The organism is Erwinia sp. MYb416 (assembly GCF_037479575.1).
Taxonomy (GTDB): domain Bacteria; phylum Pseudomonadota; class Gammaproteobacteria; order Enterobacterales; family Enterobacteriaceae; genus Erwinia; species Erwinia rhapontici.
This window is the reverse complement of record NZ_JBBGYT010000442.1, coordinates 1-57,671: the sequence shown is the minus strand read 5'-3', so window position 1 is coordinate 57,671 and position 57,671 is coordinate 1. Positions and strand designations below refer to the sequence as shown.

Below are 57,671 nucleotides of genomic sequence, written 5' to 3'. Positions count from 1 at the left end.
GCACACAGCCAGTAACCCCAGGCAGAACAGAAGCCAATCAGTTCGCCAAATCCCGCCTTTGCATAAGTGAAAATGCCGCCATCTAACTCGGGTTTCAAGCGGCTCAGCAGCAGCATGGCCAGCGCCAGTAGCACGATCCCCACACCGGTGATGGCCCAGCCAATCAGCAGGGCAGCCGGGCTGGCGACCGCCGCCATATTTTGTGGCAGGCTAAACACGCCCGCGCCTAACATAGAACTGAGTACCAGCGCCGTCAGCGCGGTGAGACCTAACTTTTTGTCCAAGAAAAACTCCGGTTACAGAATAAAACACCAGTTGTAACGACCATGTTGGTTTTAACTCAGGATGTGAGGCCGGAAAAAGCAACGAAACGCCTGAAAGTGGCGGGGGATTTTACGGATAGCGGCGGCAGGATGCAATGACTTACTATGCAAAAAGAGACGGGAATTATTCATAACGACGGGGCAACCAGGCAGTTGCCCCGCAAAGAGACGTTACTTAAAGAGATCCGCAGAGACGGTCAGGTTACCGCCGCTCTGATTCGACCACTGACGGGTGACGTGATAATACTTGGCACCTTTAGCGATCGCACGGCGACCCACTTCTTCAGACACTTCAGTCGGGGTGCTGTAGTGGCCGGTGAAGGTCACGCTATCGTACGGCTGCATCTGCGCCGCAGTAATGGCATTCACTTCCTGCACACTTTTGCCATCCGGGCGAGTCACGGTGTAACGCTTACCGGTTGAGCTTTGAGTTTCATAGAAACGGCCCACTTTGTTGCTTGGGGTTTCATTGGATGCCACACCCGGTAGTTCAACCGTTTTCGCTGCCGCACCGCCCGCTGCCAGCGCGGCTTTACCTGCTTCGGAATCCGCCGGGATTAGGTTAGGAGACTGCACCTGACGCTTAGGCGCATCGGCTTTATAGATGTAAGCCGTGATAATCTGATTGCCACCGCTGTTGGTGTCGATCTGACGCACGATAAAGAAAGACTCTGCGCCTTTCTCTTTTGCTGCACGGGTAATGGCATCATTGACATCAGGCTGGCTGCGGAAAAAGCCGCTGGCGCTGACGGTGTCGTAAGGCTCAATAGTAAACGCTTCTGCTTTGGTCAGCTCACGTACGCCATTGATGATGCGATCTTTATTTTTCGGCGCAACAGGCGCATCGGCATGATAGAGATCGGCCGTCACATTCCAGTTGCCGCCGTTGCCGTTGGTATCGTTGATACCCTGAATATAGTAAGAGGCTGCACCAAGCGCATCAGCACGTTTTGATACGGCGTCGCTGGCCTCGTAGATGGCATTAAAACGCCCGCTAATGGTGATCCGATCAAACGGTTTCAGCGCAGCGGCTTTCTCCGGCGTCAGTTCCTGCGCCGCATGGGCGGTCAATGCTGTGAGTGACAACAGGGCTGATGCCAGAATGGTATTCTTCAGCTTCATAAAAATTAATCCTTCGCCTTACGCAAAAAATGAGTACAAAAACGTGCTGGACTCTTGATGTGTAACAGATTAGCGGATGATTATTGCATGTAATAATGTTCGCTGTCTCAGCCATTTTGTGGGGATTTGATGTCAGTACAATTCCCGTTTTCAGAATAATGAAGAAAGCTGGCTGAATCGTGTCATTTTTCAAACATTAACCACTTAAGCTGGTAATTGTTAACACTTATATCGTTAACACATTGTTAATCAATGTTTTTTGATAACGTTTGTCGGTAAATGTTAAATTTTATCGTAGCAGATAATGCGTTCTTTACATCCTGATTCAGGCTCAATATATCGCTGGAGGGGGTCTGTACTGCTTTTTTATCGGTTAGTCATCACCAGACACTGACTGTGGGTGGATCGGAACACTTATTTTCAGTAGGTTATAACCAGTTTGAACCTGTTACGTTTCGGTCATAAGGGCCGGGACGATGAGAACAAACCATCGTACTCTCTGAAGAAAAGGGAAGATTATGCTTATTGGTATTACCAAAGAGCGGTTGCCCAACGAAGCCCGTGCTGCTGCGACACCAAAAACGGTTGAACAGTTATTAGCTCTGGGTTTTAGCGTCGCTGTAGAAAGCGGCGCGGGTAAACTCGCCAGTTTTGAAGACGCGGCCTTTGAAGCGGCTGGCGCAACCATTACCGATTCGGTGAATGTCTGGCAGTCCGATATCGTATTAAAAGTGAATGCGCCGACCGACGAAGAGATTGCTCTGACGCGTGCCGGAAGCACGCTGGTGAGCTTTATCTGGCCTGCGCAAAACCCGGAACTGCTGGCAAAACTGGCCGCGCGTAACGTCACCGTGATGTCTATGGATGCCGTGCCGCGTATCTCGCGTGCGCAGTCTCTTGATGCGCTCAGTTCGATGGCAAACATCGCCGGTTATCGTGCGATTGTTGAGGCTGCGCATGAATTTGGCCGATTCTTTACCGGGCAGATTACCGCCGCCGGTAAAGTGCCACCTGCGAAAGTGATGGTGATTGGTGCCGGAGTGGCCGGTCTGGCCGCTATCGGCGCAGGCCGCAGCCTGGGCGCTATCGTACGTGCCTTTGATACTCGCCCTGAAGTGAAAGAGCAGGTCCAGAGTATGGGCGCGGAGTTCCTCGAACTTGATTTTGAGGAAGAAGCGGGCAGCGGTGATGGTTATGCCAAAGTCATGTCGGAAGCCTTTATTAAGGCCGAAATGGCGCTGTTTGCGGCTCAGGCGGAAGAAGTGGACATCATTGTCACCACCGCGCTGATCCCGGGCAAACCGGCACCGACGCTGATCACCGCAGAAATGGTTGCCTCCATGAAACCGGGCAGCGTGATCGTCGATCTGGCTGCGCAAAACGGCGGTAACTGTGAGTTGACCGTGGCCGATACCATCACCACCAGCCCGAACGGGGTGAAAATCATCGGTTACACCGATCTGCCAAGTCGTCTGCCGACTCAGTCTTCACAGCTTTATGGCACCAATCTGGTGAACCTGATGAAGCTGCTGTGCAAAGAGAAGAACGGTGAAATCACCATCGACTTTGACGATGTGGTGATCCGCGGTGTGACCGTGATCCGTGATGGCGAAATCACCTGGCCTGCACCGCCAATTCAGGTGTCTGCTGCGCCGAAAGCGGCCAAAGTGGAAACCCCGATCGAAAAACCGGTGGAAAAACCTGTCTCACCGCTGCGTAAATACGGGCTGCTGGTGCTGGCGATTGTGCTGTTTGGCTGGCTGGCCAATGTGGCTCCACCTGAGTTCCTTTCGCACTTCACCGTCTTTGCGCTCTCCTGCGTGGTGGGTTACTACGTGGTGTGGAACGTCAGTCATGCTCTGCATACGCCGCTGATGTCGGTGACCAATGCCATTTCAGGCATTATCGTCGTCGGTGCCGTGTTGCAGATTGGTCATGGCGGCTGGGTCAGCTTCCTGTCCTTCGTTGCGGTGCTGATTGCCAGCATCAATATCTTTGGTGGCTTTACCGTCACCCAGCGCATGCTGAAAATGTTCCGTAAAAACTGAGGGGAAGTCCATGTCTGGCGGATTAGTGACAGCAGCTTATATCATCGCTGCGATCCTGTTTATTTGCAGCCTTGCCGGGTTGTCTAAACATGAGACCTCGAAGCAGGGGAATATTTTTGGCGTAAGCGGAATGGCGCTGGCGCTGGTGGTAACCATCTTCGGTCCGGATACGGGCAACGTTGCCTGGATCCTGCTGGCGATGGTGATCGGTGGTGCTATCGGTATTCGTCTGGCGAAGAAAGTCGAAATGACCGAAATGCCAGAGCTGGTGGCCATGCTGCACAGCTTTGTGGGGCTGGCTGCCGTGTTGGTCGGTGTTAACAGCTACCTGGACCACGGCCCGGGCCTGCTTCCGGTGATGGAAAACATCCATCTGACCGAGATCTTCATCGGTATCTTTATCGGTGCGGTGACCTTTACCGGTTCTATCGTGGCCTTTGGTAAGCTGTGCGGCAAAATTTCTTCCCGCCCGCTGGCGTTGCCACATCGTCATAAGCTCAACCTGCTGGCACTGGTGGTTTCACTGGCGCTGTTGATTATGTTTGTGCGCAGTGACAGCACCGGAACCCAGGCCTTTGCGCTGGTGGTAATGACGCTGATCGCTCTGGCGTTCGGCTGGCATCTGGTGGCGTCTATCGGCGGTGCGGATATGCCTGTCGTGGTCTCCATGCTGAACTCCTACTCGGGTTGGGCGGCAGCGGCGGCGGGCTTTATGCTCAGCAACGACCTGCTGATCGTCACCGGAGCGCTGGTCGGTTCGAGCGGTGCCATCCTCTCTTACATTATGTGTAAGGCGATGAACCGTTCATTCTTTAGCGTGATTGCAGGCGGGTTTGGTACTGACAGCAGCTCAACCGGTGAAGGCGAAGAGATGGGCGAGTATCGCGAAATCGATGCCGCGGGCACCGCTGAACTGCTGAAAAACTCCACCACGGTGGTTATCACCCCAGGCTACGGCATGGCGGTGGCGCAGGCTCAGTATCCGGTGGCAGAAATCACCGCCAAACTGCGTGAGCGCGGCATCAAGGTGCGTTTCGGTATTCACCCGGTAGCGGGTCGTCTGCCTGGTCACATGAACGTCCTGCTGGCCGAAGCCAAAGTGCCGTATGACATCGTGCTGGAAATGGATGAGATCAACGATGATTTCAGCGATACGGATACCGTACTGGTTATCGGCGCCAATGACACCGTCAACCCGGCGGCACAGGAAGACCCACGCAGCCCAATCGCGGGTATGCCCGTGCTGGAGGTGTGGAAAGCGCAGAATGTGGTGGTGTTTAAGCGTTCGATGAATACCGGCTATGCCGGTGTGCAGAACCCGCTGTTCTTCAAAGAGAACACCCAGATGCTGTTCGGTGATGCGAAAGCAACGGTAGAAGCGATTCTGAAAGCGCTGTAACAAACCGTGGGGCGTCAGAACCAGCGTGGCCCCCTACAACAAGAGCTGACCCTTGATACGGGTCAGCTCTTTTTTTTGCCGGTGATCTAGCCCCGGCTATCCGGGTTCTGCTCGCCGATAAACCAGTACCACAGCGGGATAGACAGCAGCACGGTAAACACCGAGCTGTATATCAGGATCATAAAGAACTCAGAAACATACAGCTCCACCGGCCAGGTAGAGAAGGGCATATTATATTCATCGATGGCACCACCGATGATCGCTTTGGTCATCACGATAGCGGCGCACACCCACAGGCAGGCCTGTGCGATAAAGAAATTCCGGCGTTTTTTGCCCGGAGGGAATAATGACATGATGTGTACTCCTTTACTGTTTTCTAAAATTTAACGTCAAGTGGCATCAACGTTACCCGCCCGGCTGATGCGGACATTGTAGCGTTTCTTCCACACGGGCCGAAAGCACTGAAATTACATTCCTGCGAGTGTCGCATATTCATTTCAGGCGTAAGCAGTGACTAAAATAAAAATAACAACCTTAGAAAGAGAATGAAAAAACAGGCGGTGCGCGCGGTTGTACAATACCCGGGAAGAAGGCGGAGGGGAGCCAGGATTCATAGCGTGAGGGTGGCATCCGTAACGTCAGACGGTACAGCAGCCAAACTAGCGGGATAAAGACGATGAGCAGTACGGGGAAATGTGCCAGCAGCTGGCAATAACCGCAGGCAACGTCATCCATCATACCCATACCGGCAGGCATCGCATGATGCTGAGCGTAATCGGACGGGGGCGTTGTTGCCATCGACGGTGGCGCTGAGTGCAGGGTAGCCATCTCATCCATCGTCATGCCGCTCATGTCTCCATGATGCATCGACACCATCGATGAGTGATCTTCACGGGCAGAGGCATCCGGTGTTGATACACGCTGATGTTCCAGACTTTTAGAGACATCCGGTGCAATGAACAACAGCAGGACAGCCAGAATAGCGATAAATGCCGGTATTCGACGCTGCGACAGGCGATAAAAAGAAACCAACAGTCAACCTATAGCAGAGTGAAAAGATAGATGAAGTGTAGCGATTTTTATTCACGATGTTAATGGGAAATTTAATTAATCATCTTCTTGCTGTTTTATTTTTTAATGAATCTCATTACAGGGTGAATACCCGCGATAAATAGCCTGTGCTGTTGAGTGACAGTACAGGGTTTGTCCCGCCAGTGGGACAGTGTTTGGTAGTGTTTTTCCCATCGGGCTCTGTTTAGATAAGACTCCGGCCGGAACCGACAGTTATTTTATTGTTACCGGAGAACACCCATGAATATTATCGCCATCACCGCCTGTCCCACCGGGGTGGCCCACACTTATCTGGCCGAAAGTAATTTGAAAAAAGCCGCCAGAAAGCTGGGCCTTTCCCTGCGAGTGGAGACTCAGGGTGCTATTGAGAGCAAGTACATCCTCAGCCCTGATGATATTTCTGCCGCAGATATTGTTCTGATCGCCGCCGATAAAAAAGTTGATATGGCGCGTTTTCAGAACAAGAACATCGTCGAAGTCCCGGTAGCCCGGGCGGCAAGAGACGCCGAAGGGCTGCTCAATGCCATCACCGCCGGGGAATTAGCCCCACACCGGCTGGAGATTGCCAGCGAAGAGGGTGATGTGGTGCCCGTTGTCAGTGGCAACAGCTGGTATTCCAGCATCTATGTCCACCTTATTACCGGGGTCAATCTGATGATCCCATTCGTGGTTGCCGGAGGGATACTGATTGCTCTCAGTTTCTCATTTGGGATCACCGCTGCCACGCCGGGTGATGCCAACTTCAGCCCGCTGGCGAAAATGCTGTCCGATATCGGCGGGGGATCGGCATTTGCCCTGATGCTGCCGATCCTGTCACTGGGAATCAGCCAGTCCATCAGCGGGAAAATGGGGATTGTCTCCGGTGCGGTGGGCGGCATGATGGCCATTCACACCGGGTCGGGCTTTCTGGGCGCACTGCTGGCGGGTTTTTTGGCGGGTTACGTCACGCTGATGATTGTCCGCTACATTCGTCTGCCAGAGGTGATTGCCGGGCTGAAGCCGATTTTGATTGTGCCGTTACTGAGCGTGCTGATTACCGGGGCGCTGATGGTGTGGCTGATTGGCGAGCCGATTAAATTACTGCTTGGCTGGTTGACGGACTTCCTCAATGCATTGGGGCACACCAACTCGGCCATTCTTGGCCTGCTGTTTGGCATGATGGTAGCCTTTGATATGGGCGGGCCATTGAATAAAACCGTGTGTATGTTTGCCATCGGCCTGATGTCCAGCGGCATTTACGGGCCGATTGCCGCTTGTATGGCTGCCGGAATGGTGCCGCCGCTGGGGATAGCGCTCGCCACAGTGCTGTTCCGGCGTAAATTCAGCCGCAGCGAACGTGAGACGGGCAAAGTGACGTGGGTGCTGGGGCTGTCGTTTATTACTGAAGGGGCTATTCCCTATGCGGTGTCCGATCCGCTACGGGTGATCCCGGCGATTGTGGCGGGCTCTGGGCTGGCCGGTGCGTTATCGATGGCGCTGGGTTGTGCATCGCGTGCACCTCATGGCGGTATTTTTGTGATGTTTATTCCGAATGTGATCGCTAATCTGGCCGCGTATCTGCTGGCTATTGCTGCAGGGTCACTGCTGACGGCGTTAATTCTGTGGTTCCTGAAAAAGGACGTGGTGGAAACGGCAACGTCATCATAGCGGAGGGAAGGGAGAGGGCGAGCCTGGGATCAGGCTCGCCCGTGGTCATTAATCGTCTTCGTCATCATCCATTTCGACCGGAGAGGCGAAACCGTCAGGCTTGATCGCCAGCAGGTCACAGCGCAGGTGGTCAATAACCTGCTCGGCGGTATTCCCAAGGAACGCTGCCGATAGCCCGGTACGGCCGATAGTGCCGAGCACCACCACACCGGCATCAAGGTGTGCGGCCAGCTCTGGTATCACCTCTTCAGGCAGCCCTTTCTCCACATGGGTGAACTTCTCATCAATGGAGAATGACTGACGCAGCGCCTTCATCGCCACCAGATGCTGACCACGGATGGCATCGTTATAAACGCTCGGATCAAAGTCTGGCAGCTCAATGGCGATATTGATTGGTGTAACAGGGTAAGCGCCGACCAGATGCACTTCGGTATGGTTAACCCGTTCGGCCAGCTCCAGCGTTTCTCTGACCAGCTTGCTGTTTAACGGATCGTGATGTGGCTCTTCGCTGGCGAGGTTTACTGCGACTACCGCCTTGCCGCCTTCTGGCCAGGCCTGATCTTTCACCATCCAGACCGGGCACGGGCATTTGCGCAGCAGGTGCCAGTCGGTTGGGGTAAACACCACCGCCTGTAAGCGGTCATGCTGGTGGGCCATCTTAATCACCAGATCGTGTTTGCTGTTCAGCACTTCCTGGATAATCGCTTCGAACGGACGATTATGCCAAATCACCTTGATATCAATCTGCACGCCGGCCGCAAGATAGGCCTGCGCCTGTTCACGGATCCACTCAGTGCGTTGGCTGATCACCCCTTTACGCATGGTGACGCGTTCATCGGGTGAAAGCAGCGTGGTCATCTCATAGGAGAAGTCGTAAATGGGAAGAAAACAGGTAATCTTACCGCCAAGCCGCTGATTAAGGTAAACAGCACGACGAAGTGCGGGCTGGTCGTCCTGTTGCGGATCGATCGCCACCAGAATGTTTTGATATTGAGCCATAACGGTTTCTCCTTACACTGAGCGTGTCAGCTTAAAGATAGCCCAATCGAGGCAAAGGAAGAAGGGGAAAAGTTGTTGCCGGATCAATAAAATAAGAAATATCGATCCGGCACGGGTCAGGCGATGGCACGGCTCTGGCCTGCCAGTTCTGACAGAATTTCATGATTTTCGATGGTGATGTATTTTCCTTTCACCGCCAGCATGCCGCTTTTCTGGAAGCGACCAAGCAGACGGCTGATGGTTTCTACCGTCAATCCAAGGTAGTTACCAATATCACCACGGGTCATGGTCAGACGGAATTCACGCTGTGAGAAACCACGCTGGCCGAAGCGGCGCGACAGACCGTAAATAAAGGCGGCCAGACGTTCTTCCGCATTTTTCTTCGACAACAGCAGGATCATTTCCTGGTCGCCCTTAATTTCGCCGCTCATCAGGCGCATCATCTGCTGACGCAGGCTGGGCATTTTACCGGAAAGGTCGTCGAGGGTTTCGAAAGGAATTTCGCACACCATGGCGGTTTCTAACGCCTGAGCGAAGCTGGGATGCTGGTTACCGCTGATGGCATCAAAGCCGACCAGATCACCCGCCAGATGGAAGCCGGTAATCTGCTCATCACCCTGTTCGGTGATGGTGTAGCTTTTAATGGTCCCGGAGCGAATCGCGTACAGGGAACGCAGTTCGTCACCCGCTTTAAACAGCGTTTGTCCTTTCTGAATCGGTTTTTTACGCTCGATGATGTTATCAAGCTGGTCCAGCTCATGCTCGTTAAGCGTGAAGGGAATACAAAGCTGACTGATGCTGCAATCCTGGCAGTGAATGGCGCAACCACCCGATTGTATGCGTCTAGTGATAATTCGCTTTTCCGGAATCATAATGTACGCTCGATGATAATTGACTGACATCAATTTACCATTTTTCCCGCACACAAGGGAACTCATCTGAGCAGTTTTAGGCACAATAAATATGTGGACGTTATTAATAATCGTCATCTCTGTAAAAGTTGTGTGAAAAACAATCTGTAATCAGATGATTCGCAGGCTAACCTCCGCCAAATAGGCTTGATATCCGATTTTTTAGTTAAGCTCACCACAGAATCCACCTCCATGATCCGTATCAATAAGCGGACAAACACAACCCGGATGAAGCCTGTCCGTTTTTTGCTAAACTCACAGCTGTAGAAAAATGCAGAAAACGCGCGCAGGGCGCGTATTGATCGGGGATAACGTGATGAGCGACAACGCTGATGAGCTTGAGCTGTTTAAACAGGCGATGGGAGACGTTAAGCCACTGAAAGCCTGTTCCAGCACCTTATGGTTACCTTCTTCGCAAAATAAAGTGCGCCAGGTGCTCGATCCACAGCTGGATAATCCGCTGACCACTGGCCTGCTGGATATTGTCCCGTTGACCACGCCGCTGGAATACAAAGCAGAAGGAATTCAACAGGGCGTGCTGGACAAACTCTTTCAGGGAAAATACCCGCCGCAGGCCACGCTGAATCTCATTCGTTACACCGTCGAACAGTGCCGTCAGGCCCTGTATCTGTTTATGTTGCAGTGCGTACAGGATGGTCTGCGCAATGTGTTGATCGTGCATGGAAAAGGGCGTGATGATGCCTCACATGCCAATATCGTGCGCAGCTATCTGATGCGTTGGCTGCCGCAGTTTGAGGATGTACAGGCATTTTGCTGCGCCCGGTCACAGGATGGCGGCACGGGGGCCTGCTACGTTGGGTTGCGTAAGAATGAACAGGCACGGCTGGAAAACCGTGAACGTCATGCCAAACGCAGTCGATGATATGTCAGCCTGAATGGGATTTTCGGATCGTGGCCAGCAGGATCTCGGCACTCAGTGTCAGAGGCGCACCAGAGCGGGTCATGATGCCGACTGCTTCGCCGGGGCCATGTGAGGCAATCGGCAGCGCAGCCAGCGCATTATGCAGCAAGTCTTCTTTAATCGCGCCCGATGGCACAAACCACACATAGTTGTAACGCAACGCCAGTTGGCGGGCCAGCGACGTTGAGGATGTCTCCACCAGGGTGCCTGGCAACGTGCAACCTTGTTCTTTCAGCATGGCTTCGGCAATGCGACGCGGAGCGGTGCCCTCCGGTGAAATGACCACGGGCCAGGAGAGCGCTTTAGAAAGCGTGACATTGTCACTTAATAGTGGATGATCTGGCCGTACCACCAGGCGCAAGGACTCCAGAAAAAGCAGTTCGTAGGTCAACCCGGCCATCAAATCGGGATCGGCCATGCGCCCAATCCCAACGTCAAATTCTCCGGCTTTAAGCGCAGCGATCAGTACATTGTTGTGCAGCGTTGCCACTTGCACAATTGCCTGTGGCTGTTGCTGGTGAAAGCGATCGAGAATTGACGGCAACATTCCCAGCGCCACAGTGGTCAGCACGCCAAGGCGCATCACTTCAGGGGATTTTTCGTGCGGTAATGTAAACGACTGCCCGGCATGATTAAGTGCATCAAGAACACGTACCGCGTGCGTGAGAAACTGTTCTCCCATTGTGGTTAGCTGTGCACCCAAACGCCCGCGTTCAAACAGCCGCACACCCGCCAAATCCTCCAGCTCGTTCAGTGTCTTCGACAGAGCGGGCTGGCTGAGTGACAACGTTTCGGCGGCACGTCCCAGCGTCCCTTGCTGTGCAACGGCGACGAAGGTATGTAAATGGCGCAGACGAATACGCTGATTAAACTGATATTTTTTGTCCATTACGCAGAATAATAACGGCCCGGATAAACTGGCAAGTTTTCTCTGAGTATTTTGTTAACCTTATTGCAAAATTTAATTAACATTTACCGCTTTTCCGACGTTATCCATTACTTCTGGTATGACTACAGAGCGAAAGGGTATTGCAGAGATTATTAATCCTTTGAAAAAGTGAGCGAATACCTGAATACCGTATTGAGATCATTTCTGTCACATTTCAGGATAAAACGGACATATTTTCCCAGGAGAATTCCATAACAATCCGTTATGATAGCCGGCACTTTTTCTGTAAACCTCTGCAACGTTGTCATCCGGGCGGGGTTAACACTGGCCTGTTATGGAGCGCGAAGTGGACAGTACCGCAGCGATCGATATCCGTACGTTGATTAATCAGGGGTCGTTGAGTCGTTATCAAAAACGCATCATCGCCCTGAGTTTTGCCGTGGTGGCAATGGATGGTATGGATATTGCCCTGATGGGTTTCATTGCCCCGGCGTTGAAAAGCGCATGGGGAGTGACGAACCATCAGTTAGGTGCCGTCATCAGTGCCGCGCTGATCGGGCTGGCGCTAGGCGCGATGTTTGCCGGGCCGCTGGCCGATCGCTTTGGCCGCCGGGTGATCATCATTTGCAGCGTGTTCTTCTTTGGCTTATGGACGCTGGCCACTGCCTTCTCGCAAAACCTTGACCAGATCATGTTGTTCCGCTTTCTGACGGGGCTTGGGCTGGGCGCTGCCATGCCCAATGTCGGCACGCTGGTAGCGGAATACTCTCCTGAACGAAAACGTGCCTTTCTCATCACCGTGGTGTTCTGCGGCTTTACCTTTGGTGCCGCCAGCGGTGGGTTCGCCGCCTCATGGTTAATCCCGAACTTAGGCTGGCATGCGGTGCTGGTGATGGGCGGTATTCTGCCGCTGCTGATGGTGCCCTTGCTGCTGCGCTGGCTGCCGGAATCCGTGCGTTTTATGATCACCCGTAACGCCCCGGCGGCGCAGATCCGGCAAATCGTTGAGAAGATGCATCCCGGCAGTATAGGAGAAGCGTGCATCTTCACGCGCAGCGAAGCCGCAACCAGTGAAGGTGCGGTAAAAGTGGTGCTGTCGCGCCGTTACTTCTTCGGCAGCATGATGCTATGGGGCAGTTATTTTATGGGGCTGTTTCTGGTCTATCTGATCGGTTCCTGGCTGCCGTCGCTGGTGAAGGATGTCGGTATGACGGTGACGCAGGCGGCGCTGGTTACGGCGATGTATCAGGCGGGTGGCACCGTGGGGTCGTTGTTTGCGGGCTGGATGATGGATCGTTTTAACGCCAATCTGGCGCTGGCGGCGATCTATTTCACCGGCTCAATTGCCACGGTGTGCATTGGCTATGCGCCAGCGGATGTCTGGGTACTGGGTTCGGTGGCCTTTTGCAGCGGTTTTTGTCTGAACGGGGCGAATACTGGCATGAATGCACTGTCAGCCAGTTACTATCCTACCCATGCCCGCGCCACGGGGTCCAGTTGGATGCACGGCGTGGGGCGTATCGGGGCTATCCTGAGTGCGTTCGCGGGTGCGCAAATGCTGTCGCTCGGCTGGAATATCACGGATGTTTTCTCTTTCCTGGCGATTCCGGCAGTGCTGACGACTCTGATGCTGGTGGCGAAATACCGTTATGGTTATCAGCGTGAGGCGTGATGTATGCGGTCGACCCGAAAGGCCAGGGTCTTAAGGTCAACGTCTTAAGGTCAACGTCTTAAGGTCAAGGGCGTTTCGCTTTCCCGCTGCGCGGGCGAAGCGACAAGGGGCGGCCAGTCGCCGCCGCCCCTTGACCCCGGGCTTGCGGCAGGCGCCGCGCCCGTTTCACGGATGCCTTCGTCAGTTCCGTTCACCGACGGACCACTCGTGACGGCACTTCCCTGTGCCGGCCCGAGCTTTCACCGCCGTCCTGGCGGTTCATCCTGGTTCACATCACTTCCTCAGCGCAGCTTAATTGCCGCCTCAACATCAAAACCAAAATCTAAAAGATTAAATAAAACCAAAAAGGCTTTTTGTGTCTGGTCTGTTTGATTGGTTTTTCTTTTTATTTTGACCCGGCCGTTGACCTTTTGAGCGGCAATTAAGCCTCGCCGAAGGAGGGCGGATTTCCAGGACGAGCTGACAGGACGTCGGCGAGAGGGTGAGCCGGGACAGGGATGTCCCGTCACGCCCGGTCCGGCGGGAAAACCGATCGACTGAGGGAACCCGCTTTAGCGGGCGATGCGCCTGCCGCAAGCCTGGGTCCCCAGGGGGGTGGCGATTGTCCACCCTGGGTCGCTCAGCCCGCGTAGCGGGAAAGCGAAATGCCCTTGACCTGGCCCTTGACCTTAAAACATGAAAATTAACTGATCACCAACCCGCCAGGCATACTATTGCAACTGACTATTACTGATCACAGTAAAACGGCCCGCGCCCAGAAACATCACGGCCAGCGCGCCGAAGAAATAGAGCGCTTCCCCTTCCAGTGCCCAGGCCCCCACGCCAGTGCGGTCCCACACTGCGCCTGTTTTCACCAGCAGGGTGGCCACCGCCAGATTCACGACGATCACAAACGCCGCCGGGCGCGTCATCAGGCCAATGATAATCATCAACGGTGCCACCACTTCCCCAAGATAAGCACCATAAGCCACAAAGCCGGGGATGCCATGCGCATGCAGCAGTCTGGCTATCCAGCCAACGCCATGCTGCACTTTAAACACACCATGAAACAGCAGCAGTGCACCGAGCGAAACGCGTAAAACCAGCTTGCCCAAATCCGGATGATCGCTGAGGCGGGAAAATCCATTATTAATCGCGGTAAACATAACGTAATCCTTGAAGGTAAAGGCGGAATGCGCATGAAGCGGTGTGTCGATCATCGCACTGAGTAAAACACGCGTCATATCAGCATAATCTGCAAATCAAAAGCCGTGATGGACTTTCTCCCTTCGTCTGCAAATAATTAACCCAGAGATGATGTGGAAAAACCTATGAGAAACGAACGATCATTACGGATTATGACGGCGGAAGGCAGCCTGCTTGGGAGTGTGGAAGAGGGGATTTTCGTCTTCAAAGGGATTCCTTATGCGGCACCGCCCGTGGGCGAACTTCGCTGGAAGGCGCCGAAACCACTGAATGCCTGGCAGGGAGATAAAGACGCCACAGACTGGGGACCGGCCAGCTGGCAGAGTCGGGAGTATTGCCTGGCGGTAGGCGGCGGCGACCCCGGCCGTTTTCATGAAGACTGCCTGTACCTCAATGTCTGGACCCCGGATATCGCCCCGGCAACACCGCTGCCGGTCATGGTGTGGATTCACGGTGGCGGCTACGCCGTTGGCTCCGGTGGATTAACCCCGTATCTGGGGGAACCGCTGGCGCAGCGTGGTGCGGTGATCGTGACGATAAACTATCGCCTGGGCCAACTGGGCTTTTTTGCTCACCCGGCGCTGGACCGCGAATATGCCGACGGTGAAGTGGTCAATAACTTCGCCTTACTCGATCAGATTGCCGCCTTGCAGTGGGTGCAGCGCAATATCCGTGCCTTTGGTGGAAACCCGAAAAACGTCACGCTGATGGGGGAGTCCTCCGGTGCCCGCAGCGTACTCTCGCTGTTTGCCTCACCGCTGGCCGAGGGGTTATTCCATAAAGGCATTGTCCAGAGCGCCTACGGTGTACCGGATGTGTCACGTACAGAGGCACTCAAAAAAGGGCAGGCGCTGGCCAGTCATTTTAATCTCCCTGATGCCAGCGCGGAACAGCTACGTGCCTTACCCGCTGAATCATTCTGGCCGCTGGATCGCGCGCTAAACATCGGGCCGGTGGCGATTCACGGCGACCGCGTGCTGCCGCAGCCGATGCTCAGCGTGTTTACCGCAGCCAGACAGCAGCGCCTGCCGCTGATGATTGGCAGCAACAGTGATGAAGCCAGCGTACTGGCCTATTTTGGTGTGGATGCGGCTAAGGTGATTGCCGATATCCGCCGCAAGCATCCGCTGGCGCTCCGACTGATCAAGCTGCTGTACCCGGACGTCTGGGATGATGGCGAACTCGGCAGGCAGGTGGCTCGTGACATGACCTTCACCACGCAGGGGTACATTGTCGCCCTGGCGCAGCACCGTGCTGGTGTGCCGGGCTGGCGCTACTATTTTGATTATGTCTCTGAAAACGCGCATGATCTCTATCCTCATGGCACCCGGCATGGCAATGAAATTCCGTACGTCCTCAACACGCTGGGCCAGTTAGATCCCGTTGACACCGCACGATCTTTCACTGAGGGAGACCATGATTTTTCCCAACGTGTCAGCGAATACTGGCTGCGTTTTGCCCGCGATGCGACGGTATTCTCGCATCAGATAAACGGGGAAACCGACTGGCCCGCCTGGCATCCCTGGAGTGACATCACGCTACGCTTTGGTCGTCACGGCCTGGCCTGTATTGCCCCTGAAAAACGCTTTATGCGACGCAGAATGCAGGTGTTTCGTCTGCTGATGCGGGCATTTGTGCATCTCAGACACGATTAATTAGGGTTGCTCAGGGGATAGTTAATTTTTACTGCTGTATTTTAAATGACCTAAATCGTCAGAAAACGGCATCATAGCAATAACTTATGATTTACCATGGAAAGTATGAGGAATAAAACGCAGCAATATAAATCGTGTTAATTTCTTAATTTTTTAAAGTCTCCGTGCCGATAACTTGCCTGATAGCCCTAGATAACAACACTTTTATCGGTATCACCAGGTCACGGAGTCATTATGAAATTATTAAAAAATTATACCATCCGCGCAGTTTTGCTGTGGATCTTAGGCTTTTTCTGCCTGCTTTGGGGCGCTGTGGGTCTGTACAGCGTGTATTCACTCAATCAGTTAAGTGAAGGTAATGCTGTTGATCGCCATCTGGTCGGACAGATGAGCACATTAAGCAAAGGTAACGATCAATATTTCCGCGTGATCACCCGTTTAACGCGTGCGATAGATTCCAAAAAACCGGAAGACATGGCGTCGGTGCAGAAAGCACTGGATAACATGGCCACGCTGCTGGCTGATTTCAAACAACAGTCGCCGGGCCCGCTGGATCAGCAGTACGCTTCCGGTGCCATTGACAGCTGGCAGAAGCTGCTGGATGACGGTGTTAAACCGCAGGTTCGCCTGGCACAGCAGGGGTCACCGGATGACTACCGTCGCCATGCCGCCAGCATTACGCCAGCCCTGAGCCGTGATTTTGGTGCCAGCGTAGAGAAATTCAACGTGGCGGCGGCGGCTAAACTCGATGCGACTCGTGTTACGGTCGACCATCTGACCCACGTCACCAAAACCGTGCTGGTACTGGCGGTGATTGCCGGATTGTTGATTCTGGTGTTTACCGACCGCTATCTGGTGGTGATGCTGGTGCGTCCGCTGGACACCATCCGCGAGCACTTCCGTGTGATTGCCGAAGGGGATCTGACCCAACCGGTTAACGACTTTGGCCGTAACTGTGTCGGCAAACTGGTGCCACTGCTGCGGGCGATGCAGGACAGCCTGCGTGACGCCGTCAGCGCTATTCGCAGCGGTACGGAAAATATCCATCGCGGAGCGGCAGAAATCTCCTCCGGCAACAACGATCTGTCCTCGCGTACTGAAGAGCAGGCCTCGGCGCTGGAGCAGACGGCAGCGAGCATGGAGCAGCTGACCGCCACGGTGAAATTCAATGCCGACAATGCGCGTCAGGCCAGCTCACTGGCGGATACTGCCTCTGTAACGGCCAGCAAAGGGGGCAAGCTGGTGAATGAAGTGGTTAACACCATGCAGGGCATTGCCGGCAGCTCGAAGAAAATTGCCGAAATTACCACGGTCATTAACAGCATTGCCTTCCAGACCAATATCCTTGCACTGAACGCAGCGGTAGAAGCCGCCCGCGCCGGAGAGCAGGGGCGTGGTTTTGCCGTGGTGGCCAGCGAAGTGCGCAACCTGGCACAGCGTAGTGCCGGTGCAGCGAAAGAGATCGAAACGCTGATTGCGGACTCTGTTTCCCGCGTCGATACCGGTTCAAAACTGGTCGGTGAAGCCGGAAGCACGATGGGCGACATCCTGACATCGGTGGCTGAAGTTACCGAAATCATGAAGCAGATCGCGTCAGCTTCCGAAGAGCAGAGCAAAGGCATTTCTCAGGTGGGCACCGCGATTTCAGAAATGGACAGCGTCACCCAGCAGAACGCCTCGCTGGTTGAACAGGTTTCTGCGGCAGCCAGCGCGCTGGAGCGCCAGACGGAAGAGCTGACGCTGTCGGTGTCGAAGTTCCGCCTTTCCGCCAACAGTGCACCTGCCAGTCATTCTGCCGCTGCACCGGCAGCGTTGAAAAGCCCGCTGAAAACCCTGGGTGCGCCAAAAAACCGCGCTACCTCTGCTGACGAGTGGGTGTCTTTCTAAGGCTGTTCACATAACCACGCCACCAGCTCATCCAGCAGCGGTGGCGATACTGAAGGCGGGCGACGGATCAGGCTGTAGACCGCGCCCGTTTTTACACTGCCCGCAACGGGCGCGACCAGACGCTGCATCGTCAGATCTTCCGCTATCAGTGTGACATCGGCCACGGTCACGCCAAACCCCTGAATGGCTGCGCTAATCGCCAAATCCATCGTCGAAAAATGCTGATTCCGTTTCATCGCCAGCGGCTGTTGCTGTGCCTGTAACCACAGCTGCCAGTCGCGGTTGTCGGCAGTGGGATGCAAAAACGTCATGTCTGCCAGGGATGTCGCCGTTGCAGGCCCGTCGGGGAGCAGGGAGGCGGCCATGACCGGTGTCAGCGCCTCTTCAAACAACAACACGCTGTTGCGCGGGCTGCTGCCATACAGAATGGCCGCATCAAAGTTATCCAGCTGGCTGCTGTGATCCACGGTCGTGGTCAGGGAGACGTGCAGTTCCGGGCGTGCTTTCTCCAGCGCCACCAGCTTTGGCACCAGCCAGCGCATCGCGCAGGTCGGGGCTTTCAGACGGATCATCGCATTCTGCCTGCTGGCCTGTTGCGCCGCTTCGTGCATCTGCTGATAGCCACTTTGCAGCGCGGGCAGCAGGCTGGCGCCCTGCGGGGTCAGCGTCAGACCGCGTGCATGGCGGTCAAATAGCGCAAAACCCAGCCAGGCTTCCAGCGCGGCAATTTTACGGCTCACGGCACCCTGGGTAATACAGAGTTCGCTGGCGGCACGCGTCAGATTGAGATGACGGGCGGTCACAATAAAAGCATGGATGGCATTTAACGGCAGCGGGCGCTGAGGCATGGGGTTCTCTGAGCTATGATTAAACGTCATGGCTATTATGACAACAATTCGCTTGTCGCCTCAAGTGCCGCCGCGTTGAATAGGGCTAACGAATTTTACCCTGTTTGGCTAATGTCCTGACCTGGAGCTTCCATGACCATCACCTCTTCGGTGCAGCAACGTTCTAAATTACCCGATGTCGGTACCACGATTTTTTCGGTGATCGGCCAGCTCTCTGCACAGTACAACGCGATTAACCTGTCGCAGGGCGCCCCTAACTTCCCGTGTGATCCTCAGTTGGTGAACGGTGTGACCCGCGCCATGCAGCAGGGTCATAACCAGTACGCCCCGATGACCGGCCTGGCGGCGCTGCGTGAGGTGCTGGCAAAAAAAGTTGAAACGCTGTACGGCCAGAAGTATGACGTTGCCAGCGAAGTGCTGATCACCGCCAGCGCCAGCGAAGGGTTGTACTCGGCCATTGCCGGGTTGGTTCATCCGGGTGATGAAGTGATTTTCTTCGAACCAGCGTTCGACAGCTATGCGCCTATTGTGCGTCTGCAAGGTGCAACGCCCATCGGCCTGAAATTACAGGTACCTGATTTCGCCATCAATTGGGATGAAGTCAGTGCGGCGATCACGCCGAAAACGCGCATGATCATTATCAATACCCCGCATAACCCGAGTTCACAGGTCCTCAGCCGTGACGATCTTGACCGTCTGGCATTACTGACCCGCAACACGGATATCGTGGTGCTGTCGGATGAAGTCTATGAGCATATTCTGTTTGATGGCCGTCAACACCACGGAATGGCAACCCACTCTGAGCTGGCGCAGCGCAGTGTGATTGTTTCATCCTTTGGAAAAACCTTCCATGTGACCGGCTGGCGCGTCGGTTATCTGCTGGCCCCGGCTGAGTTGATGGATGAAGTGGTCAAAGTGCATCAGTTTATGATGTTCTCCGCCGACACCCCCATGCAGGTGGCGTTTGCCGACTATCTGCATCAGCCCGCTAACTATCTGGGCCTGGGGGAATTTTACCAGCGTAAACGCGATACGCTGGCCAGCCTGCTGAAAGATTCACCGTTTACGCTGCTGCCTTCGGCCGGATCGTTCTTTATGTTAGCCAGTTATGCAGATTTCAGTGACGAGACTGACAGTGAAATGGTAAAACGTTTGATTGTTGATCACGGTGTGGCCACCATTCCGCTGTCGGCGTTTTATACCGATGGCACCGACAATAAATTAATCCGTCTTTCTTTCGCAAAAGACGAAGCCACCTTGCAGGCGGGCGCGCGCGCACTCTGTCAGGTCAAGCCTCGCTAACAGCACCACTCTGAGGGTAAATGAATGAAAAAACTGAATGCGTTGTTTGTGGCAGTAGGGTTGCTGACGTCCATGTCAGCGCTGGCGCAGGACACACTGCGTTACGGTCTGGAGTCACAGTACCCACCGTTTGAAAGCCGCAACGCCTCAGGCGAGCTGGAAGGGTTTGATATCGAACTGGGCAAAGCGATTTGCCAGGTGGGAAATTTCAAATGCAGCTGGGTGGAAAGCAGTTTTGATGCCCTGATCCCGGCGCTGGCCGCGAAGAAATTCGATGCCATCAACTCGGCGATGAACATCACCGAAGCGCGTATGAAAAGCATCGGTTTCACCAATCCTATTTACCGTATCCCGAGCATGCTGATTGCGAAAACCGGTTCCGGTCTGCTGCCAACTGTTGACAGCCTGAAAGGCAAAAGCATTGGTGTGTTGCAGGGTTCCGTTCAGGAAACCTTCGCCAAAAAACACTGGGAGCCACAGGGTGTGACTGTGACGCCTTACCAGGATCAGAACCAGGTTTACAACGACATGGTCGCGGGCCGCCTTGACGGTACGCTGGTGATGTCGGCTGCCGGGCAGTCTGGCTTCCTGGAAAAACCGCAGGGTAAAGAATTTAGCTTTGCCGGTAAGGCCGTGGAAGATCCGGTGGTACTCGGTGTCGGAATTGGTTTTGGTCTGCGTAAAGACGATGCCAAATTGAAAGAAGCGCTGGATGCCGCCATTGTGAAAGTGCAGAACGATGGCACCGTCACCAAACTGGCCGCGAAGTTCTTCCCAGGTATTGATGTGACAGTGAAATAACGTTACGCCACTCCGGCGGCCAGCCCTGCTGGCCGTCCCTGACATCCTCCCCAAACCGCCGATAGCCACTATGTCACGTGCTCAACGTCTGCTCGATCTGCTGCAACTTTTGCGTAACCACCGTTTCCCCATTACGGCTGAACAACTTGCCAGCGAATTGCGTGTCAGTACGCGAACGCTTTACCGTGATATTGCCACTTTGCAGCAACAAGGGGCGGATATCGTGGGTGAACCCGGATTGGGCTATGTTTTAAGACCCGGATTTACCCTGCCGCCGTTAATGTTTAACACTGCGGAAATTGCGGCGCTGGTACTCGGTTCCCGTTGGGTTGCGCGCCGGACCGATAACGAACTCGCCGCAGCGGCGCACTCTGCATTAAGCAAGATTGCCGATGTTTTGCCACCCGAACTGCGTTCGCAGCTGGAGTTATCGCCGCTGATGGTCGGCCCGGCGAAGGCGGAGTTGGCTATCAGTATTGATGTTGGCGCATTACGTCAGGCTATCAGCCGGCAGAACATCATAGAGATTGACTACCTTGATCTGAAAGACGTTAGCTCCCGGCGCAGAGTCTGGCCCATTGCGATTGGTTTTTTTGACTCTGTGCAGGTGCTCGTGGCCTGGTGCGAAACACGCGATGATTACCGCCATTTTCGCCTTGATCGTTTCACCCACCTGCAGGTCACCGCGCAGCGGTATCCACGTGCTCGCACACAGCTGATGAAAGCGTGGCGGGAACGCCATAATATTTCTGCTCAGGGATTTGGCTACTGACAAAAACTGTCAGTCGCATCGCCTAGTCTGTTCCCGTCCAGTCACTAAACGGGAAACCCCAAATGAAAGCACTTGATTTCACCATTCTGTATGTTGCCAGCCCGGCTAACAGCGCCGCTTTTTACCAGCGGATACTGAACGTTGATGCCGTCGAATTTTCACCCACCTTTGCGATGTTTATCCTGCCTTCCGGCGGTCGTCTCGGGCTGTGGATAGCCTCCGGGGTGACGCCGCCGGTGAGTGCCGGAGCCAGCCAGTCGGAGATTGTGTTTACTGCCGAAAGTCGTCAAGAGGTGGATAGTCTCTTCAGCCAATGGCAGGCGTGGGGCGTTGAGATCCTCGACCCACCAGCAACGCTGGATTTCGGATATACCTTTACCGCCTGCGACCCGGACGGGCATCGTCTACGTGTGTATGTTTATGAGGAATGAGGCGTACTCGCGGGTGCAGGTCAACATCAAGGGTGTTTCGCTTTTACCCGAAGTGGGCGGAGCGGTCGAGGGCTTGCGTCAGGCACATCGTACACTTGCAGCGAATCCCTTCGTCAGCTTCGTTCACCGACGCACCGGTTGTTGACGGCACATCGGGTTGCCGGTTTTAAAACCGACAGCGTGCAACCGTGCTGCGGGGATGGGGCCAGTTTGAGGTAAGCCGGACGTCACGCGACAGGACGTCGCGTGCCGAGGCCCGCAGGGATGCGGACTTTGCCGATCCGGCGTGCTCAAACTGGCCTCAGACCTGAAGCCAAACTGTCAGCCACAAAAAACAAGGTGATCCTTCAGCCCCACGGAAGGTCGTATTTCCCGGTAAGCCCACTAGAAATTACTCCGCTGCCAGCAGGCAGATTTTCTCAGCCAGCTGGTAAGACTTCACAAAGGACGGGATCGGCAGGAACTCAAACTTTGAGTGGAAATTATGCGCGCCAGTAAAGAAGTTCGGCGTTAATAACCCTTTTGCAGACAGCGCTGCACCATCCGTGCCGCCGCGCATCGGGATCACCTTCGGTTCAATATCCAGCTGTTTCATCGCGGCAAAAATCAGGTCAATCGGGCGCTTATCGGCGCCAATCGCGTTGCTGATATTGCTGTAGGTATCCGAAATACTGACCTCCACCTTGCCTGTTGGATACGCCTGGCGAATGATTTCCGCCACCTGATGCATCTGCTGTTTACGTTGCTCAAAGCTTGCCAGATCGAAATCACGAATCGAGGCCTTCAGGCGCGTTTCGCTGGCGTTGGCCTGCATATCATTAAACCAGGTGTAACCTTCACGTCCGGCAGTATGTTCCGGCGTCTGCTGGCGATCAAAGTGGCCGATAAAGTCCCAGGCCATCAGCAGCGGGTTCACCAGTACGCCTTTGCCTGACATCGGGTGGGCGGTAACGCCCGTCAGGATGATCTCAGCGGCGGCGGCATTGAAGTTCTCATACACCACTTCGCCCAGTTCGCAGCAGTCGATGGTATAAGCAAAGTCCACATCAAAGCGCGTCTTCAGATCCAGTGCTTTCGCGCCGCGCAGGCCGATCTCTTCATCCGGCACAAACGCCACCACAATATCGCCGTGCGGCTGCGCATCGTTCAGGTTTTCCATCAGCGTCATCACCACCGTCACGGCGGCTTTATTGTCGGCACCCAGCACGCTGGTACCATCGCTGAAAATAATGTCCTGCCCGTGATAAGCGGCGATCTCCGGGTGTTGCGCCTGGCGCAGCCAGATATCCTGTTCTGCATTCAGGCACAGATCTTGGCCCTCGAAGCGCAGGGTCTGCGGGTGAATATGCGGCGAGAGGCCGACATCCACGGTATCAATATGCGTAATAAAACCGATGCGCGGGGCGCCAGGGCGATTACCGGGTTTCACGGCGGTCACGGTGGCGAATTCATCAATCACCACGTTGTGTAACCCCAGCTGACGCAGTTCATCCGCCAGCAGCCGTGCCATATCATGTTGTTCAGGCGTGCTGGGCAGCACGGTGGACGCGGCGTCACTCTGGCTGGTGACCGCCAGATAGCGGTAAAAACGTTGAGTCAGCTGACGTGCCAGTAAATCAGTCATAAGCTTTCCTTATTTGTCTCGAGCGGTATGATTTCGGTAATGTGCAAAATCATGTTATTCATGAACAGGTTATTTACAGGTTTACGCACCACCCCCTGATAATGTCAAATAAAAAGCGAGGATGGAGATGAAGAAAGCGGTATTACGCACGGTTCTGGCGGCTCTGGCGCTGACCGTCACTTCAGCGGTTTCGGCAAAAACGCTGGTGTTCTGCTCTGAGGGATCGCCAGAAAACTTTAACCCGCAGCTGTACACCTCAGGCACCAGCGTGGATGCCAGCGCGGTGCCGATTTATAACCGGCTTGTCGATTTTACCCCCGGCACCACCCAGTTGATCCCCTCGCTGGCCGAAAGCTGGGATATCAGCCCGGACGGCACGGTTTACACCTTCCATCTGCGTAAGGGCGTGAAATTCCATAGTAATAAAAACTACAAACCAACGCGTGATTTTAACGCCGACGATGTCATCTTCTCGTTTATGCGCCAGAAAGATCCCGCCAACCCTTATCACAAGGTGTCTAACGGCAGTTACACCAACTTCGAAAGCCTGGAGTTCGGCACCTTGCTGAAAGGCATCGATAAGATTGACGATCACACCGTGCGCTTTACGCTTGCCCATGCGGAGGCGCCATTCCTCGCCGATCTCGGCTGGTACTTTGCCTCGATTCTCTCGGCCGAATATGCCGATGCGATGCTGAAAGCGGGCACGCCGGAAAAAGTGGATCGTGAACCGATCGGCACCGGGCCCTTTGAACTGGCGCAATACCAGAAAGATTCGCGCATCCTGTACCGTGCGTTCCCGCAATACTGGCAGGGTAAGGCGAAGCTGGACCGTCTGATCTTCACCATTACGCCGGATGCCTCAGTGCGCGCGGCCAAGCTGGAGAAAAACGAGTGTCAGGTGATGCCGTTCCCGAATCCGGCCGATCTGAAACGCCTGGAGGAAAACCCGAATATCACCATGATGCAAAAAGCAGGGCTGAACACCGGATTCCTCGCGTTCAATACGCAAAAAGCCCCGCTGGATAATGTCAAAGTGCGTCAGGCACTCAGCATGGCGATTAACAAATCTGCGATTATCGAGGCGGTATTCCAGGGGACGGGCACCGCAGCAAAAAACCTGCTGCCGCCGGGCGTATGGAGCGCGGATAAAGATCTGAAAGATTACGACTATGCGCCAGATCAGGCGAAGGCTTTGCTGAAAGAGGCGGGCATTGCACCGGGTACCACCATTGACCTGTGGGCGATGCCGGTTCAGCGGCCTTACAACCCGAATGCACGGCGTATGGCGGAGATGATCCAGGCGGACTGGGCGAAGGTCGGCATCAAAGCCAATATCGTCAGCTTTGAGTGGGGCGAATATCTCTCAAGGGTGAAAAACGGCGAACATCAGGCGGCACTGATGGGCTGGACCACGGCAACGGGCGACCCGGATAACTTCTTCGGCCCGCTGTTCAGCTGCACCTCTGCCAACGGCGGTTCCAACTCAGCGAAGTGGTGCTATGCGCCGTTTGATCAGCTGATTACCAAGGCGCGTGCCGAACAGGATCACGACAAGCGGGTAGTGATGTACCGCGAAGCGCAGCAGATCATGCACGATCAGGCGCCAGCGGTGATGATTGCCCACTCGACCATCTTTGAACCGGTACGCAAAGAAGTGACGGGTTATGAAGTGGACCCGTTTGGCAAACACATCTTCTATCAGGTGGATGTGAAATAAAACGCAGTGATGCTGATCTGCGCGATTGTCCAGGTCAACGTCAAGGTCAACGTCAAGGGCGTTTCGCTTACCCGCTGCGCGGGCTGAGCGACCCAGGGCGGCCAGTCGCCGCCGCCCTGGGGACCCGGGCTTTGCGGCAGGCGCATCGCCCGCTTTCAGCGGGTGCCTTCGCAAGCGCCGCTCACCGACGGAACGGTCGTGACGGCACCTCCCTGTGCCTGCTCTCCCTCTCACCGCCGTCCTGGCGGTTCGTCCTGGTTCACTGCGCTTCCTCAGCGCTGCTGAATGCCGCCTCAACGTCAAAACCCAGGTCAAAACCAAACTCAAATTAATCCACAGAAATTATCATGTTGTCGCTATTTTAAAACCCACAGCGAGCACAGTTTTTGCGGGGATGGGGCCAGTTTGAGGTAAGCCGGACGTCACGCGGCAGGGACGCCGCGTGCCGAGGCCCGCAGGGATGCGGCCGTTGCCGATCCGGCGTGCTCAAACTGGCCCCGGACCTGAAGCTAAACTGTCAGCGACAAAAATGACTGGGAAGCCCTCAGGGTGCGACCCTGTTTCCGGTCACCCCATACCCCCTAAAAATCAAACGCCGCCCGGATACTCTCATCCTTCTGCTTCAACTCATGCCGCACAAATTCCAGAAACAGCGTCAGCGCCGTCCCCGGTTTACGGCCAATGGCGGTCTGAACCTGCAATGAACGCTGGCTGAGCTGCTCAGCACCTACTGATTTCAGCATCAACCCGTGTTCAACCGCCTGGTACATCACCGTGAACTGGCTGCAAATGGTGATTGCCGTGGGGGTCTGTAACAGGAACGTATACAGCGTGCTGAAGTTATTGCAGGTCAGCACAGGTTCAACAAACGTCCCGCTCATACGGCAGGAGAGGTCAAACAGCTGGCGTACCGTGGTTCCCGCATCCGGTAATGCCAGCGGGTACGCCATCAGGTCACTGAGCTGTATCTGCTGTTGCGCCAGCGGGTGACTTTCATGCATCACCAGCAACACCGGGGCGGGCCAGGCGGCCACCACCTCCACGCCGCGTTCCGGGTGAAGACTGAACTGAAACGCCACGTCACATTCGCCACGCCGCATGATTTCGGCCACCTCCAGGGCACTGGCGACCGTCAGATGAAAACTGACGCCGGGATGCAACTGACGAAACTGGGTGCACAGCACAGGCAGCAGGCTGAACGCCATGCCGTCGGTGCAGGCCACCCGCAGCGCGGTGCGGCGAATGGCTTTCAGTCCTTTGATCTCGGCGATGGCATGTTCCATATCCATCATGCTCTTGCGCACGTGGTTTTCGAAAATCTGCCCGGCATCATTCAGCACCATGCCCCGTGCATGCCGTTCAAACAGCGGAGCGCCGACCCGCGCCTCCAGACGCTGGATCTGGCGGCTGATTGCCGACACGGCAACAAACAGCTGCTGACTGGCGGCACTCAGCGATCCACTGTTGGCGACGGCAAGAAAATAGCGAATTTCACTGCTGTGCATCGGGCTGCCTCGTTATGGTGCATGTTCACTGATCGTGCAGAACAGCATTGCTTTTAAAGCAACGCTAACTTGATTATTTGATGATTGTGGCAAAGAGCGATTCTAGCTTAAAACGGAGGGGCAAACACAAAAAGTAAACACAATAAAAACGGACCGACATATGACAGGTGAACAGGCGGTAGCGCTGGCCACGGCGTACTTTGACAGTGGCAAATTCAAACAGGTGCTGGCACGCCGCGTCGCCCTGCGCAGCGAAAGCCAGCGTGACGATCGCGATGAGGTGATCCAGCGCTATCTTGATGAAGAGATGGCGCCAGTGATGCAGGCGCTGGGCTTCACCACGGAACAGCTGGCGAACCCGCAGGCACCGTTACGGCCTTTCCTGTTGGCAACCCGCATAGAAGACCCGGAACTGCCGACCGTGCTCTGCTACGGCCACGGTGATGTGGTGTTTGGTGATGATGAAAACTGGCGCAGCGGCCTGACGCCCTGGGAACTGGTGGAAGAGGGCGACCGCTGGTACGGACGTGGCAGCGCGGATAATAAAGGCCAGCACTCGGTGAATATCGCCGCGCTGGAGCAGGTTGCAGCCGCGCGCGGCGGCACGCTGGGCTTTAACTGTAAATTCCTGTTTGAAATGGGCGAAGAGATCAGCTCCCCAGGCCTGATGGAGCTTTGCCAGCGCCACGGCGAGCAGTTGAAAGCCGATATCTTTATCGCCTCCGATGGCCCGCGCCTGAACGCCGTGCGTCCCACGCTGTTCCTTGGCTCACGGGGAGCGGTGAACTTCCGCCTCAGCATTCAGGCCCGCGACCGTGACTACCACTCAGGCAACTGGGGCGGCCTGCTGACCAACCCCGGCACCCAACTGGCCAGTGCGCTGGCCTGCCTGGTCAATCAGCACGGCCAGTTGCAGGTGTCAGCGCTGAAGCCGCCCGCGATCAGCGCGGCGGTGAAAGCGATCCTCAGCGACATTGAAGTGGGCGATGAAAATGGCCCGCAGATTGATCCGAACTGGGGCGAAGCCGGTCTGACGCCAACAGAGCGCCTCTATGGCTGGAACACGCTTGAGGTACTCTCATTCCTCGCCGGAAATCCGGCACGACCAATGAATGCCATTCCCGGCAAAGCGACCGCCGTCTGCCAGCTGCGTTTTGTGGTGGACACCGACTGGCAAAATATTGCCACGCATCTGCGCAACCATCTGGATGCGCACGGTTTTCCGCAGGTGACGGTGGAGGTGCTGCGCGGTTCCCCGGCGACACGTCTTGACCCGAGCGACCCGCTGGTTGACTGGGCGCTGGAGGTGATTGCCAACACCAGTGGCAAAAAACCGGCGCTGCTGCCGAATCTTGGCGGTTCACTGCCGAATGATGTCTTCGCCCACGCGCTGGGATTACCGACGTTGTGGATCCCGCACTCCTATCCGGCCTGCGGCCAGCATGCGGTGGATGAACATATGCTGAAATCCATTGCCCGCGAAGGATTACAAATCATGACCCGGCTGTTCTGGGATTTAGGCGAACAGGGCGGCACGTTGCTGGCCCGTCATCGTGCGCATCGCGCACAGGGGGAAGGCCAGTGAGCACTATCGTACAGCAACAACAGCCGGTCACACCGAACCTGTATAAAACCCTGTTTGCCACCTGCGTCGGTAACGCGCTGGAGTGGTTTGATATCGCGGTATACGGTTTTTTTGCCAACTATATTTCCCACGCCTTTTTCCCGACGGAGGACGCCTCAGTCTCCATGCTGCTGACCTTCGGCAGCTTTGGTGTCGCGTTCCTGATCCGTCCTCTGGGGGCCGTTGTGCTGGGGGCGTATGCGGACAGAGTCGGACGTAAAAAAGCGTTGCTGATGTCGATCACCCTGATGATGTTGGGTGGTCTGATGATTACCGTGATGCCGTCATATGAAAGCATTGGCCTGCTGGCACCGATCATGATCCTGCTGGCGCGTCTGATTCAGGGTTTCTCCGCCGGTGGGGAATTCGGCAGTTCGACGGCTTTCCTGGTGGAGCATTTCCCGGAACGTCGCGCATTTATTGCCAGCTGGCAGTTTGCTACCCAGGGTGCCAGTACCCTGATGGCGTCGGCGTTTGGCCTGGGGCTGACCGCCTGGCTGACAGAGGCGCAGATCCAGGACTGGGGATGGCGCATTCCGTTCGCGTTTGGTCTGCTGATTGGTCCGGTGGGTCTGTATATTCGCCGTCATGTGCATGAGCCAGCCAGCTTTGTTGCCCAGCCTAAATCACATGCCCCGCTGAAGGACCTGATGGGGCGCCAGAAAACATTGCTGCTGCTGGCCATCGGGCTGATGGTGATCTCAACGGGCGTTAACTACATGCTGAACTATGTGCCAACGTATGCAACGAAAACGCTGCATCTGCCAGGTTCAGTGGCCTTTACCGCCACGCTGGTCGCCGGGATTATTCTGACGGTGGTCACGCCGCTGATGGGGCTGTGGGCCGAGAAAGTGGGGCGCGTGCCGCTGATGTGGGGATCGCTTATTCTGCTGGCGCTGACCATTTATCCTGCCTTTAAGATGGTGGCAGATAACACCACGCCGACAACGTTGATCCTGCTGGTTGGCTGGATGGCCTTACTGAAATCGGTCTACTTCTCTACCGTGCCGTCGATGATGGCTGACCTGTTCCCGATGTCGACCCGCGCAAGCGGCATGGCCATCAGCTACAACGTTGCGGTGACGGTGTTTGGTGGTTTTGCCCCGCTGATTTGTACGCTGTTGATTAGCATGACGGGGTCCAGTCTGGCACCGAGCTATTATCTGATGCTGCTGGCGGTGTTCAGTGCGGTGGCATTGTTTAAAAGTCAGTACCGGGTAGGGCGTTAAGCGGAAAAAGGGCCGGATTATCCGGCCCTTTTGCTTTAGCTGGTTTTGACGCGGAAGGTCATTGTGGCGCGCTTCTCAATCATCCAGTAAATCAGATAACCGACAACGGCAGACGCCACGCTGAGGATCACCATCGCCAGATACATCGTGGCGGTACTGGGGGTGGGTAACAGCACATGCAGCACTTTCTGCAGTGCGCCCATAAACAGACGGTGGCAGAGATAGATAGAGTAAGAAGCCAGGCCAATGCCGGTGACGACACGCGTAAAGTGGGTCTGACGTTGCGAGGCGAATTCCATCCCGGTGAGCATAAAGAAACTGAGCGACAGCAGCAGTAACTGGGGATAGCCTTGCAACCACAGCGTCGATACCGCCAGTAATCCAGTAATCACGGCAAGAGATAAAACATTATGGGCATAACGTTGACTGAATCGTTTTTGCAGCATAAAACAGACAATGCCGCTGAGGAAATAAAGCATGATCTCATCGGTATAGAACTGGAAATAGGGCCGCTGTGAATCGCCGAATGATCCGATCGCAATGAAGGCGAAAATAGTGATGAAAATAAACCACATTCCACTGCGGCGATTGAATAACATACCAATCGCAAATACCAGATAGAACAGCATTTCATAACACAATGTCCAGCCTACCGATAATACCGGTGTCAGTGTGTCCAGTTCTTTAATATACACAGAGGGAATAAACAGCAGGGAGAGAATATCATCCAGCGGCGTTAATACCGTCGACGGGAACCAACCCGGATTAATCACCCAGGCCACAATCGTCAGCAGGGTGAACAGATAGTACATTGGCAAAATACGCACGAGACGTTTTTTGACAAACAACCCCATCTTGCCCTTACCAAAGTCCTCCCAGTGCACGCAGGCCATCAGGTAACCGCTGATCATAAAGAACAGGTATACGCCGAGTTTCCCCACGGCGCCGCCGTAACCAAACAGACCGGAAAAATAAGCCGGACTCAATTTGGCAGAAAAACTTTCAGCATGACAAACGACTACCAGCATACAGGCAATGGCCCGTAGATAAGTAATCGACAGGATATTTGTTTTCACCGACAACCCCCTCGGATTTTTAAATTTCCAGGAACCACTCAATAGCAAGGATGTAAAATTTTATATTCTTAAATAAAATTAAGGCAAAAGAGGGCTAATAACAGCCAATTCTATAAGTCTGCTATGGAGGAACGATTCCCTGGTGTTATTACGCAACCGCATATCATTTCGGACAATGGCGATCTGACAGGCTACGGCGAATAAACTTTACTCCAACAGGGGGATAAATTCCAAAGGTAAACTATTGTCAGGAAGTATTTAGGAATAACTCGCAGGGTGGCGGAAAAAACTCATTAGCCTGGTGTGACTAATTTATCAGTTTATTTGATGTTTTCTCGCCGAAATGGCGATTATTATCTTTCTGATTTATAACGATAACCTTACATAAAGCTATCGGTTACCATTGGAAACATTATCAGAAAGTTGAAATTATTCAGACAAATTTTGTGACAAGTAAGCTTTGCTAATCATTGGCCTTATCCACGCCACACGGCATCACGTACATTCACCGCTTTCGGCAGTAACCCCAGCGCAAAGAAACGGTCAGCAATCGCCTGCTGGGCGCGGATCACCGACAAATCCATGCGGCGGGTTTGATGGCTGCGGCGCTGTAAAGCATGTGACACCGCCTGCGGGGAGAGGCCGAGCTCAGCAGAGAGCAGGGCGGCCGCCTCCGGGCGATGGGCATCAATGTAGCTGCCAGTTTGTACCAGCGCCGCCAGCAGCTGATGCAACAAATCTGCGGAGTGGGCGGCAAAATCACGATGCGCCAGATAGAACTGATGGTTGTTCACCCGCCCGCGTCCATCGGCAATCACGCGCAGCTGACCGCTCAGTTCCGCATCGCTCAGCAGCGGGTCCCACATCATCCAGGCATCAACGGCATGATGATCGCTGGGGGTCAGAGGATATTTGGGCGGTGCGTACAGCACACGGACATCATTCAACGTCATACCTGCTTCATCCAGCATCTGCACCAGCAGGTAATGCACATTAGACCCTTTATTCACCGCAATGCGCTTACCGCGCAGATCGGCAATCGTCTGGATTGGGCTGTCCGGTGTCACCAGCAGGGCGACGCTCTGCGGTGCCGCAGGTTCCCAGGCAACGTACAGCAGCGGGCTGTTGCCCGCCTGGGCAAAAACAGGCGGCACTTCACCCGTGGTACCAAAGTCAATTTCGCGATTATCCAGCGCATGTAACAGCTGTGGCCCGGCGGGAAACTCGCTCCACAGCACGCTGATCCCCCGCTGGGTAAATTCAGCTTCCAGGCTCTGGCGCGCTTTCAGGATGCCGAGATTGCCAAACTTCTGATAGCCGATACGCAGTTCACGATCCTGGTGGCCCTGGCGTGAGGCATCGTGCCGTGCTGTGCTGACCAGGCTACGGCGGGCTTTAATCAGGCCAAGATGGCCTAAGTGAGTGCGCAGGGTATTACGGCTGATCCCCAGTAACGCAGCGGCCTGAAGCTGATTTTCGCCGCTCAGTTCAAACGCATTACGCACCAGCGCATCCAGTACCCGTTGATACAAGGGGCCGCCATCGCCCTGTAACTGCTGGCGCAGAAACGTATCCAGCGCCTGTTCGCTGACGGGGTGCGGTTCGAGTCTTTCGGTGTTCAGCCGGAGCTGATGCGGCGAGATAATCGACTCTTTACTCAGTAGTACGGCGTTATGCAGGGTATTTTCCAGCTCGCGCACATTGCCCGGCCAGGCATAATCCATCAACGTGGTGATGCTCTCTTCACTCAGCCGTAGTTGCGGACGCCCCAGACGGCGGGCATACAGCGTCAGAAAGTGGTCGGCCAGCAGGGGAATATCTTCGCGTCGCTGACGCAGCGGGGGCAGGGTGACCGCTGCCACATTAAGACGATAAAACAGGTCTTCACGGAAACGGCGCTCGCGAATGGCATGGGCAAGGTCGACATGCGTGGCAGCAATCACCCGAACGTTGACCTTCACCGGGCGGCGTGAACCCACGCGCGTGACCTCCCGCTCCTGCAAAACACGCAGCAGTTTGACCTGCAACGGCAGGCTCAGCTCACCGATCTCATCCAGCAACAGCGTGCCGCCCTCAGCCGCTTCAAACCAGCCCTGATGACGTTCAGTCGCCCCGGTAAATGCCCCTTTCTCATGGCCGAACAGTTCCGACTCCGCCAGGCTCTCGGTCAACGCCCCGCAGTTCACCGCCACAAAGGGCTGTGACTGACGCAGGCTGTGATGGTGCAGATAGCGCGCCACCACTTCTTTGCCGGTGCCAGTTTCACCAACAATCAGCACCGTGGCGTCGGTGGGTGCCAGCCGATCCAGTACGCTTTGAAACGCAATGGAGGCGGGATCAATCAGTAACGGGCCGGGATGCGACATGCTGTATTCCTGACGAGAGAAGAGAGGAAAAGAGTATCCTGGCGCGCCATCCGGGGCGAGGGGGTAACCGGCATGATTGCTGCAAATGCAACAGACTTCCGTCAGTGACTGCTGCATTTGCAGCAGAGAAAGCCGATTTTTATGAACGGCAATGCGATGATAAATAACGATTTTTACACCGATAACAGTTGGCACACTTCCTGCTAATGGTTTTATAACCAAAGCGTAACTTTGTATCGAATAAATTCAGATATAGTTATATAGGAAACAGATAATGAGCGAGTCAGCGCAGGACAATATCAACGTATTTTGGTTTCTCCCGACCCACGGAGACGGCCGCTATCTCGGCACCACCGAAGGCGGGCGTCCCGTCGACCTGCCGTATCTGCAACAGGTGGCGCTGGCCGCCGACAACCTCGGCTATTACGGCGTGCTGATCCCGACCGGAAAAAGCTGTGAAGACTCCTGGCTGGTCGCTGCTGCGCTGGCACCGATCACCAAACGACTGCGCTACCTGGTTGCAGTGCGTCCAGGCCTGCAACCACCCAGCCTTGCCGCACGAATGGCCGCCACGCTGGACCGACTGTCCGAGGGGCGCTTGCTGATCAACGTGGTGACCGGGGGGGATCCGGTTGAGAATAAAGGTGACGGCATCTTCCTCAGCCATGCGGACCGCTACCAGGTGACGCGCGAATTCCTTGAAGTCTATTCACGCCTGCTGAAGGGTGAAAAGGTCGATTTCCACGGTGATCATATTCGCGTGGAAGGGGCGGAGATCCTGTTCCCGCCCGTGCAGGAAGATGGTCCGCCGCTCTACTTTGGGGGATCTTCCGATGAGGCGATTGATGTTGCCGCCAGCCAGATCGATACCTACCTCACATGGGGTGAGCCCGTGGCGCAGGTGGCTGAAAAGCTGGCGGTAGTACGGAAACGTGCAGAAGAGCGAGGCCGCCAGTTGAGCTACGGCATCCGTCTGCACGTCATTGTGCGGGAAACGGAAGAAGAGGCCTGGGCTGCCGCTGACCGTCTGATTTCTCATCTGGATGAAGACACCATCGCTGCGGCTCAAAAGATTTTTGCCCGTATGGACTCCACCGGCCAGGCCCGCATGAGTGCGCTGCACAGCGGTTCGCGTGATGACTTAGTGATTGGCCCGAACCTGTGGGCCGGTGTTGGCCTGGTCCGTGGCGGTGCAGGCACGGCGCTGGTGGGCAGTCCGCAGCAGGTGGCGGACCGCATCCGCGAATATCAGGCGCTGGGCATTGAGAACTTTATTCTGTCGGGCTATCCGCATCTGGAAGAAGCCCACCGTTTTGCCGAACTGGTGATGCCGCTGCTGCCACTGGCATCGAATGCGGAAAAACGTCAGCGTACGGTCAATACCGGTCCATTTGGTGAAACGATCGGCGGCGACCGCCGTCCGGCGAAAAACAGCAGCGCCAGCTGAGGAGAGAACGATGAGTCATCAACCAATACAGTTTGCTTACTGGGTGCCTAACGTTTCTGGCGGGCTGGTGATCAGTAACATTCCCCAGCGTACTGGCTGGGATTTTGACTATAACCGCAAGCTGGCACAAATCGCGGAAAAAGCCGGTTTTGACTATGCGCTGACCCAGATACGTTTTACGGCCGGATACGGTGCAGATAATCAGCATGAGTCGGTCAGCTTCTCGCAGGCATTGCTCGGCGCGACTGAAAAACTGAAAGTCATCGCCGCCTTGCTGCCCGGACCGTGGAATCCCACGCTGGCTGCGAAACAAATTGCGACGATCAGTCATCTGTCGAATGCGCGTATTGCCGTGAATGTGGTCAGCGGCTGGTTTCGTGGGGAGTTCAAGGCGATTGGTGAGCCGTGGCTGGATCATGAAGAGCGCTATCTGCGTTCAGAAGAGTTTATTCGCTGCCTGCGTGGTATCTGGCAACAGGATGTCTTCAACTTTTCCGGCGATTTCTATCGCTATCGCGACTATTCGATGAAGCCAAAACCGCTCGATCCATTGCCGGAAATATTCCAGGGGGGGAGTTCACGCGCCGCCCGGGATATGGCGGCACGGGTATCTGACTGGTACTTCACCAACGGCAACACCGTCGAAGGTATCCGCCAGCAGGTAGATGATATCCGCCAGAAAGCGGAAGAGAACCAGCATCAGGTCAAAATCGGTGTTAACGGCTTCGTCATCGCCCGTGATACAGAGCAGGAAGCCCAGCAGGCGCTACAGGCGATCCTCGACCATGCCAACCCGGATGCGGTAAAAGGCTTCCAGCATGAGGTCAAAAATGCGGGTAGCGCTTCACCCGAAGGCGAAGGTAACTGGGCGAAATCGACGCTGGAAGATCTGGTGCAGTATAACGATGGCTTCAAAACCAACCTGATCGGCACGCCGTTGCAGATTGCTCAACGTATCATCGCGCTGAAAGAGGCCGGGGTCAGTCTGATGTTGCTGGGGTTTCTGCATTTTCAGGAAGAGGTCGAATTCTTTGGCCGCGAGGTGATTCCTCTGGTGCGTGAGCTGGAACGTCAACAGCAGCGAGAGCACAGTCATGGCTGAGCGTCATATCGTTATCGTCGGCGGCGGCTTTACCGGCACCGCAGTGGCCATCCATCTGGCAAGGCTCGGTGACGCCGGGCTGACGGTAACGGTGGTGGAGCCGCGTTCACAGCTGGCACGCGGAGTGGCCTATGGTACCCGCGATCCGGCGCACCGCATTAATGTCCCCGCTGACCGCATGCAGCTTTCGGGGGCGGAACAGGGGGATTTTGATCGCTGGTTCCGCGCCTCACCGGCTTACCAGACGGACCCGGACGCACGCTGGCACGATGGCAAGGTTTATCCACAGCGCGGTCAGTTTGGCGCGTATATCGCCGAACAGTTTGCCCGCGCACAGCTGCACTCTCCGGTCAAACTGCACCATCTCTGTGACCGGGGGGTGGCGCTGGAGCAGGGAACGCTGCGTACCGCGTTGGGTAAAAAGCTTCAGGCCGATGATGTGGTACTGGCGATCAGTCATCCGCCTCCGGCGCTGCCGCGTGCGGTGGCACTGGCGCTGGAAGGGCATCCGGGGCTGATTGCCGATCCCTGGCGTCATGATGCGCTGACCACGATTGCCCCTGATGAACGGGTCGCCATTATGGGCAGTGGCCTGAGTATGTCGGATGTGGTGGCAACGTTACACCGTCACGGACATCGCGGGCCGATTGTGGCGTTTTCGCGCCGGGGGCTGCTGCCTCGCCCGAACCTCAGTGGCCCGTTTGAACCGCGTCCACTGGACTACCAGCAGCCGCAACACGCCTCGGCGCGCGCGTGGCTGCACCGTATTCGCCAGGAAGTGGCTGCTGCCGCTCTGCAGCAACTGCCATGGCAGCTGGTCCTCGATGATATTCGCGTTAACGGACAGCGCCTGTGGCAGCAGCTGTCCCTCAATGAACAACGCCGGTTCCTGCGGCATTTGCGCCCGTGGTGGGATGTGCATCGCTATCGCATTGCGCCACAGGTCAGCGCGGTACTGGAACAGCTGCAGCAGCGCGGCCAGTTAACGGTTCAGGCTGCGCGTCTGGCAGCGGTTACCGCAGCAGGTGCCGACATCACCCTGCGGCTGCAACCGCGCAGCGGTGAAGCGCAGAGCCTGAACGTGGATCGGCTGATTATCACCACCGGACCTGCGCACGGCGGGCTACTGCAAAGCGATGTGTTGCTGCATCAGCTGGCCGCGACGGGCGTAATACAGGCCGATCCGCTGGCGCTGGGGATCCAGGTTAATGCGCGTTCGCAGACGGAACGTGCTGACGGTAGCGCCAATCCACATCTTTATGTTGCCGGCCCGGCGGCGCGCGCCCGCTTCGGTGAACTAATGGGGTTGCCGCAGGTGGCAGAACATGCGGAAAGCGTTGCCCGGCAGCTGCTGGGGCTGGATGCGGAGCGATGTCCCGTCTGACGCGTTAACTCACCGAAAAAAATAACCTAAATAATTCGAGACCCTAAATAATTCGAGCTGAAGGAAGGCGGCAAGCCCGAGAGTCCCCAGGAGCATAGATAACTATGTGACTGGGGTGATCGGGCGCAGCCAACGCACCTGCAGCTTGAAGTATGACGGGTGTCGGCTGTCTGGAATCTGGAGTGTGCTATCTATGTCTCAACAACGTGAAATTCGCCTGAATGCCTTTGATATGAACTGTGTCGGTCACCAGTCGCCGGGCCTGTGGGCGCACCCGCGTGACCGCTCCTGGCAGTACAAAGATTTAAGCTACTGGACCGATCTGGCGCGTCTGCTGGAGCGCGGCAAGTTCGATGGTCTGTTTATTGCGGATGTGCTGGGGGTTTACGACGTGTTGAACGGCGATAACCAGGCCGCGATTCGTAATGCCACCCAGGTGCCGGTCAACGATCCGCTGGCGCTGATCACCCCGATGGCGCTGGTGACCGAACATCTCGGCTTTGGCCTCACTGCCTCGCTGTCGTTTGAACATCCGTATCCGTTTGCCCGCCGTATCTCAACGCTCGATCACCTGACCAAAGGGCGCATTGGCTGGAACATCGTTACCTCCTATCTGGAGAGCGGGGCACGCAACATTGGCCATCAGTCGCAGACCGATCACGATGCCCGCTATGACTATGCCGATGAATATCTTCAGGTGATCTACAAACTGCTGGAAGGGAGCTGGGAAGAGGGAGCAATCCTGCGCGATCGTGAGCGCCGCATCTTCAGCGACCCGAGCAAAATTCATCCAATTAACCATCAGGGCACCTTCTTCCAGGTGCCGGGCATCCACCTGTGTGAGCCTTCGCCGCAGCGCACCCCCGTGCTGTATCAGGCCGGTGCGTCCAGCCGTGGCAAACAGTTTGCTGCCGAACATGCTGAATGCGTGTTTGTCGCCGCACCGTCCAAAGTGCTGCTGAAGAAAACCGTGGCGGATATTCGCCGCCGCGCAGCCGAAGCCGGACGCGACCCGCGCAGCATCCTGATTTTCAACCTGCAAACGGTGATCGTCGATGAGACGGACCAGGCGGCACAGGCCAAATGGCAGGAGTACAAAAGCTACGTCAGTTACGAGGGCGCGCTGGCGCTGATCTCCGGCTGGACGGGCATCGATTTCGGCCAGTATCAGCCCGATCAGGTGCTAAAACACCTGCACACCAATGCGATTCAGTCAGCTGTAGAAACCTTCTCTACCGCCGACCCTGATCGCCAGTGGACGGTGCAGGCGCTGGCGGACTGGGTGGGCATTGGCGGCTTTGGTCCGTTGCTGGTCGGCAGTGCGCAAACGGTGGCGGATGAGCTGCAAAGCTGGGTGGAAGAAACGGATGTTGACGGATTTAACCTCGCGTATGCGGTAACGCATGAAACCTTCAGCGATGTGGTGGAACACCTGATCCCGGAACTGCAAAAACGTGGCGTGTACAAGAAAGAGTACCAGCCCGGCACCCTGCGCGAAAAACTCTTTCACCAGGGCGCTCGTCTGGCCGAACCACATCCGGGCGCGGGCTACCGCCGGGAATCACAGACTGCGGTCGTGGCAGAAGATGAGGTCACTCCATGATTGAAATCGACGGCCTGCGTAAACACTACACGGCGGCAGGGGGCCGCACGGTTGAAGTGCTGAAAGGCATTTCACTGACGGTGCCCGCCGCGTCGATCACGGCAGTGGTTGGCCCGAGCGGTGCCGGGAAGTCGACGCTGGCAAAGTGCATCAGCCTGCTGGAGCGGCCCAGCTCCGGCAGTATCCGGGTCAACGGCGAAGATCTCTCTCGCCTGTCCGGTGTCGCGCTGCGGCGTGAACGGCGTGCCATTGGCACCGTCTTTCAGTCGTCCGCGCTGCTGCAACGCAAAACCGCCTGGGAAAACGTCGCGCTGCCGCTGGAGTGGCTGGGTGTGGTGCCTGGGGAAATCAAACGCCACGTTGGTCAGTTGCTGGACAGCGTGGGGTTGTCGGACAAAGCGGGGTACTACCCGGCTCAGCTCTCCGGCGGTCAGCGTCAACGCGTCGGTATTGCCCGCGCCCTGGCGCTGAAACCCTCCGTATTGCTGGCCGATGAAGCGACCTCCGGGCTGGACCCACAGGCCACCGATGCCATTCTGCTGTTGCTGAAACAACTTCGTCAGCAGTTTGGGTTGTCGATCATCCTGATTACCCACGAGATGGACGTGGTGCGCAGCACCGCCGATGCCGTGGCAGAAATCCGCGACGGTCAACTGGTGCAGCAGGGGCCATTACAGCAGTTGCTCAGCACCCCGGATTCGGCGCTGGCCGCACAGCTGTTCCCGCTGCGTCCGGTTACCGCCAGCGGCGACTTGCTGCTGCGTCTGACCTGCGCACCGCCGCTGGCCACCGACTGGATCAGCCGGCTCAGCGTGCAGCACAACGTGCAGGTTGATCTGCTGGCGGCGCATGTGGAAGAGGTGGCGGGGCAACTCGCCGGACGGATGCAGATTGCGGTGCGTTTTAACCAGCGCCCGCTGTCACCAGAGGCGCTGATTACTGCTCTGGCACAGCTGGGCATGAAGGCACAAATCATCGAGGCGCGCCCGCGCTTGCAGGAGGCCGGATGAAACCCGTTGACGTTACCAGCCAGGATACCCCCTGGAACCAGATCCATGAACTGATGCTGCCTGCCTACGGTGAAACCTGGCTGATGGTCGGCATTGTGATGGTGTTTGTTGTCACTCTCGGCGGAACGCTGGGCGTGGTGTTGTTTAACACCTCGCGCTCCGGACTATTTCCGCAAGCGGGGCTGAACCGTAGCCTGAGCGGGTTGGTAAATATTGGTCGTTCACTGCCGTTTCTGGTGCTGATGGCGGCGATTATTCCGTTCACCTTCTGGCTGACCGGTACCACCATCGGCATTCCGGCGGCTGTGATCCCAATGATTGTTGCCGGGACGCCGTTTTTCGCCCGCCTGGTGGAGAACGCACTGCGTGAACTGCCGCCGGAAGTGACAGCGGTCGGACTGGTGTCCGGCGGTTCGCGCTGGCAGGTGATCACCGGGGCGCAGCTCAGTGAGGCGCTCCCCGCCATCGTCGCTGCGATCACCCTGAACGTCATCTCGATGATCGAATACTCCGCCATTGCGGGCACCATTGGTGCCGGGGGCATCGGCTATCTGGCCGTGGTGTATGGCTACCAGCGTTTTGATAACCACATCATGATCGCCACCATTGTGGTGCTGATTGTGACCATCCAACTGATTCAGTTTATTGGCGACCGCGTGGTTGCCGCACTTCAACACTCACAGGGTACACACTCATCATGACGCAGCAGAATTTTGAACTGAAAAAGAAGAAAACCTGGCCGTGGCAGGTCGCCATCGTGGCTATTGTGCTGATCGCCGGACTGGGCTGGTACTTCACTGCCCAGCAGCGTCACAGCGTGACTTTCGGCACCACGCTGAAAGTGCATTTTGAACCGGCGATGGCCGGAGAGCAGCGCCTGATCGAATATGTCGCGCAGAACATTGCGCCAGATTATGGCATCAAGCTGGAAGCGGTAGGGTTGCAGGATCCGGTGCAGGCTGACCGTGCCGTGGCGGAAGGCCAGTATGCGGCAACCATCTATCAGCACCAGTGGTGGCTGAAGCAGGTGGTGGATGCCAACAAGTTTGAACTGACCTCGACCCTGCCGGTATTCCAGTGGGCATTCGGCATCTACTCTGACCGTTACAAGACCATTGCTGATCTGCCGCAAGGCGCGGAAATCGTGGTACCGAATGACGGTGCTAATCAGGGGCAGGCGCTGTGGCTGTTACAGCGTATTGGTCTGATTGGTTTGGATCCGGCGGTAGAACCGCGTACGGCGAAATTAAAAGATATTAAAGAGAATCCACATAATTTTAATTTTAAAGAACTCGATCTGTTAACCATGCCACGGGCATTAAATTCTGTGGATGCGGCGATTGGGTATGTTTCCCAGTTTGATGCAGGAAAAGTTTCTCGCGACAAAGGCATATTATTCCCGCCTGCGCCACAAACCTTTGCCTCACAGTTGGTGATTGGTACGCCTTATTTAAACGATGAAAATATTATCAAGCTGAAAAAAGCGTTTGCCGATCCCCGTGTGCAGCAGTGGTTAAAGGAAACCACCGAACCGCTGGTACAGGGTGTGTTGGTGCCTGTTTCGGAAAAATAAAATGTTCAGCCCGGAATAGTCCGGGCTTTTTTAACATCAAGGCATTCTGTAAAGGGTAAATAAAGGTTGAGCTTGTCGATAGGCGAGGTCGGGATACATTGCGCGCTGCCTGAAATCTGAAATCCAGATTGAACCATCGAACATGGCCATGTGACCGATCGGGTCATCTTCACTATATGGTTGAATAACAACAATATCACCAGCAATTATTATTGAGTCAGCAGGCAACTCTGCAAACCCTGCACGTGATAATGATGCGCTAAAATTTTTTGCATTATTGGTTCGGTGCAGAGTGATTCCACCTGCTTCTATTGCCTGTTTGGTAAATTCGGCACAACTATTTTGGGATGCTGGTTTTGCACGACTTCGCAAGTGTTTTAATGCTTTATCTCTGTTCCATTTCATGTCGTTCTCCTTTTAAAACAATCGCGTACTCTAATGAGTTTGGCATGCTTTTTGCTAAGCTAATTGTGCTATTTGCATTTATTATGACATTTAAGTGATTTATTTTACGCGCATTATGACTTTGTCGCACATTCAAATAATTTTTCCTTGTTTGTTATTGCAGGGTTTCCTCTCTATAAAAGTAGTGTGGCACCCGAAAATAACGGGTGAGCCTGCAAATAAAATAATAGATATATGGGGATACTATGAGTTCAATTAATATTGACGATGGCATTGCAATACCGCCATCCCATTCAACACCGGTTCGATCCGTCAGTGATGTGGCGCAGCTGATTAACACCCGTACCAGTAAAAATAGTTACGCACGCTGGATTGTCTTTCTGGCCCTCGGCGGCGTGTTTCTCGATGCCTACGATCTGACCACGCTCTCCTACGGCATTGACGATGTGGTGAAAGAGTTTGGCTTAACGCCGGCGATCACCGGGCTGGTGACGTCATCGATCATGATCGGCACCATAGTGGGCAACCTGCTGGGTGGCTGGCTGACCGATAAATATGGCCGCTACTCCGTCTTTATGGCCGATATGCTGTTCTTTGTGGTCTCCGCGATTGCTGCCGGATTAGCGCCGAACGTTTGGGTGCTGATCGGTGCCCGTTTCCTGATGGGCATTGGCGTTGGCATCGATTTGCCCGTGGCGATGGCCTATCTGGCTGAATTCTCGAAGTTTGCGGGCAAGGGCAACAAAGCCGCCCGGCTGGCGGCCTGGTGCCCGATGTGGTACGCCGCTTCGTCCGCCTGTTTCTTTATTATCTTTGCGCTCTACTTCCTGCTGCCTGCCGAACACGCCGACTGGCTGTGGCGCGCCTCGCTGCTGTTTGGTGCGGTGCCTGCGCTCTTGATCATCGCCGTGCGCAGCAAGTTTATGAATGAATCCCCGCTGTGGGCCGCTAATCAGGGTGACCTGGAAGGGGCGGCGCGTATTCTGCGTGACTCCTATGGCATTACGGCGCATGCCGCCGAACCCGATGAAAGAGAGCCCGTGAAGAAGGCACCCCCGAAGGTGAGTTTCCGTGTGCTGTTCCAGAAACCGTACCGCGAACGCACCATTGTGACGGCGGTCATGAATATCTGTATCTCGTTTGAATACACCGCGATTGCCTTCTTCCTGCCGTCAATTCTTGCGCAGTTCCTGGGGGCAGGCGTGTTTGAAACCATCTCTGCTTCACTGGGGCTGAATGCGCTGTTTGCCTTTACCGGCGGTCTGCTGGGCATGCGTCTGGCATGGAAATTCCCATCACGTCATGTGGCGATTGCCGGTTTTGCCCTGCAATTTATCGCGTTGATCTCGCTGGCGCTGATTGGTCACCCAAGTGCCACGATGGGTGTGGTGTTCGCCATCCTGATGTTGGGTCTGTGGCTGTTTGCTGAAGGTTTCGGCCCTGGCGCGCAGATGATGATCTACCCTGCACTCTCTTATCCAACGCATATCCGAGCCACCGGCGTCGGCTTTGGCCGCTCCCTGTCCGGCGTCGGCAGTGCGCTGGCGCTGTTTATCCTGCCCATTTTGCAGGCCTCTTTTGGCACTAATATGTTCTGGATTGTCTCGCTGGCCGCGATTATCCCGATTATTTTCCTGCTGGTGATCCGTTTTGAACCGACGAAGCAGGACATTGATGACCCATCCGAAAAGGAAGAATCCTATGTCTGAATCTGTTGCTGATTACGCCGCGCTGGCGGCCCGTTTTCGCCCGATATTTGCCCGCATTGCTGCAGGTGCTGCCGAACGTGAAGTGACGCGTACGCTTCCGTTGGAGCCGATTCGCTGGTTGAAAGAAGCCGGGTTCGGCACCCTGCGTATCCCGCAGGCGGAGGGCGGTTTTGGCGCCACCTTGCCGCAGCTGTTCCAGCTGCTGACGGAGCTGGCGGAAGCCGACTCTAACCTGCCGCAGGCGCTGCGCGCCCATTTCGCTTTTGTGGAAGATCGCCTGAATCAGCCTGACAGTGAAGAGCGTCAGCGCTGGTTCCGCCGCTTCCATGATGGCGAGCTGGTGGGTAGTGGCTGGACGGAAATCGGCAATCTCAAGTTGGGTGAGGTAATCACCCGCGTCACCCCGTCAGAGAAGGGCTGGTTGATCTCCGGCGAGAAGTTTTACAGCACCGGCACGCTGTATGCCGACTGGATTGATGTTTATGCCCAACGCAACGATAACGGTCGTGATGTGATTGCGCTGGTGAATACCCATCAGCAGGGCGTAGAGCGTGAAGATGACTGGGACGGCTTCGGCCAGCGTCTGAGCGGCAGTGGGACCACCCGTTTTCATCAGGCAGAGGTTGAGCAGGCGCATGTCTATGATTTCACCGAGCGTTTTCGCTATCAGACCGCGTTTTATCAGCATGTTTTACTGTCGACGCTGGCGGGAATTGGCCGAGCCGTGAAACGCGATGCGGCGGCAGGCGTTGCCAGCCGTAAACGCGTCTACAGCCACGGCAATGCCACGCAGGTGAAAAACGATGTACAGGTGTTGCAGGTAGTGGGGCAGATCTCCAGCTGGGTCTATGCGGTTGAAGCGGCAACTCAGCAGGCAACGCATGCGCTGCAAGGTGCTTATGAGGTCCATAACAGCGGGGACGAGGCGCTGATCCAGCAGGCCAATGTGCTGGCGGAACTGGAGTCCGCACAGGCGCAGGTGATTGCCACCGAGCTGATCCCGCGTGCCGCAACCGAGCTGTTTAATGCACTGGGGGCATCAGATACTCGCATCAGTAAAGCGCTGGATCGCCACTGGCGTAATGCGCGTACCGTGTCGTCGCATAATCCGGTGATTTATAAGATCCGTAATGTGGGCGACTGGGAGGTGAACGGTAAGGAACCGACGTTTATCTGGCAGATTGGCGAAGGGGAGTAACACCCAAACCTACCCACTCTTAACTCTTAGCAGCGGGTCGACCTTTTCTGGTCGACCCGCGATTTGGATGGGGTGGAATTCAGGCCGAAATTATTTCTTATCCAGCGACCACGTCGCCGAACTGACATCCACCTTCACTGGCAATAATCCAATCTGGGTAAACTTATCCGCCAGTGCCTGCTGCTGCTTAAACACTTCCGGTGTCATGCGCTCTGCACCGTAGGGCATTCTCGCCAGTGCACGCTGCCAGATGGGCTGAGGCAGGCCGGTCGAGGTTGAAAGGATCTTCGCGGCGTCATCCGGGTGGGCGTTAGCCCAGGTACTCAGGGTTCCCAGCTCATCGACCACCTGTTTCGCCGTCTGCGGATAGGTATCGGCAAACTTGCGGCTGGCGAGATAGAAGGTGTAGTGCGGTACCAGACCTTCGGCATCTTTCACCAGACGCGCTTTGGCGTTGGTTTCCACTTCGGCGTAGTACGGGTCCCAAATCACCCAGGCGTCCACCGCGCCGCGCTGGAATGCGGCGCGGGCATCGGCCGGAGGCAGATAAACCGGGGTGATGTCTTTATAGCTCAGACCGGCATCTTCCAGGGCGCTGACCAGTAGATAGTTTACGTCAGAGCCTTTGTTCAGCGCCACGCGCTTGCCTTTCAGGTCCGCGACGGTTTTGATCGGCGAGTTCTCCGGTACCACAATCGCTTCTGTTTTCGGGTTTGCCGGGGAGTGGGCGAGATAAACCAGATCGGCCTGGGCTGCCTGAGCAAAGGTCGGCGGGGCATCACCCGTAGCCGCAAGGTCGATGCTGCCGACGTTCAGGCCTTCCAGCATCTGGGGCCCGGCTGGGAATTCAACCCAGCGTACGGCGATACCCTGTTTTTTAAACTGCTCGTCCAGCGTGCCGCGATACTTCAGCAACGCGAAGATATTGGCTTTTTGATAGCCGATATTGATGGTTTTTGGTGCGGTTTCGGCGGCGGTGGCGGAAAAGGTCGAGCCAATAACGATCCCGGCAATCAGTCCGCTCAGTAATGCTTTATTCATGTTATTTCCCCAGGTAATAAGCGCTATGGGAAAAACATAACAAAATGCATGAAACGGGCTTAACGAGTAGTTGTGCTAACGATATGTGCAGGATAGATAAGGGCAGGGGCGATCGGAAAAAATGATCGCCCCCTACGACAAATACGGCAGGAAGATCGGTTACTGGTATTGCAGATACGCGACGTGGGTTTGCAGGTATTCCTCCAGACCATGACGGCCATCGGCCCCACCGATACCGGACTTACGCCAGCCCGCGTGGAAGCCCTGCATGGCTTCGAAGTGTTCACGGTTAATGTAGGTTTCACCAAACTTAAGCTGCTTCAGGGCGAGCATCGCGGTGTTCAGATTCTGGGTAAAAATGGAGGAGGTGAGGCCATATTCACTGTCGTTGGCCAGCGCAATGGCTTCATCCAGCGTGCTGAACTTCATCACCGGCAGCACCGGGCCAAAGGTCTCTTCCTGCATGATATTCATCTTTTGCCCGACATGGGTCAGCAAGGTGGGTTCGAAGAAGAAACCGGTGTTGCCTGAACGTTTGCCGCCTGTCACCACTTTTGCCCCGGCAGCCACCGCATCCGCCACTTTTTGCTCCACGCGTTGCAGTGCTGCCGCCGTGATCAGTGGCCCCATGTCCAGACCTTTTTGGCTGGCCGGGTCGCCCCAGGTGACCTGCTTAAAGGCAGCACTGAGACGTTCAACCACCTCGTCATATACCCCATCCTGCACGTAGAGGCGTTCTGCGCAGTTACACACCTGCCCGGTATTGATCATGCGTGATGCCACAATCGCTTTTACCGCCAGATCGAGATCGGCGTCGTTCATAATGATGGCCGGGGCTTTGCCACCCAACTCCAGCGAGACCCTGGTAATGTTCTTTGCCGCCGCCTGCATGGTGGCGATCCCGGCACCCACGCTGCCGGTCAGGCTGACCAGTCCGACCTTCGGGTTTGCGGCCAGTTCGTGACCGACCACCGGGCCGTAGCCGGTAACCAGGTTAAACACCCCGGCAGGCAGACCAATCTCATCAACAATCTGCGCAAAGATAATCGCGTTGTTCGGGGTCAGTTCACTCGGTTTGACCACGATGGTGTTGCCCGTTAACAGGGCCGGCGCGGCTTTACGGGCAATCAGGAAAAACGGGAAGTTCCACGGCAGAATCCCTGTCGTGACGCCAATCGCTTTCTTAAATACCAGGATGTTCTCCTGCGGGCGATCGCTCTGCACGATCTCACCTTCATAGCGGCGCGCCCATCCGGCCATATAGTCCAGATAGTCCGCGGTAAAGAACACTTCCGTTTCGGCGAGCTCCTGGGTTTTTCCCCCTTCGGCAACGATGGTGGCGGTCAGCTCTGCGGCACGCTGGCGCACACCCTGGGCGATTTTTTGCAACCAGTTACCGCGCTCAATAGCGGGCAGCGCTTCCCAGGCGGGCTGGGCCGCCTCTGCCGCATCAATAGCGCGCTGCGCATCTTCTGCGCTGCCTTCAGGAATGCGCGACAGCACGGCTTCGGTTGCCGGATTGATCACTTCTATCCAGCGATCGGCGCGATTTTCGACAAACTCACCATTGATATACATGTGTTGCTGAACTGGGTTCATGGCTGATTCTCCGTGACACACTTTTTATAGGGTTGTTAATTAACAGCGCAAAAACTGTTGCAGGTCTGAGAAGGTGCTACAGCTGACGGTGAATCACCTTGATGTGGCTGCCATCAATGAGAGCTGGCTGGCAAAAACGGCAAGAACCCCATGCCTGCGCTGGCATTATTTATATTTAGTGATGAATATGAGTGGCTTAGGAAAAAATCACGATTTAGCACGTTGCAGCGAATCAGATGATTGATTTGTGACAGCGGAGGGGAGAAGGTGCTCAATTTTGCCAGGTTTGGTGCCAGAGGGGCAACCAGCCTAAGGTTGAGCACCTGACCTTCTCCGTAGACTCCTTCGTCATCAGGGCAAACAACAACGAAGGATTAAAAAATGAGTGAAGCCATTGTCTCCGGTATTTTGTGGCATCTGGTCGGGGCCGCAAGTGCTGCCTGCTTTTATGCACCGTTCAAAAAAGTGCGCAACTGGTCATGGGAAACCATGTGGTCGGTGGGGGGGATCATGTCGTGGATCGTGCTCCCCTGGGCCGTCAGTGCGATCCTGCTGCCCAACTTCTGGGCCTACTACAGCGCGTTCTCGCTTGAACAGTTGATGCCTGTCTTCCTGTTCGGCGCGATGTGGGGGATTGGTAACATTAACTACGGTCTGACCATGCGTTATCTCGGTATGTCGATGGGCATTGGTATTGCCATCGGCATCACTTTGGTGGTCGGAACGTTAATGACGCCGCTGCTTCAGGGGCGCTTTGTGGAGCTGTTCAGTTCTGCCGGTGGACGATTGACGCTGCTGGGCGTGCTGGTTGCTCTTGCAGGCGTGGCGATCGTCTCCCGTGCCGGGTTGTTAAAAGAACGGGCAATGGGCATCACTGCGGAAGAGTTCAACCTGAAAAAAGGGCTGGTACTGGCGGTGATGTGTGGGATTTTCTCGGCCGGGATGTCCTTTGCCATGGACGCCGCCAAACCGATGCATGAAGCGGCAGCGGCGCTGGGTATCGATCCGCTATACGTGGCGTTACCGAGTTACGTGGTGATTATGGGCGGTGGTGCGCTGGTTAACCTTGGTTTCTGTTTTATCCGTCTGGCGACCAAATCAAATCTGTCAGTGAAAGCGGACTTCTCTGTGGCGAAATCATTGCTGATTGCCAACGTTTGTCTGTCACTGCTCGGCGGCATCATGTGGTATCTGCAGTTCTTCTTCTATGCCTGGGGCCATGCACGCATTCCGGCGCAGTATGACTTCGTCAGCTGGATGCTGCACATGAGCTTCTACGTCTTGTGTGGTGGTCTGGTGGGTCTGGTTCTGAAAGAGTGGAATAACGTGGGGCGTAAGCCGGTGCGGGTCCTTAGCGTGGGATGCTTCGTGATTATTATTGCCGCCAACATTGTTGGTCTGGGTATGGTTTCCTGATCTGGGAGAGAGCCCCGGGACTCTCTGGCTTGATGTCAGTTTAAGGTCAAGGTCAAGGTCAAGGTCAAGGTCAAGGGCGTTTCGCTTTCCCGCTGCGCGGGCGAAGCGACAAGGGGCGGCCAGTCGCCGCCGCCCCTTGACCCCGGGCTTGCGGCAGGCGCCGCGCCCGTTTCACGGGTACCTTCGTCAGTTCCGTTCACCGACGGACCGCTCGTGACGGCACTTCCCTGTGCCGGCCCGAGCTTTCACCGCCGTCCTGGCGGTTCATCCTGGTTCACATCACTTCCTCAGCGCAGCTTAATTGCCGCCTCAACATCAAACCCCAGGTCAAACCCTAAAACCCAAATTTTTTAAAAAACCAAAATGACAAAAGCCCAGAAAGACTTTTGGTGTCTGGTCTGTCTGACTTGCCTTTAATTGTTCTTTTGACCTGGCCGTTGACCTTTTGAGCGGCAATTAAGCCTCGCCGAAGGAGGGCGGATTTCCAGGACGAGCCGACAGGACGTCGGCGAGAGGGTGAGCCGGGACAAGGATGTCCCGTCACGCCCGGTCCGGCGGGAAAGCCGACCGACTGAGGGAACCCGCGTTAAGCGGGCGATGCGCCTGCCGCAGCCCGGATTCCTAAGGGCGGGGCGACTGCCGCCCTTAGGTCGCTTCGCCCACGAAGTGGGAAAGCGAAACGCCCTTGACCTTAAGACCTTGACCTGGGCTTGGCTCAAGCCCAAGCCCCTGGCTTTATGCCTCAAAGGTCAACCCTCCCGCATTATGGCCATCAGGCCTTTTCCGGCCGAACGTGCAAAGCGGAAGGACGCACAAATCGCTGGCGCCAGGCGCTGGGGGTCAGCCCGGTATCACGGGTGAACACCACGGAAAAGTAATTACTGTCATCAAAGCCGCAACGTGCGGCCACTTCACCGATCAGACATTCGCTGGTACGCAACAGGTGCTTCGCCTGGCATAGCTGCAACTGACGTAAATAGTGCCCGATAGTCATGCCAGTTTGCTGACGGAAGAGTTGTTTCAGCGCACGCTCTGACAATTGGTGCTGGCCACAAAAGGTGGCAAGGTCAAAGGGGACAGCAATCTGCCCCTGAATCGCGGCCATCAGCAGATCGAGCTGTTCTCCCTCCGGCATCTGCCAGGCCCGATCGGACGCATAACGATGGCGTTGCAACACTAAGGCCAGCTGTAAAAACAGCGCCTCCGTCAGCTGACGTGACAGCACATCACTCTTCCTGCTTTCCTGTTCAAGCTGCTGGATCACGCCACGCGCCAACGCCATGCCGCGTGTGGTTAAACGCCAGGCGGCGGATTCACGCGGGGGAATAAGTTGCTGCCAGTCGAGGCTCAGTTGAAAACGCTCCGGGCAGTAAAGAATATTATCCAGCGCCAGTTCATTGACCGATTCATAGCTGTGGCAGTCATTGGCATTCAGATAGAAAATATCACCGCAGGTGATCAGCCAGGGGCGGTCATTCATCACGTGCAGGCCATTACCGCGCCAGACCAGCACAATCTCATTGAATTCGTGGACGTGAGGCGGGAATGAGGGTTGAGAGGTGCGTTCAGCCACCGCGACAGGCATCTGTTCAGAAGGGAAGTAGTCAGCTTTTGCCAGTCGCAGGGGAGCGGTCACGGGTCACCTCATCAGTCATTTTGTCGCAGTGTACGTGGAGAAAGGCCAAATTCACGCTTGAACAGCGTAGAAAAGTGATTGCTGTCACCAAAACCGCAGTGAAACGCAATATCTGTCACCCGCATTTCACTGTGACGCAGCAGGTGGCGTGCTTCCAGCAATCGCAGCCGATTAAGGTAACGTTGAGGTGTGCTGCCGGTCTGCTGTTTCAACTGGCGGTGGAGCGTGCGCAGCGACAGCGAAAAACGGTCGGCAAGATTTTCCCAGTCCACATCCTCACTGTAGTGATCCGCCAGCCAGTCCAGCAGACCACGCAGGCGACTGTCCTGATCGTCGTTGCTGGCGCTGCCCCCCTGGCGTAACAGCAACAGCAGACGCATAAAATGCATCTCCTGCTCTGCCTGGCAGGCCAGGCTGTCACTGAGCGGTGGCTGCTCTAACTGCTCGATTAACTGCCTGGCCTGGGCCAGCACCTTGTTGCCGATACGCCAGTGCGAGGGGTAGTTTCCGTCCTGCTCCTGCGGTAGCAGATGCTGCAGGCCGGAGAGAAAACGAAAGGATTCCGGCCCGCGATAGAGCACGTTGGTCAGGCACAGATTTTCCGTTTGCTCATACAGATGGCGATCATGACTGCGTACAAAGCAGACGCAGCCGCTGCATAAAGGCTGTGACTGGCCGTTAAAGACATGAATACCTGCACCCTGTTCAACAATGACAATTTCATGAAAATCATCATGATAATGCTCCGGGAACACCCCTTGTGGCGCACGGGGTTCAATGGCGACCGGGAAATGCCCTGTCGGGAAGAAATCAGCGCTGTGTAACACGGTCATGATCGTTTCCTCTTTAACATATCAGCAACAGAGTCTACTCAGCACGACACAGGGGCACCTTGAATTTTTGACAGGGAAATCGGCTATCCCGGTGATATTTTTAAGAAAGTGGCAGGGAAAAGTGAGAAATGCGGGCAGGGTCACATCAATCAGATGACCTCCTCAGCGTCTCTGTCTGTGTTAATCCACCAAAACGCTCAGGCTCGATTCTGCCCGATTTGATGATTTATTATGTTATTTAGTGCTCGATTGAGTTGTTTTAAATGATTTGTTGTGCTCGTTTACATCATATTAGCCTAAGTGTATGCTCGGTGTTGATGTTTTAAGGCGCCCAACGGGCGGGTGTCATTATCATCACTTTGGAGGAATGAATTATGATCAAACTGATTATCACCGACCTCGACGGCACCTTCCTTAACAGTCAAAGCGAGTACGACCAGCAACTTTTCAGCGAAGTCAGGGCGCTGATGCACAGTAAAGGCGTACAGTTTGCCGCCTGCACCGGAAAGCAGTGTGAAAGGGTTGAAGAGTTATTCGGCGCGCTGAGCAGAGATGTCTGGATCGTGGGCGATAGCGCGACCCGGATTAAATACAACGGTGAGTTTGTCTATCAGTCACTGATCAACAATGCGTTGGGCATCAACATTATCAAAACCCTGGAGCAGGCAAGCCCGGAAAGCGTGGTGATCGCCTGTACGCAGCAGGGCGCGGTGATACGCCAGGATATCGCCCAACATCTGAAAGACAAAGTCAGAGGCTCTTACCGCCACGTGATACAGGTCAGCGATCTGAGCGAGATTAAAGAGGATTTCGTTAAAATCACCGTCTATGACGAGCATCAGCGCTGCCCGCAGGTAAGGCCCACGCTTGATCCATATCAGAATGATGTTTATATCGTGGTGTCGGAAGCCTCATGGATCGATATCGCTGAAAAGGGCGTGCACAAAGGCACGACGGTCAAAAAATTGCAGGAGATGTTGCAGGTGATCAGGGCGGAAACCATGGCGTTTGGTGATGGCTATAACGACATCGAACTGCTGGCGGAGGCGGACTACAGCTTTGCCATGCGTAATGCCTTCGACGAGACGAAAGCGGCTGCACGGTTTGTGACCGGCTCGAACGATGAGAATGCGGTGCTGGAAACCATAAAACGGATTCTGGCCCTCCAGGTGTAAGGCCGCTACGCCCCGGCAGCGGGGCGTCATCTCAGGCGACTTCGATGCGCAGCGTGGTGCCGGAGAAGGTCTCAATGTTGGTGGCTTTACTCACAACAAGGATATCAATGTCTTCCCATGCCGAGACCTTATAGCGGGCGACCTGCGGCAGCTTATCGGCAATTACCGCGGCGACAACTTCGCTACTTTGCTGCATCACCTCTTTTTTCAGGCAGGCATCCTCAAAGTACACCGCCGTCAATCCAGCCTGCGAATCCAGACCACACACGCCAATAAATGCCTGGTCGAACACAATGTTGCGGATGCCATTGACCGGTTCAGATCCAAGCACGCTGCCAGTGTCCGGGTTGACCTTACCACCCAGCAGAATCAGCTCACACCGTGCGCGGCCGCTAAGTGCGGCAGCAATATGCGGTGAGTTGGTGACGATGGTCAGGTCAATATCCTGTGGGATAAAATCGACCATCGCCAGATAGGTTGAACCCGCGTCAATAAAGACACAGCTGCCGGGATTAATCAGTGCAGCACTACGCCTGGCGACCTCCAGTTTCTCCTGAACACTTTGCGACATACGCGTTTCAAAGGGGGCTGACTGCTGTAACTGGCTGACGGCACCGCCATACACCTTCTTACATATACCTTGCCGGACTAACTCTTTGAGGTCACGCCGCACAGTATGCTCTGACACGCCCAACAGGCGGGCGGCTTCGGTACACACCACCCGGCCACTTTCAGACAAAATACGCGTCAGCATCACCTGCCGCTCTCCGGGTAATGCATCATAATCTATCAAAATGCAGCTCCATTTGGCCTGTATCCTGCACAAACGTACACAATAAATCATGTTCTGGCCCGATGCCAGCACAGTTGAACTGACCCACGCGCATTGTGAATTTGTGATCTGCTTCACGTTCATCTTTGCCATGCTGCCAGCGGCCAGATCCGGCTGGCAGTAGCGAGAAGGTCGCGAAATGAGGCTCTTTTACACTGGTGACATTGAATCATCAGGAAGCGAACACATGAGCCTTCGTCACTTTGTCGCCATCGATCTTGGCGCTTCCAGCGGCCGCGTTATGCTGGCCCGGCACGACACAGAAAGCGGTGCGATTACGCTGGATGAAGTCAGCCGCTGCGTAAACCAGCTGGTCACCGTTGATGGCCATCAGTGCTGGGATCTTGATGCACTGGAACAGTTTATTACTGACGCACTGGAAAAAATGGATCGTCAGGGCATCGTGCCCGAAAGCATCGGGATTGATACCTGGGCGGTCGACTATGTGCTGCTGGATGCGCAGGGAAACCGTGTGGGTCTTCCTGTTGCCTACCGCGATGGCCGCACCCAGGGCGTGATGGCACAGGCCTGCCGTGAACTCGGCCATGACCGTATTTATCAGCGCACCGGCATCCAGTTCCTGCCGTTTAACACCCTGTATCAACTGCGTGCATTGTGCCGTGATGCCGCGCCAGAACTGGCGCAGGTGGCACATGCACTGATGATTCCTGACTACCTGCATTACCGCCTGACGGGTGAACTTAACTGGGAATACACCAACGCCACCACCACGCAAATGCTGAACATCACCAGCGGTGAGTGGGACGCGGAGCTGCTGCGCTGGAGCGGGGCGAACCCGTCATGGTTCGGCAAACCGTCACAGCCAGGTAAACGCGTCGGGGGCTGGACCAGCCCGTCAGGCAAGGTGATCCCCGTGGTGGCCGTCGCCACCCACGACACCGCCAGTGCTGTACTGGCGACGCCGCTGGCGGGTGACAATGCGGCTTACCTCAGTTCCGGCACCTGGTCATTAATGGGCTTTGAAAGCCGTCTGCCCTTTACCTGTCAGGCTGCCCAGGATGCCAATATCACCAACGAAGGCGGGGCCGAAGGGCGTTTCCGGGTGTTGAAAAACATTATGGGTCTGTGGCTGCTCCAGCGTGTGTGTAGCGAGCTGGCCATCACCGATCTCTGTCAGTTGATTGCGGATGCGGAGCAGCAGCCAGCCTGTCAGTGGCTGATTAACCCGAATGACGATCGCTTTATTAACCCACCCAGCATGGTACGTGAAATTCAGGACGCCTGCGCCGGGCAGCGAATGCCGGTGCCGGGCACCCCGGCTGAGCTGGCGCGTTGCATCTTTGACAGCCTGGCATTCTGCTACCGCCAGGTGTTGCAGGAGCTGGAACAGCTGCGCGGTGCGCGCTTCAGCCAGCTGCATATTGTCGGCGGCGGCTGCCAGAATCCATTTCTTAATCAGCTATGTGCCGATGCCTGTGGCATTCCGGTGTTCGCTGGCCCGGTGGAGGCCTCCACGTTGGGCAATATCGGCTGCCAGCTGATTACCGCCGGTGCGGTGGCCGATGTCACGGCTTTCCGCCAGCAGCTTGGCCAGCACTTCCCTCTTATCCGTTTTGACTCTCACGGGAGTGACGTGTTTCGCCGCAATCTGGCGCGTTTCGTGTCACTCACCTCTTCAGCAAAGGAGCTATGTATATGACCCAGGCCATCGAACAGGCTTTCGTCCTGGCGAAACAGCGTTTCGCCGATATCGGTGTGGATGTAGAAGCCGCACTGTCACAGCTCGACCAACTGCCCGTTTCCATGCACTGCTGGCAGGGCGACGATGTGCGCGGTTTTGAAAACCCGCAGGGCGCACTGACGGGCGGTATTCAGGCCACGGGCAACTATCCTGGCCGCGCACGTAATGTGGAAGAGTTGCGTTCGGACCTTGACCAGGCGATGGCGCTGATCCCCGGCCCGAAACGTCTCAACCTGCACGCGATCTATCTGGAAAGCGAGCAGGCCGTCAAACGCAATGAAATCAAACCACAGCATTTTGCCGGGTGGGTCGCGTGGGCGCGCGATCGCCAGCTGGGGCTGGATTTTAATCCCAGCTGCTTTTCGCATGAGCTGAGTGCTGATGGCTTTACCCTGGCGCACAACAATGCCGAAATCCGTCAGTTCTGGATTGAGCACTGTCAGGCGAGCCGCAAGGTGTCGGCTTACCTGGGGGAGCAGCTCGGTACGCCCTCAGTGATGAATATTTGGGTGCCGGATGGCATGAAAGATCTGACCGTGGATCGCCTTGCGCCACGTCAGCGCCTGATGGAATCCCTGGATGAAGTGATCGGCGAAAAACTCAACCCGGCTCACCATATTGATGCCGTCGAAAGCAAGCTGTTCGGCATTGGCGCCGAGAGCTACACCGTGGGTTCGAACGAGTTTTGCCTCGGTTATGCCGCCAGCCGCCAGATCGCGCTGACGCTGGATGCCGGTCACTTCCATCCGACCGAAGTGATCTCCGATAAGATCTCTACCGCGATGCTGTATGTGCCACGCCTGCTGCTGCATGTCAGCCGCCCGGTACGCTGGGACAGCGACCACGTGGTGCTGCTGGATGATGAAACCCAGGCGATTGCCAGCGAAATCGTGCGTCAGCGTCTGTTTGATAAGGTGCACATCGGCCTCGACTTCTTTGATGCCTCCATCAACCGTATTGCGGCCTGGGTGATCGGCACGCGCAATGCCAAAAAAGCGCTGCTGCGTGCACTGCTGGAACCGGTCGATATGCTGAAAACGCTGGAAAACGACGGGGATTACACGGCGCGTCTGGCGCTGCTGGAAGAGCAAAAATCCCTGCCCTGGCAGGCCGTGTGGGAAACCTGGTGTCTGCGCCACGATGTCCCGGCCGGTGCCAGCTGGTTAAACGACGTCCGTCATTACGAACAACAGATTCTCAGCCAACGTTAAGGGTATGACATGCAAAAAATTATCAACGCCTGGTTTGTCCAGGGAATGGTCAAAGCGACTACGGATATGTGGCTGAAGGGCTGGGATGAACGTAACGGCGGTAACGTCTCGCTGCGCCTGCTGGACGAAGAAGTTCAGCCGTTTGCGGCAGACTTTGACCGTCAGCCGCGTACGCTGGAACTGAGCCAGCCTGCACCTCAGCTGGCCAATGACTGGTTCCTGGTGACCGGTTCGGGCAAGTTTTTCCGCAATGTGCAGCTCGATCCGGCTGACTGTCTGGTACTGCTGCGCGTCAGCGAAGATGGCCGCGCCTTTACCATCCACTGGGGCCTGACCAACGGTGGTGTTCCTACCTCTGAGCTGGCATCACACTTCCAGTCGCACAGTGTGCGTAAGCAACTGACCAACGGCGCGGATCGTGTGATTATGCACTGCCATGCCACCCACTTTATGGCGTTAAGCTATGTGGTGGATTTGGATTCAGCCAGTTTCACCCGCCTGTTATGGGAAGGCAGCACCGAGTGTCTGGTGGTGTTCCCGGATGGTGTAGGGATTGTGCCGTGGATGGTGCCGGGCACCGATGGGATTGGCCGAGCAACCGCCGAGAAAATGCAGTCACATACGCTGGTGATGTGGCCGTTCCACGGTATTTTTGGTGCGGGACCGACCCTCGACGAAACCTTTGGCCTGATTGATACCGCTGAGAAGTCATCCGAAGTGGTGGTGAAAGTGCTGTCGATGGGCGGTATGAAGCAGAGCATAACGACTGAAGAACTGGTGGCGCTGGGTGAACGTTTCGGTGTGCAACCCTGGCGCGCTGCGCTAGAGGCGAAGCATAACCATGTTGCGTAAAGCGTTTGTGATGCAGGTGCATCCTGATAAGCACCAGGAGTATCAGCAGCGACATAATCCGATCTGGCCGGAGCTGGCGCAGACGCTGAAGGATCACGGCGCGCACCATTACAGTATTTTTCTGGATGCGCCGCGCAATCTGCTGTTTGCGGTGGTGGAGGTGGAGTCAGAAGAACGTTGGAATGCTGTGGCTGAGACGGAGGTGTGCCAGCGCTGGTGGCAATCGATGTGTGAGTTGATGCCGTCGAATGCGGATCATAGTCCAGTGAGTGCAGAGTTAACGTCGGTGTTTTATCTGGCATGAGGGGGCCCCGGTTCTGGGCTAAGCCCAGGGCCAGGTCAATGTCTTAAGGTCAACGTCAACGTCAACGTCAACGTCAAGGGCGTTTCGCTTTCCCGCTATCGCGGGCGAAGCGACCCAGGGCGGCCAGTCGCCGCCGCCCTGGGGACCCGGGCTTGCGGCAGGCGCCGCGCCCGCTTTCAGCGGGTGCCTTCGCAAGCGTTGCTCACCGACGGACCGCTCGTGACGGCACATCCTTGTGCCGGCCCGAGCTTTCACCGCCGTCCTGGCGGTTCATCCTGGTTCACATCGCTTCCTCAGCGCGGCTTAATTGCCGCCTCAACATCAAAACAAAAATCTAAGAAATTAAAACACCAACAAAAGCCAAGAATGGTTCGTTGGCGTTTGGTTTATTTTTAGTCCGTCTTTGATTGTTCTTTTGACCTGGCCGTTGACCTTTTGAGCGGCAATTAAGCCTCGCCGAAGGAGAGCGGATTTCCAGGACGAGCCGACAGGACGTCGGCGAGAGGGTGAGCCGGGACAGGGATGTCCCGTCACGCCCGGTCCGGCGGGAAAACCGATCGACTGAGGGAACCCGCTTTAGCGGGCGATGCGCCTGCCGCAAGCCCGGGGAC

At 55.7% G+C, this 57,671-nt stretch carries 50 protein-coding genes (1 of these 50 running past the window's edge); 30 read left to right on the top strand and 20 right to left on the bottom strand.

Annotated features, from left to right (window positions below):
• Together WH277_RS26490 and ydgH are read right to left on the bottom strand one after the other, a co-directional pair.
• Window positions 1-284, bottom strand: the 5' end (the start) of a protein-coding gene (locus WH277_RS26490) for an amino acid permease (protein WP_159336569.1). Its footprint begins 1,108 nt before the window's first position; only the first 284 of its 1,392 coding nucleotides appear in the window; the start codon lies at window positions 282-284; its stop codon lies off the left edge, out of view.
• A gap of 210 nt (window positions 285-494) precedes the next feature.
• Window positions 495-1,445, bottom strand: a complete 951-nt coding sequence (gene ydgH / locus WH277_RS26485; RefSeq protein ID WP_133841931.1) for a DUF1471 family protein YdgH — start codon at window positions 1,443-1,445, stop codon at window positions 495-497.
• 518 nt (window positions 1,446-1,963) lie between these two features.
• Between ydgH and pntA the strand changes: the two genes are divergently transcribed.
• Complete coding sequence (gene pntA, locus WH277_RS26480) at window positions 1,964-3,493, top strand: Re/Si-specific NAD(P)(+) transhydrogenase subunit alpha (protein WP_167863807.1); 1,530 nt, start codon at window positions 1,964-1,966, stop codon at window positions 3,491-3,493.
• Between the two features lie 10 nt (window positions 3,494-3,503).
• Window positions 3,504-4,892, top strand: coding sequence for a Re/Si-specific NAD(P)(+) transhydrogenase subunit beta (pntB, locus tag WH277_RS26475; RefSeq protein WP_133841933.1), 1,389 nt, complete (start codon window positions 3,504-3,506; stop codon window positions 4,890-4,892).
• Between the two features lie 86 nt (window positions 4,893-4,978).
• On the opposite strand, the gene WH277_RS26470 is transcribed toward pntB, so the two are convergent.
• Both WH277_RS26470 and WH277_RS26465 read right to left on the bottom strand, forming a co-directional pair.
• Complete coding sequence (locus WH277_RS26470; protein WP_133841934.1) at window positions 4,979-5,245, bottom strand: DUF2534 family protein; 267 nt, start codon at window positions 5,243-5,245, stop codon at window positions 4,979-4,981.
• A gap of 181 nt (window positions 5,246-5,426) precedes the next feature.
• Window positions 5,427-5,924, bottom strand: a complete 498-nt coding sequence (locus WH277_RS26465) for a DUF2946 domain-containing protein (RefSeq protein ID WP_244874653.1) — start codon at window positions 5,922-5,924, stop codon at window positions 5,427-5,429.
• Window positions 5,925-6,203: 279 nt separating this feature from the next.
• On the opposite strand from WH277_RS26465, the gene WH277_RS26460 reads away from it, so the two are divergent.
• Window positions 6,204-7,610, top strand: a complete 1,407-nt coding sequence (locus tag WH277_RS26460; RefSeq protein ID WP_133841935.1) for a PTS fructose transporter subunit IIC — start codon at window positions 6,204-6,206, stop codon at window positions 7,608-7,610.
• 48 nt (window positions 7,611-7,658) lie between these two features.
• Here WH277_RS26460 and uspE read toward each other — a convergent pair whose 3' ends face one another.
• Both uspE and WH277_RS26450 read right to left on the bottom strand, forming a co-directional pair.
• Window positions 7,659-8,609, bottom strand: coding sequence for a universal stress protein UspE (uspE, locus tag WH277_RS26455; protein ID WP_339507371.1), 951 nt, complete (start codon window positions 8,607-8,609; stop codon window positions 7,659-7,661).
• Between the two features lie 116 nt (window positions 8,610-8,725).
• Window positions 8,726-9,481 carry an FNR family transcription factor gene (locus WH277_RS26450; RefSeq protein WP_133841937.1) on the bottom strand — a complete coding sequence of 252 codons (756 nt, stop codon included), beginning with the start codon at window positions 9,479-9,481 and terminating at the stop codon, window positions 8,726-8,728.
• A gap of 355 nt (window positions 9,482-9,836) precedes the next feature.
• Here WH277_RS26450 and smrA point away from each other — a divergent pair, with 355 nt between their 5' ends.
• A complete protein-coding gene (gene smrA / locus WH277_RS26445; protein ID WP_339507437.1) occupies window positions 9,837-10,403 on the top strand; it encodes a DNA endonuclease SmrA in 567 nt (188 codons plus the stop codon).
• 4 nt (window positions 10,404-10,407) lie between these two features.
• On the opposite strand, the gene WH277_RS26440 is transcribed toward smrA, so the two are convergent.
• Window positions 10,408-11,331, bottom strand: coding sequence for a LysR substrate-binding domain-containing protein (locus WH277_RS26440; RefSeq protein ID WP_133841939.1), 924 nt, complete (start codon window positions 11,329-11,331; stop codon window positions 10,408-10,410).
• Window positions 11,332-11,677: 346 nt separating this feature from the next.
• Between WH277_RS26440 and WH277_RS26435 the strand changes: the two genes are divergently transcribed.
• On the top strand, window positions 11,678-13,003 hold the full coding sequence (locus WH277_RS26435) for an MFS transporter (protein WP_133841940.1): 1,326 nt from the start codon (window positions 11,678-11,680) through the stop codon (window positions 13,001-13,003).
• A gap of 281 nt (window positions 13,004-13,284) precedes the next feature.
• On the opposite strand, the gene WH277_RS26430 is transcribed toward WH277_RS26435, so the two are convergent.
• Complete coding sequence (locus WH277_RS26430; RefSeq protein ID WP_171148418.1) at window positions 13,285-13,512, bottom strand: hypothetical protein; 228 nt, start codon at window positions 13,510-13,512, stop codon at window positions 13,285-13,287.
• Window positions 13,513-13,713: 201 nt separating this feature from the next.
• Complete coding sequence (locus WH277_RS26425) at window positions 13,714-14,148, bottom strand: DoxX family protein (protein ID WP_159336720.1); 435 nt, start codon at window positions 14,146-14,148, stop codon at window positions 13,714-13,716.
• A gap of 165 nt (window positions 14,149-14,313) precedes the next feature.
• On the opposite strand from WH277_RS26425, the gene WH277_RS26420 reads away from it, so the two are divergent.
• Window positions 14,314-15,843: a carboxylesterase/lipase family protein gene (locus WH277_RS26420; protein ID WP_339507370.1), complete on the top strand. Its 1,530-nt coding sequence runs from the start codon at window positions 14,314-14,316 to the stop codon at window positions 15,841-15,843.
• Window positions 15,844-16,077: 234 nt separating this feature from the next.
• On the top strand, window positions 16,078-17,730 hold the full coding sequence (locus tag WH277_RS26415; RefSeq protein ID WP_339507369.1) for a methyl-accepting chemotaxis protein: 1,653 nt from the start codon (window positions 16,078-16,080) through the stop codon (window positions 17,728-17,730).
• On the opposite strand, the gene WH277_RS26410 is transcribed toward WH277_RS26415, so the two are convergent.
• Window positions 17,727-18,578 carry a LysR family transcriptional regulator gene (locus tag WH277_RS26410; protein ID WP_339507368.1) on the bottom strand — a complete coding sequence of 284 codons (852 nt, stop codon included), beginning with the start codon at window positions 18,576-18,578 and terminating at the stop codon, window positions 17,727-17,729. The two genes, WH277_RS26415 and WH277_RS26410, sit on opposite strands and share 4 nt — an antisense overlap.
• A 132-nt stretch (window positions 18,579-18,710) precedes the next feature.
• Between WH277_RS26410 and WH277_RS26405 the strand changes: the two genes are divergently transcribed.
• The 4 genes from WH277_RS26405 (at window position 18,711) to WH277_RS26390 (ending at window position 21,884) form a co-directional block, all read left to right on the top strand.
• The gene (locus WH277_RS26405) at window positions 18,711-19,880 is read left to right on the top strand and encodes a pyridoxal phosphate-dependent aminotransferase (protein WP_227534564.1); all 1,170 of its coding nucleotides are present in this window, start codon (window positions 18,711-18,713) and stop codon (window positions 19,878-19,880) included.
• 24 nt (window positions 19,881-19,904) lie between these two features.
• On the top strand, window positions 19,905-20,681 hold the full coding sequence (locus WH277_RS26400) for a transporter substrate-binding domain-containing protein (RefSeq protein WP_339507367.1): 777 nt from the start codon (window positions 19,905-19,907) through the stop codon (window positions 20,679-20,681).
• A 70-nt stretch (window positions 20,682-20,751) separates the two neighbouring features.
• On the top strand, window positions 20,752-21,453 hold the full coding sequence (locus WH277_RS26395; RefSeq protein WP_133841946.1) for a helix-turn-helix transcriptional regulator: 702 nt from the start codon (window positions 20,752-20,754) through the stop codon (window positions 21,451-21,453).
• A 62-nt stretch (window positions 21,454-21,515) separates the two neighbouring features.
• Window positions 21,516-21,884 (top strand): VOC family protein, encoded by a 369-nt coding sequence (locus WH277_RS26390; RefSeq protein WP_339507366.1) that lies wholly within the window; start codon window positions 21,516-21,518, stop codon window positions 21,882-21,884.
• Between the two features lie 391 nt (window positions 21,885-22,275).
• Here the strand turns inward: WH277_RS26390 and pepT are convergent, their stop codons facing one another.
• Window positions 22,276-23,508: a peptidase T gene (pepT, locus tag WH277_RS26385; protein ID WP_339507365.1), complete on the bottom strand. Its 1,233-nt coding sequence runs from the start codon at window positions 23,506-23,508 to the stop codon at window positions 22,276-22,278.
• Window positions 23,509-23,635: 127 nt separating this feature from the next.
• Here pepT and WH277_RS26380 point away from each other — a divergent pair, with 127 nt between their 5' ends.
• Window positions 23,636-25,228 carry an ABC transporter substrate-binding protein gene (locus WH277_RS26380; protein ID WP_133841949.1) on the top strand — a complete coding sequence of 531 codons (1,593 nt, stop codon included), beginning with the start codon at window positions 23,636-23,638 and terminating at the stop codon, window positions 25,226-25,228.
• 581 nt (window positions 25,229-25,809) lie between these two features.
• Here WH277_RS26380 and WH277_RS26375 read toward each other — a convergent pair.
• A complete protein-coding gene (locus WH277_RS26375; RefSeq protein WP_159336580.1) occupies window positions 25,810-26,733 on the bottom strand; it encodes a LysR family transcriptional regulator in 924 nt (307 codons plus the stop codon).
• A 160-nt stretch (window positions 26,734-26,893) separates the two neighbouring features.
• On the opposite strand from WH277_RS26375, the gene WH277_RS26370 reads away from it, so the two are divergent.
• Window positions 26,894-28,318, top strand: a complete 1,425-nt coding sequence (locus WH277_RS26370) for a M20 family metallopeptidase (RefSeq protein ID WP_339507364.1) — start codon at window positions 26,894-26,896, stop codon at window positions 28,316-28,318.
• Entirely contained in the window at window positions 28,315-29,586 is a 1,272-nt protein-coding gene (locus tag WH277_RS26365; RefSeq protein ID WP_339507363.1) for an MFS transporter, read from the top strand. Before WH277_RS26370 ends, WH277_RS26365 begins: the two co-directional genes overlap by 4 nt.
• Before the next feature lie 35 nt (window positions 29,587-29,621).
• On the opposite strand, the gene WH277_RS26360 is transcribed toward WH277_RS26365, so the two are convergent.
• Together WH277_RS26360 and WH277_RS26355 are read right to left on the bottom strand one after the other, a co-directional pair.
• Entirely contained in the window at window positions 29,622-30,662 is a 1,041-nt protein-coding gene (locus WH277_RS26360; RefSeq protein WP_133841953.1) for an acyltransferase family protein, read from the bottom strand.
• A 476-nt stretch (window positions 30,663-31,138) separates the two neighbouring features.
• Window positions 31,139-33,028 (bottom strand): sigma-54-dependent Fis family transcriptional regulator, encoded by a 1,890-nt coding sequence (locus WH277_RS26355; RefSeq protein WP_339507436.1) that lies wholly within the window; start codon window positions 33,026-33,028, stop codon window positions 31,139-31,141.
• Window positions 33,029-33,302: 274 nt separating this feature from the next.
• On the opposite strand from WH277_RS26355, the gene ssuD reads away from it, so the two are divergent.
• The 7 genes from ssuD (at window position 33,303) to WH277_RS26320 (ending at window position 41,147) form a co-directional block, all read left to right on the top strand.
• Window positions 33,303-34,475 (top strand): FMNH2-dependent alkanesulfonate monooxygenase, encoded by a 1,173-nt coding sequence (ssuD, locus tag WH277_RS26350; protein ID WP_167863815.1) that lies wholly within the window; start codon window positions 33,303-33,305, stop codon window positions 34,473-34,475.
• Window positions 34,476-34,485: 10 nt separating this feature from the next.
• Complete coding sequence (sfnG, locus tag WH277_RS26345; protein ID WP_133841955.1) at window positions 34,486-35,577, top strand: dimethylsulfone monooxygenase SfnG; 1,092 nt, start codon at window positions 34,486-34,488, stop codon at window positions 35,575-35,577.
• Window positions 35,570-36,961: an FAD/NAD(P)-binding protein gene (locus WH277_RS26340; RefSeq protein ID WP_171148427.1), complete on the top strand. Its 1,392-nt coding sequence runs from the start codon at window positions 35,570-35,572 to the stop codon at window positions 36,959-36,961. Before sfnG ends, WH277_RS26340 begins: the two co-directional genes overlap by 8 nt.
• Before the next feature lie 193 nt (window positions 36,962-37,154).
• Entirely contained in the window at window positions 37,155-38,564 is a 1,410-nt protein-coding gene (locus tag WH277_RS26335; protein ID WP_171148428.1) for an LLM class flavin-dependent oxidoreductase, read from the top strand.
• Entirely contained in the window at window positions 38,561-39,574 is a 1,014-nt protein-coding gene (locus WH277_RS26330; protein ID WP_133841958.1) for a methionine ABC transporter ATP-binding protein, read from the top strand. Before WH277_RS26335 ends, WH277_RS26330 begins: the two co-directional genes overlap by 4 nt.
• Window positions 39,571-40,275 (top strand): methionine ABC transporter permease, encoded by a 705-nt coding sequence (locus WH277_RS26325; protein ID WP_339507362.1) that lies wholly within the window; start codon window positions 39,571-39,573, stop codon window positions 40,273-40,275. Before WH277_RS26330 ends, WH277_RS26325 begins: the two co-directional genes overlap by 4 nt.
• Window positions 40,272-41,147 (top strand): MetQ/NlpA family ABC transporter substrate-binding protein, encoded by an 876-nt coding sequence (locus tag WH277_RS26320; RefSeq protein ID WP_339507361.1) that lies wholly within the window; start codon window positions 40,272-40,274, stop codon window positions 41,145-41,147. Before WH277_RS26325 ends, WH277_RS26320 begins: the two co-directional genes overlap by 4 nt.
• Before the next feature lie 36 nt (window positions 41,148-41,183).
• On the opposite strand, the gene WH277_RS26315 is transcribed toward WH277_RS26320, so the two are convergent.
• Entirely contained in the window at window positions 41,184-41,552 is a 369-nt protein-coding gene (locus tag WH277_RS26315; protein ID WP_133841962.1) for a hypothetical protein, read from the bottom strand.
• 245 nt (window positions 41,553-41,797) lie between these two features.
• Here WH277_RS26315 and WH277_RS26310 point away from each other — a divergent pair, with 245 nt between their 5' ends.
• Complete coding sequence (locus WH277_RS26310; RefSeq protein WP_339457807.1) at window positions 41,798-43,261, top strand: MFS transporter; 1,464 nt, start codon at window positions 41,798-41,800, stop codon at window positions 43,259-43,261.
• Window positions 43,254-44,459 carry an acyl-CoA dehydrogenase family protein gene (locus WH277_RS26305; RefSeq protein ID WP_339507360.1) on the top strand — a complete coding sequence of 402 codons (1,206 nt, stop codon included), beginning with the start codon at window positions 43,254-43,256 and terminating at the stop codon, window positions 44,457-44,459. The genes WH277_RS26310 and WH277_RS26305 overlap by 8 nt, the downstream gene beginning before the upstream one ends.
• Before the next feature lie 90 nt (window positions 44,460-44,549).
• Here the strand turns inward: WH277_RS26305 and WH277_RS26300 are convergent, their stop codons facing one another.
• Window positions 44,550-45,500, bottom strand: a complete 951-nt coding sequence (locus tag WH277_RS26300) for a sulfonate ABC transporter substrate-binding protein (protein ID WP_339507359.1) — start codon at window positions 45,498-45,500, stop codon at window positions 44,550-44,552.
• A 159-nt stretch (window positions 45,501-45,659) separates the two neighbouring features.
• A complete protein-coding gene (gene aldA, locus WH277_RS26295; protein ID WP_212812787.1) occupies window positions 45,660-47,099 on the bottom strand; it encodes an aldehyde dehydrogenase in 1,440 nt (479 codons plus the stop codon).
• Between the two features lie 73 nt (window positions 47,100-47,172).
• Here aldA and WH277_RS26290 point away from each other — a divergent pair, with 73 nt between their 5' ends.
• Both WH277_RS26290 and rhaT read left to right on the top strand, forming a co-directional pair.
• Window positions 47,173-47,343: a hypothetical protein gene (locus WH277_RS26290; protein ID WP_159336594.1), complete on the top strand. Its 171-nt coding sequence runs from the start codon at window positions 47,173-47,175 to the stop codon at window positions 47,341-47,343.
• A gap of 137 nt (window positions 47,344-47,480) precedes the next feature.
• Entirely contained in the window at window positions 47,481-48,515 is a 1,035-nt protein-coding gene (rhaT, locus tag WH277_RS26285) for an L-rhamnose/proton symporter RhaT (protein WP_133841967.1), read from the top strand.
• Between the two features lie 772 nt (window positions 48,516-49,287).
• On the opposite strand, the gene rhaR is transcribed toward rhaT, so the two are convergent.
• Complete coding sequence (rhaR, locus tag WH277_RS26280; protein ID WP_133841968.1) at window positions 49,288-50,151, bottom strand: HTH-type transcriptional activator RhaR; 864 nt, start codon at window positions 50,149-50,151, stop codon at window positions 49,288-49,290.
• Window positions 50,152-50,162: 11 nt separating this feature from the next.
• Entirely contained in the window at window positions 50,163-50,984 is an 822-nt protein-coding gene (gene rhaS, locus WH277_RS26275) for an HTH-type transcriptional activator RhaS (RefSeq protein WP_133841969.1), read from the bottom strand.
• Window positions 50,985-51,358: 374 nt separating this feature from the next.
• On the opposite strand from rhaS, the gene WH277_RS26270 reads away from it, so the two are divergent.
• Window positions 51,359-52,159, top strand: coding sequence for an HAD family hydrolase (locus WH277_RS26270; protein ID WP_339507358.1), 801 nt, complete (start codon window positions 51,359-51,361; stop codon window positions 52,157-52,159).
• 31 nt (window positions 52,160-52,190) lie between these two features.
• Here the strand turns inward: WH277_RS26270 and WH277_RS26265 are convergent, their stop codons facing one another.
• The gene (locus WH277_RS26265) at window positions 52,191-52,952 is read right to left on the bottom strand and encodes a DeoR/GlpR family DNA-binding transcription regulator (protein WP_339507357.1); all 762 of its coding nucleotides are present in this window, start codon (window positions 52,950-52,952) and stop codon (window positions 52,191-52,193) included.
• A gap of 226 nt (window positions 52,953-53,178) precedes the next feature.
• Between WH277_RS26265 and rhaB the strand changes: the two genes are divergently transcribed.
• From rhaB to rhaM, 4 genes are read left to right on the top strand one after another with little or no spacing between them, the layout of a single operon-like run.
• Window positions 53,179-54,651 (top strand): rhamnulokinase, encoded by a 1,473-nt coding sequence (gene rhaB, locus WH277_RS26260; RefSeq protein WP_339507356.1) that lies wholly within the window; start codon window positions 53,179-53,181, stop codon window positions 54,649-54,651.
• Window positions 54,648-55,904, top strand: coding sequence for an L-rhamnose isomerase (locus tag WH277_RS26255; RefSeq protein WP_133841971.1), 1,257 nt, complete (start codon window positions 54,648-54,650; stop codon window positions 55,902-55,904). Before rhaB ends, WH277_RS26255 begins: the two co-directional genes overlap by 4 nt.
• A 9-nt stretch (window positions 55,905-55,913) precedes the next feature.
• Window positions 55,914-56,756, top strand: coding sequence for a rhamnulose-1-phosphate aldolase (gene rhaD / locus WH277_RS26250; RefSeq protein ID WP_133841972.1), 843 nt, complete (start codon window positions 55,914-55,916; stop codon window positions 56,754-56,756).
• Window positions 56,746-57,060 carry an L-rhamnose mutarotase gene (gene rhaM, locus WH277_RS26245; protein ID WP_159336599.1) on the top strand — a complete coding sequence of 105 codons (315 nt, stop codon included), beginning with the start codon at window positions 56,746-56,748 and terminating at the stop codon, window positions 57,058-57,060. Before rhaD ends, rhaM begins: the two co-directional genes overlap by 11 nt.
• Window positions 57,061-57,671 lie beyond the last annotated feature (611 nt).

Coding starts and splice junctions, on each gene's coding strand:
- pntA (WP_167863807.1), top strand. CDS start 1,964: ATGCTTATTGGTATTACCAAAGAGCGGTTGCCCAACGAAGCCCGTGCT.
- WH277_RS26390 (WP_339507366.1), top strand. CDS start 21,516: ATGAAAGCACTTGATTTCACCATTCTGTATGTTGCCAGCCCGGCTAAC.
- pepT (WP_339507365.1), bottom strand. CDS start 23,508: ATGACTGATTTACTGGCACGTCAGCTGACTCAACGTTTTTACCGCTAT.
- rhaD (WP_133841972.1), top strand. CDS start 55,914: ATGCAAAAAATTATCAACGCCTGGTTTGTCCAGGGAATGGTCAAAGCG.
- WH277_RS26310 (WP_339457807.1), top strand. CDS start 41,798: ATGAGTTCAATTAATATTGACGATGGCATTGCAATACCGCCATCCCAT.
- rhaS (WP_133841969.1), bottom strand. CDS start 50,984: ATGACCGTGTTACACAGCGCTGATTTCTTCCCGACAGGGCATTTCCCG.
- WH277_RS26330 (WP_133841958.1), top strand. CDS start 38,561: ATGATTGAAATCGACGGCCTGCGTAAACACTACACGGCGGCAGGGGGC.
- rhaT (WP_133841967.1), top strand. CDS start 47,481: ATGAGTGAAGCCATTGTCTCCGGTATTTTGTGGCATCTGGTCGGGGCC.
- WH277_RS26420 (WP_339507370.1), top strand. CDS start 14,314: ATGAGAAACGAACGATCATTACGGATTATGACGGCGGAAGGCAGCCTG.
- rhaM (WP_159336599.1), top strand. CDS start 56,746: ATGTTGCGTAAAGCGTTTGTGATGCAGGTGCATCCTGATAAGCACCAG.
- WH277_RS26395 (WP_133841946.1), top strand. CDS start 20,752: ATGTCACGTGCTCAACGTCTGCTCGATCTGCTGCAACTTTTGCGTAAC.
- WH277_RS26470 (WP_133841934.1), bottom strand. CDS start 5,245: ATGTCATTATTCCCTCCGGGCAAAAAACGCCGGAATTTCTTTATCGCA.
- rhaB (WP_339507356.1), top strand. CDS start 53,179: ATGAGCCTTCGTCACTTTGTCGCCATCGATCTTGGCGCTTCCAGCGGC.
- WH277_RS26355 (WP_339507436.1), bottom strand. CDS start 33,028: ATGTCGCATCCCGGCCCGTTACTGATTGATCCCGCCTCCATTGCGTTT.
- ydgH (WP_133841931.1), bottom strand. CDS start 1,445: ATGAAGCTGAAGAATACCATTCTGGCATCAGCCCTGTTGTCACTCACA.
- uspE (WP_339507371.1), bottom strand. CDS start 8,609: ATGGCTCAATATCAAAACATTCTGGTGGCGATCGATCCGCAACAGGAC.
- WH277_RS26415 (WP_339507369.1), top strand. CDS start 16,078: ATGAAATTATTAAAAAATTATACCATCCGCGCAGTTTTGCTGTGGATC.
- WH277_RS26340 (WP_171148427.1), top strand. CDS start 35,570: ATGGCTGAGCGTCATATCGTTATCGTCGGCGGCGGCTTTACCGGCACC.
- WH277_RS26270 (WP_339507358.1), top strand. CDS start 51,359: ATGATCAAACTGATTATCACCGACCTCGACGGCACCTTCCTTAACAGT.
- WH277_RS26370 (WP_339507364.1), top strand. CDS start 26,894: ATGACAGGTGAACAGGCGGTAGCGCTGGCCACGGCGTACTTTGACAGT.
- WH277_RS26410 (WP_339507368.1), bottom strand. CDS start 18,578: ATGCCTCAGCGCCCGCTGCCGTTAAATGCCATCCATGCTTTTATTGTG.
- WH277_RS26380 (WP_133841949.1), top strand. CDS start 23,636: ATGAAGAAAGCGGTATTACGCACGGTTCTGGCGGCTCTGGCGCTGACC.
- sfnG (WP_133841955.1), top strand. CDS start 34,486: ATGAGTCATCAACCAATACAGTTTGCTTACTGGGTGCCTAACGTTTCT.
- WH277_RS26460 (WP_133841935.1), top strand. CDS start 6,204: ATGAATATTATCGCCATCACCGCCTGTCCCACCGGGGTGGCCCACACT.
- WH277_RS26315 (WP_133841962.1), bottom strand. CDS start 41,552: ATGAAATGGAACAGAGATAAAGCATTAAAACACTTGCGAAGTCGTGCA.
- aldA (WP_212812787.1), bottom strand. CDS start 47,099: ATGAACCCAGTTCAGCAACACATGTATATCAATGGTGAGTTTGTCGAA.
- WH277_RS26300 (WP_339507359.1), bottom strand. CDS start 45,500: ATGAATAAAGCATTACTGAGCGGACTGATTGCCGGGATCGTTATTGGC.
- WH277_RS26400 (WP_339507367.1), top strand. CDS start 19,905: ATGAAAAAACTGAATGCGTTGTTTGTGGCAGTAGGGTTGCTGACGTCC.
- WH277_RS26405 (WP_227534564.1), top strand. CDS start 18,711: ATGACCATCACCTCTTCGGTGCAGCAACGTTCTAAATTACCCGATGTC.
- WH277_RS26425 (WP_159336720.1), bottom strand. CDS start 14,148: ATGTTTACCGCGATTAATAATGGATTTTCCCGCCTCAGCGATCATCCG.
- pntB (WP_133841933.1), top strand. CDS start 3,504: ATGTCTGGCGGATTAGTGACAGCAGCTTATATCATCGCTGCGATCCTG.
- WH277_RS26320 (WP_339507361.1), top strand. CDS start 40,272: ATGACGCAGCAGAATTTTGAACTGAAAAAGAAGAAAACCTGGCCGTGG.
- smrA (WP_339507437.1), top strand. CDS start 9,837: ATGAGCGACAACGCTGATGAGCTTGAGCTGTTTAAACAGGCGATGGGA.
- WH277_RS26450 (WP_133841937.1), bottom strand. CDS start 9,481: ATGATTCCGGAAAAGCGAATTATCACTAGACGCATACAATCGGGTGGT.
- WH277_RS26375 (WP_159336580.1), bottom strand. CDS start 26,733: ATGCACAGCAGTGAAATTCGCTATTTTCTTGCCGTCGCCAACAGTGGA.
- ssuD (WP_167863815.1), top strand. CDS start 33,303: ATGAGCGAGTCAGCGCAGGACAATATCAACGTATTTTGGTTTCTCCCG.
- WH277_RS26440 (WP_133841939.1), bottom strand. CDS start 11,331: ATGGACAAAAAATATCAGTTTAATCAGCGTATTCGTCTGCGCCATTTA.
- WH277_RS26255 (WP_133841971.1), top strand. CDS start 54,648: ATGACCCAGGCCATCGAACAGGCTTTCGTCCTGGCGAAACAGCGTTTC.
- WH277_RS26325 (WP_339507362.1), top strand. CDS start 39,571: ATGAAACCCGTTGACGTTACCAGCCAGGATACCCCCTGGAACCAGATC.
- WH277_RS26305 (WP_339507360.1), top strand. CDS start 43,254: ATGTCTGAATCTGTTGCTGATTACGCCGCGCTGGCGGCCCGTTTTCGC.
- WH277_RS26335 (WP_171148428.1), top strand. CDS start 37,155: ATGTCTCAACAACGTGAAATTCGCCTGAATGCCTTTGATATGAACTGT.